The sequence below is a fragment of the Rahnella sp. 1L-D-7-B-C2 genome, from assembly GCF_057290995.1.
Map to the genome: position 1 here is coordinate 57672 of NZ_JBXAVQ010000006.1, position 57671 is coordinate 115342.

Sequence of the window (57671 nt, forward strand, 5' to 3'; positions counted from 1 at the left end):
CAGTACGGGAGAGCGCCTCGACGACGTGCGTTTTCATCCTGCGTGGCATCTGCTGATGCAGGGACTGATCGCCAACCGTGTACATAATCTGCCGTGGCAGGAAGATGCCCGTATCGGATCGGCAGTCGCGCGCGCCGTGCGGTTTATTCTCCACGCGCAGGTAGAGGCCGGGACGCTATGTCCGGTGACCATGACCTTCGGTGCAATCCCGCTGCTGCAAAAATACCTTCCCGCAGAGTTCAGCGGCTGGCTGAAACCGCTGATGTCCGACCGCTATGACCCTCACCTACAGTCAGGCGATCAGAAAAAAGGCGTGCTGATTGGCATGGGGATGACCGAGAAGCAGGGCGGTTCGGATGTGCTGAGCAACACCACGCGGGCGACCGCGCTGGAAGGGCACGGCAGCGGCAAACCCTATCATCTGGTCGGCCATAAATGGTTTTTCTCGGTGCCACAAAGTGATGCACATCTGGTACTGGCGCAGGCTGAGGGCGGGCTGTCGTGCTTCTTTCTGCCGCGAGTATTGCCAGACGGCGAACGTAATGCCGTCCGCATCGAACGGCTTAAAGACAAGCTGGGAAACCGATCCAACGCCAGCAGCGAAGTGGAATTCCAGAACGCCACCGGGTGGTTGCTGGGTGAAGAGGGCGAGGGCATCCGCCATATCCTGAAGATGGGCGGCCATACGCGTTTTGACTGTGCGCTGGGCAGCCACGCGATGATGCGCCGCGCGCTCTCGGTGGCGTTGTACCACGCGTTTCAGCGTCAGGTATTTGGCAAGCCGTTGATTGAACAACCACTGATGCGTCAGACGCTGAGCCGAATGGCACTGCATCTGGAAGGGCAGACGATGCTGTTGATGCATCTCGCGGCAGCATCGGGTGCGCAGGCTAACCCGACGGAGCAGCTGCTGTGCCGGTTGCTGACGCCTGCTGCCAAGTTTGAAGTGTGCCGTCAGGGTATGCCGTTTGTGGCGGAGGCGATGGAAGTGCTGGGCGGGGTTGGTTATTGCGAAGACAGCGAGCTGCCGCGTTTGTACCGTGAAATGCCCGTCAACAGTATCTGGGAGGGTTCAGGCAATATTATGTGTCTCGATGTGCTGCGAACGCTCAGGAAGCTGCCAGCCAGCGGAGAGCTCTTACAGCAGGCACTGCATCAGGCGCGCGGCCAGAACCGGGTGTTTGATCGCGCCGCCCGTCAGTTTCTGCAACGCCTGCGTACGCCGGAAGAAGCACAGGGGCGCTGGCTGACCGGGCAATTGTTTAATTTGCTGGCGGCGACGCAAATGCTGGAGTTCGCCTCGCCGCCGATGGCGGATGCATGGTGCCGGATGGTGCTCGACCCGCGGGGTGAAACGCAGCTGCCCGAACGGTTGTGTCAGCTGCTGATCAACCGTGCCATCGGCGCAGAGTAATGTTTAGCGGTACAGGGTCGCCTGTGAATACCATCGCCCTGGCACAATGGTTTCGCTGTTAAACATGATTACGTAATACCGTGCACCGGCCACATCGGCTTTGCGCTGGATTTCCGCTTCGACGTCCATCGGGCTGCCAATCACATCCGCAGTGATGCTGCCGATTTTGGTCAGCGTAGAGGTCTGAGCGCGGGTGATTTCCTGCGCTTTGGCCGTCGGCGCGGGCGGCGCAACGGGGGTGGTTTGCATCAGATTACTGCAACCGCTCAGTGCCGCCAGTAGCAGCAGCGCAGCAGGGATTCGGAGGGATTTCATCGTGATATCCGGTAAGAGAGCAATACACAGAGTGTAGCCCTTTCCCCGGCGTGCTGGCGAGTCTGCGCGGCATTTATTGCCGCGCGACTCACGTCTTAACGTTCGGAAATCTTAAACACGCTGACCAGTTGCGAAAGATGGCGCCCCTGTTCGCTCAGCGCGGCTGCCGTTTGCTGTGAGTTTTCCACCAGCGTGGCATTCTCCTGCGTCGCCTTACCGATCTGCATAATGGCGATGTTCACCTGCGAAATACCCGCTGACTGCTCATGCGAGGCGATATCAATATCGCTCATCAGCACTTTCACCTGACGGATCCCCTGGAGAATATTGGTCATGTTCGCCTGTGTTTTGGCGGCGCTTTTATGGCCGTCTTCCACTTTGCTCAGGGAATCTGCCACCAGGTTTTCGATCTCTTTCACGGCATTCGAACTGCGCTGCGCCAGTGCGCGAACTTCAGCGGCGACCACGGCGAAGCCACGGCCATGCTCACCGGCGCGGGCAGCCTCTACGGCAGCGTTGAGCGCCAGGATATTGGTCTGGAAGGCGATGCCCTCGATAACCGTCGTGATGTCCGCAATGCGCGTTGAGGCGTGTTTGATGGCTTCCATGCTTTCAACGGATTGATCGACCGCATCGGAGCCGATCGTTGCCGCCGTGTCCGTCTGCTGCACCAGCTGTGTGGCCTGCGTGGCGTTATCCGCCGTGTTCTGGACCGTGGCAGTGATCTGCTCCATGCTGGCCGACGTTTCTTCCAGACTGCTGGCCTGCGTGCCAATCTGCTGATTGATCCGATCGCTGTCTGAGGAGAGCGCCTGCGTGTTGTGCATGATTTCAGAAGAGACCAGCCGCACTTCGCCGACAATTTTCTCCAGCCCGTGACCGATACCGTCAATGGCGTGCATCAGTGCGCCAATCTCATCAACCCGCTGCGTTTCGGCGCGTGCGCGCAAATCGCCACTGGCATACTTTTGGGCGATATGAACTACGTCGCTGAGCGGGCGGCTGACCAATTTGCGCGTCAACCAGATAAACAGTGCCGCAAAGCACGCCAGCGCCAGCAGGCTTATTATCAGGAACTGATTGCGCGTGCGGGTCACCTGTTCCATCAGGCTGTTTTTGTCCGTGCTACCCACCACCACCCAATGCCAGGCGGGCACATTGGCATACACAATAAATTGCTGATGCTGGCTGGTGGCATCGGTGTATTCACGTTCGCCGCGCGACTGCGACATCACCTGTTCCAGCACGCCTTCCGGCCATGCAGGCGTTTTACCTTCATCAGTGGCGTGAACCAGATATTTCCCCAGATCCTTGCCCGGTGAGCTGTTGAGCACGAAGAAATATCCCTGCTCACCGATGCGCTTCGAGAGGATTTTTGCCCGCATATCGGCGTATTCTGCAGTGATATCGACACCGACAAACAGAATGCCGATCACGCTGCCCTGCGCGTCGCGCACCGGCTGATATTTGGTAATGTATTTTTTGCCAAACAGCGTGGCCAGCCCACTGAACGAGTCACCGGCCATGATTTTGGCATACGCCGGGCTGGTGTTGTCGAGCAACGTGCCGATGGCGCGGGTGCCATCCTGTTTCTTAAGTGAGGTGGTGACGCGGATGAAATCGTCGCCACGGCGGGCGAATACGGTGGAAATCGCGCCGGTCCGTGCCAGAAAATCATCGGGAATTTTGCTGTCAAGATTCAGCGGATTACCACCGGCTTTGATGACCGGCGCAGATTGTTCGCCGACCATGACCGGACTGGCAGTATCGAGCTCAAAATTTTCTGGCAGGAAATGGCTGAACAACCGCGTGTAACTGTCGACTTCGGCATTCAGGCTGGCGTTGTACATTTCAATCATATCGACCACGCCGGTTACCTGTTCGGAAATGGCGTTGACGGCCAGTTCATTCACCTGCTTTCCGGCGGAATGGGTCAGTGACAACGTAAAAATAATAAACAAGGTACCGACCAACAGGGAGGCGATACTGGCGAGTTTTACGCCTATGCTCCATCGGCGAAATGAGCGTTTTGATGCCGTTTTCATGGGTTTTTCCGTTAGCTTCTGATAGCGCACTAACGGCGTAAAACCGGAAAGGATTAATGATCAAATGTAACCATTTATTTCAATAAAAATTGATCTGAATCAATGAAATAATAATGAAACTATGAATTTGAATTAAGGTGGAGATCGTATGACTCAGCTTGTTGGTATAACGGGTTATAAATCATACGAAAAAGGTCTGGTCGCCCGATTTCCTGCCAGTAGAATGACAAACAGACTCAGGTGACTTTCTTTTCCAGCATGCGCAAAAGGGGTATCAGATGGTTGAGATGTACGAAGAAAATATTGAAGGGATCCAGGTCATCCATTCGGTGCCTGCCGGACAATATCAGCAGCAGCTCCCGACGATTTTTTTCTACCACGGCTTTTTATCCTCAAAAGAGATGTACTCCTATTTTGGCTATACGCTGGCGAAGGCCGGTTTTCGTGTGATCCTGCCGGATGCGCTCATGCACGGTGCCCGCGCTGAAAGTGACGAGGCAAAATGTGTCGCGCATTTCTGGGGCATTCTGCAAAACAACGTGGAAGAGCTTGCGGTACTTAAGGACGTGTTTGTCGGGCGCGGTCTGGCGGATCCGGAACGTCTGGGCGTCGGCGGCGTATCGATGGGGGGTATGACAACCATGGCTGCGCTGGTGAAATTCCCGTGGATAAAAGTCGCGGCGAATCTGATGGGCTCGGGGTACTTCTCGCGTTTATCACATCATCTTTTCCCGGCCTTCACCGCCGGTGACAGCGCACAGCGCGAGGTTTTTGAACGTGAATCCGCGCCGTTACTCAGTCTTGATGTCACTGGAAAAACCGCGTTAATCGCCGGCAAGCCGCTGTTTGTCTGGCACGGCGAGCAGGATGACGTGGTGCCGTTTGGCGAAAGCCTGCGGTTGCAACAGGAACTGGCGGGCAGTGGCACGGACAGCCATCTGACCTTTATTTCTGAGTCTGAAGCGAAGCATAAAGTGACGGTGCATGCGCTTACAGAAGCCACTACCTTCTTCGCGCAAAAGCTGTAGAGAAATTAATCTGTCTTTCTCCTTGAGTTTCGTCGGGGCTGTACATATAATTCCCCGTCATTTTTTCGACCGCACACATAACACGTTCCTTGCTTCCATGGGCCGCGGTTGACCCTGACAGGAGGCTGAATAATCCGTAAGGAGCAATTCTATGCGTCATTACGAAATCGTATTTATGGTACACCCTGACCAAAGCGAACAGGTTCCGGGCATGATCGAGCGTTACAGTGCAGTAATCACTAACGCTGCTGGTCAGATTCACCGTCTGGAAGACTGGGGCCGCCGTCAACTGGCTTACCCGATCAACAAACTGCACAAAGCTCACTACGTTCTGCTGAACGTTGAAGCCCCGCAGGAAGCGATCGATGAGCTGGAAACAAACTTCCGCTTCAACGACGCCGTTATCCGTAGCATGGTTATGCGTACTAAACACGCGGTAACTGAAGCATCTCCAATGGTTAAAGCGAAAGACGAACGTCGTGATCGTCGTGAAGATTTCGCCGAAGCTAATGATGATGCTGAAGCTGGGGATTCTGAAGAGTAATTGCCGTGACGGCGAATCGTCTGGTGTTGTCCGGCACAGTGTGCAAGACCCCCATTCGTAAAGTCAGTCCTTCGGGCATTCCTCACTGTCAGTTCGTGCTAGAGCATCGCTCGCAGCAGCAGGAGGCCGGATTTAACCGACAAACATGGTGCAGAATGCCTGTGGTTGTCAGTGGACAAGCGTCACAAGCATTAACTCACAGTATAACGGTCGGCACGCAACTCACTGTTTCTGGTTTCATTAGTTGCCATCAAGGGCGCAATGGACTGAACAAAGTGGTGTTACATGCCGAGCAGATTGAATTGATAGATTCTGGAGACTAGCCTAATGGCACGTTATTTCCGTCGTCGCAAGTTCTGCCGTTTCACCGCGGAAGGCGTTGTAGAGATTGATTACAAAGATATCGCTACGCTGAAAAACTACGTTACCGAAAGCGGTAAAATTGTCCCGAGCCGTATTACCGGTACTCGTGCAAAATACCAGCGTCAGCTCGCTCGTTGTATCAAGCGCGCTCGCTACCTTTCTTTGTTGCCATATACTGATCGTCATCAGTAATAGGCCACTGTCCATAAACGACTTTGAGAGGTTAAGGTAATGCAAGTTATTCTGCTTGATAAAGTAGCAAACCTGGGCAGCCTGGGTGATCAAGTTAACGTTAAAGCGGGCTACGCTCGTAACTTCCTGGTACCACAGGGCAAAGCTGTTCCTGCTACCAAGAAAAACGTTGAGTTCTTCGAAGCACGTCGTGCAGAACTGGAAGCCAAACTGGCTGACGTTCTGAACGCTGCTGAAGCTCGTGCAACTAAAATCAACGAACTGGGTTCAGTCACCATCGCGTCTAAATCAGGCGACGAAGGCAAACTGTTCGGCTCTATCGGTACTCGCGATATTGCTGACGCAGTGACTGCAGCTGGCGTTGAAGTTGCTAAAAGCGAAGTTCGTTTGCCGAATGGCGTTCTGCGTACCACTGGTGAACACGAAGTTGAGTTCCAGGTACACAGCGACGTATTCGCTAAACTGAATGTCGTTGTGGTTCCAGAAGCGTAATAACGCTGAAGGTAACCCTGAAACGCCGGCCTTGTGCCGGCGTTTTGCATTTCTGCGTCAGGTAAAATGTTTTATTGAAGAGTGGGTTTTGTCAGGCGTCTCAGTTTTCGCGCTGGAAGCTACCGTCGGACTGACGGACAAACGTTACGGTAACGTTCTGTTCGGTCGTGACCTGTAACGCTTTCACCACACCTTGCGCATCGCGCTGAATCTTCACTTCCTGTCCGGTTTTCAACGTACTCAGCGGTTTCTCCGCGCCTTCTACCCGCGCCATCGAAAACACATCGTTAACGGCCATGTTGTTATCGCGGAAAAGCTGCGCCAGCGTCTGACCTGACTGCACCTGATAACTGCGCCATGTGGCGCTGTTGTCGTTCGTCTGTGGCTGAACAGGTTCAGGCTGTGCCATCTGTGTGGTACGGCCCTGATCGTTACGCAAATCGGCCTGCATCGGAATACTGGTCGGCTGTTGCGGTTGCGAAGGGGCGTAAGTATTTTCCGGCGTATACGGCCACAGCAGGGCAATAAGGATCACCAGCACGCTGAAGATAATGCCGCGACGATGGGCGTAAGGCAGGGGCGACATCCAGTGGAAGCCGTCGCTCAGGTGCCAGATTTTGCTGAACAGCGTTTTGCTTTTGGAGGCAGCAGAAGGATTTGTCTCGGGTTGCCCGATTGTTTCTTCGCTTTCGCTTTCACTCTGCGCTGTCGTGTCTCGCATTGGCCTTTTCATAATGGCAATCCAGGATCTCAACATGGGTTGATAAATACGGATGGCTTTCCTTCTCCTGGGCGGGATTCTGCCCATGACGACCTCTCTTGTTAACTGTCGCATTTTCGACTGTCTGTTGCTGCCTAGTATAGCCGTTTAACTGCTTGATGCGGAAAGGGACAAAGCATAAATATCATTCAAACGATGGCGTCAATGGCGACAAATGCGAAAAATTTATCGAAAAGTGGAATGAACTGCGTCCGCCGTCATGTTGCCTCAGAGAGGATTTTACCCAAAAGCTCTGCGCTGCTATGCTGCGCGTTCGACATTTTTAAGAGCTAAGGAAAATTCATGACTACCCCTTCATTTGACAGCGTAGAAGCGCAGGCAAGTTACGGTATCGGCCTGCAGGTCGGTCAACAGTTGCAGGAATCAGGTTTGCAGGGCTTAGAGCCTGACGCACTGCTGGCAGGCTTACGTGACGCGCTGGAAGGGAACACGCCAGCCGTTCCTGTAGACGTGGTTCACCGTGCTCTGCGCGAAGTCCACGAACGTGCTGACTCTGTCCGTCGTGAACGTCAGGAAGCACTGGCCGTTCAGGGGCAGGAATTCCTGGCTCAGAACGCACAGCGCGAAGGCGTGAGCAGCACCGAGTCCGGTCTGCAATTCTCTGTGATTACTCAGGGCGAAGGCACCATCCCAGGCCGTCAGGACCGCGTACGCGTTCATTACACCGGTAAACTGATCGACGGTACCGTGTTCGACAGCTCCGTGCAGCGCGGCGAACCGGCTGAATTCCCGGTCAACGGCGTGATCGCAGGCTGGATCGAAGCCCTGACCCTGATGCCGGTCGGTTCCAAGTGGGAGCTGTACATCCCTCATAACCTCGCTTATGGCGAGCGTGGCGCGGGTGCGTCCATTCCTCCTTACAGCGCACTGATCTTCGAAGTTGAGCTGCTGGAGATTCTGTAATTCCCTACGGAACACAGAAATGAAAAGGGCGCTGATGCGCCCTTTTTTACGTCCGGAATTTATGGCAATGCCGGTTATTCGCCGCGCAAAGCTCGCGGGAATAGCAGGTTATTTTCAAGATGGATATGCTCCATCAGGTCGGAGATGAATTCGTTGATCCCGGCATACAACGCACGCCACGTCACACAGGCACCTTCCGGTGGTGTCACGTTATCGGTCAAACGCTTGATCTCTTCGAGGATCTCCCCCGCATCATCGTGCTCACGCTCCATGACAGATATCGGACCGGCCGCCTGACGTCCCATACCCCCACGGATCATCGGGAAGAGGATCTGCTCTTCTTTCATCATATGGCTGGTCAGTTCGTCGAGGATCATTTGCAACTGGAGCGCCAGACCATGCGGACAGGGCGTTTTGTCGCCGTGAACGCGTTCGACTTTTTCTGCCATCAGAACCAGTTCAGGCAGATCCTGACGGTGCCTGTCGTGATAACGCGGGATGATGAAATCGATGATTTGAGCCAGCGGTGCCGCTTTCCAGTCGACTGAGGTATCTGGTTGCTGAGCGATTTCCGCCAGTTGTTGCTCGATAAGATCGATATCCAGATCCTTTTTGGTAACGGCGCGCAGCAAGGTTTGTTTGCCACCGCAGCAGAAATCCAGATCGTATTGACGGAATAAACGGGTGGCGCGGGGAATGGCAACAGCCAGAGCACCAAGGGGTTGGTCGCGATAGTCCATGATGAAGCCTCGTTAAATGAAGAAACCTTATAACATGCATTATAAATACATGTTTAAGGCGGCGCTATAGCTCAAAGGAAGTACAGGAGAAAAAAACGCCCCGGACGGGGCGTGGAGAAGGGGCTTATTTCTGCAAATCGACCTGATAAATTTCAAAGCCGATGGCATCCGTTCCTTTAGCCGTTAGCGGATACTGAGCGTGAGATTTAATAAAGGTCGCCGCTTTGTCACCCGGTGAAGTTTCGAAGCGAATATCCAGCGGTTGCGAAGCCTTAACAGGCGCAAGCTTCCAGTTATTATCGGCGGTTGGCGTCACTGCGCCGTGCTTTTTAGTTTCGGCGCTGATATACGCCGCGACCACGGAGCGGTTTTCATCCGGCGACGCAAACGCAATGTGCTTGTCGCCGGTGCCAGCGAACTTCCCACCGTACGCGCGGTAGTTATTGGTCGCGACCAGGAAAGTGGCTTTCAGATCAATCGGCTTACCGTTGTAAGTCAGGTTTTTAATACGTTCGGCATCTTTGTTGATGAGCGTACATTCCCCGTCATACTTCGCCGGCTGGCTGACATCAATCTGATAATTCACGCCGTCGATCACATCGAAGTTATAGGTGCGGAAACCATCCCAGTTGATCAGCGACTGCGGTTTGGTGCTGTTTACATCGATCTGATTGAACTGACCGGCAGAGCATTCCAGCCAGTCTTTCACTTCCTGACCGGTGACCTTCATTACCACCAGCGTGTTCGGATAAAGATATAAATCCGCCGCGTTACGGAACGTCAGATCGCCTTTTTCCACTTCGACAAAACTGGCCGGATCGTTTTTACGTCCGCCGACCTTAAAGGGTGCCGCGGCCGACAGCACCGGCAGACCCGCGAGATCCGGATCGCCCTGTATGAAGTGTTCGGTATAGGCTTTCTGCGCATTGTTAACGATCTGCACCGTAGGATCGTCCTGCACCAGCGCCAGATAGCTGTACATGTTATCGGTCGATTTTCCGATCGGTTTACTGACGAATTCGCGCGTGGCGTCATGGGACGGCGCGAGTACTTTCACCAGATCCTGGTCTTCCGGTGCCAGCGATTTCTTCTGTTCTTTGTCGTAAATAGGCCGCGCTTCGGCTTTGGCCGTTTCAACTTTCCAGCTGCCGTTGTCATTGTTCAGCACCATATCGACCACGCCCAGATGATCGCCCCACATGCCCGGCATCACGGCAGGAATGCCGTTCAGCGTGCCCTGTTTGATGTCCGCACCTTTGATGCCGGCAAATTCTTCGCTCGGGAAAACCGCATGGGCATGGCCGAACATGATGGCGTCGATACCTTTGACTTCGCTCAGGTAATAGACTGAGTTTTCCGCCATGGTTTTATAGGGATCACCGGACAGGCCGGAGTGCGGAATGGCGACAATGATGTCTGCGCCCTGTTTGCGCATTTCCGGGATCCACTTTTTGGCGGTCTCGGTGATGTCCGCAACGGTCACTTTGCCTTGCAGATTGGCCTTGTCCCAGACCATGATTTGCGGCGGTACGAAGCCGATATAGCCGATGCGCAGATTATGGGTTTTACCCTCGCGGTCTTTTACGGCGTTATCGGTGATGAGGAACGGCGTGAACAACGGTTTACCGGTTTTATCGTCAATGACGTTGGCATTCACATAAGGGAATTTCGCCCCTGCCAGTGCTTTCTTCAGATAATCCAGCCCGTAGTTGAATTCGTGGTTGCCCAGGTTACCGACTGCATAATCGAGCGTATTCATCGCCAGATACACCGGATGTACGTCGCCCTTTTTCAGTCCTTTCGCCGCCATGTAATCGCCCAGCGGACTGCCCTGAATGATATCGCCATTATCGACCAGCACGGAGTTAGTCACTTCGTTACGCGCCGCGTGGATCAGACTGGCGGTGCGCACCAGTCCAAACTTCTCGGTCGGTTTATCTTTGTAATAGTCGAAGTCCATCATGTTGCTGTGCAGATCCGTAGTTTCCATGATGCGCAGATCCACCTGTGACGCGTACGCCGGTAATGCGACCAGCGTTGCCAACAGGGATAACGTCAGATGACGTTTATTCATTGCCTTGCCTCCAGAGAAAGGGTGATGCCCGGAATAGAAAAACTGGATATGTATCTCAAAATTCGCTGAGAATGTAATCAGTTGTCATAAATAAATGTGAGATGTAACACCTTTATGTCACCTTGACGCGGCGTAAGTGACAGGCTGATAACATTCCGGGATGGCTATTCCGGGCAAAAAAAACTAGGCTTGAGCAATGAGAGTGAATGCATCGAGGGTGAAAATGTTAGAGCAAATTTGTCAGCTGGCGCGTGATGCGGGCGATGCCATTATGGCGGTGTACGACGGCGAACAGCCGCTCGACGCCCGTCAGAAAAAAGATGATTCACCGGTGACCGCGGCAGATATTGCCGCGCATGACGTGATCAAAGCCGGTCTGCAAAAACTGGATCCACAGACACCGATGCTGTCGGAAGAGGATCCGCAAAGCTGGAGCGAGCGTCAGGGCTGGACGCGCTACTGGCTGGTCGATCCGCTGGATGGCACTAAAGAGTTCCTCAAGCGCAATGGCGAATTCACGGTGAATATTGCGCTTATCGAAGATGGCGTGCCGGTGCTGGGTGTGGTGTATGTGCCGGTGACCAAAGTGATGTACAGCGCGGCGGAAGGTAAAGCCTGGAAAGAAGAGCAGGGCGAGCGCAAACAGATTCAGGTCAGCGAAGCGCATCCGCCGCTGGTGGTGGTGAGCCGTTCGCATTACGACAACGATCAGGAACTGAAAGATTATCTGGCGCAGCTGGGCGAGCATCAGACGGTGTCCGTCGGCTCTTCGCTGAAATTCTGTCTGGTGGCGGAAGGGGCTGCGCAGCTGTATCCGCGCTTCGGGCCGACCAATATCTGGGATACCGGTGCCGGACATGCTGTAGCCATTGCTGCCGGTGCGAAAGTAAATGACTGGACAGGGCAAACGCTGCTGTATACGCCGCGTGAATCCTTCCTCAATCCGGGATTCCGGGTTTCGTTGTTCTGAATCCTGCCTGAGAAATGTCGATCCCGGCGTTGAAGCCGGGATTTTTATGCCACTACTCTTTGACCAGCTGATCCACCAGCGTAATCACCTGCTTTACTTCCTGCGGTGACAGTTGTCCGTCTTTGGCGAATTTAACCACGCCGTCTTTATCCAGCACCGCAACCGCCGAGCTTTCCGGCTGCAGCTGCCACGCCTTTTTCACCACGCCGTTGCTGTCGACAATGATCTGTGACCATGGGAATTCCCGTTTGCCGCTTTCAATGCTTTTACGCACGAACAGGCTGGTGCCGATAATGGCATCGTCAATGTTGACGATGGTCGTCGTCTGATAACGGTCATGCGGTAAATTCGCCGCCTTGATGGCGTCAATCAATGGTTCGTTCAGTGCTTTGGCACTGCTTCTTCCTGCCATATGCTGCACGATACGAACTTTTCCTGGCAGTCTGGCGCTGTTCCATTTGGTATAGCTGAACGTGTCGTTGACGTCGTTCAGTTCGCCTTTGTCATCGACGCCGACCGGCGCCACGCGCTGGCCGATGGTGAAGTTATGGGCCGATGCAAAAAGTGAGAATGTCATAAAACTGATCACACACAGACTTCTTAGAAGCATACATTCTCCGGGGCACAAAAGGGCAGACTCGCCAAGCATAGGATCGCTTAAGTGGTCTGTCCTGTTGAGATGTTAAAATTGTGTTGCTGGTTACAAAATTGACACATAAAGCAGGGTTATACTGCCATCCAGTGTCAGGGATTAAGACAATACTGAAAAGCAATGTAAAAGCAGTTAAATACACTGGCAATACCTGAGTGCCCTGCTATGTTATATGTCTCATCACTGCAATTGTTCCTTTTTCTGTTCCGGTATCTGTCGCCTTGCGACGTGGCCGGCGCATGCAGTGATTTAACGGAGAAAAGTAGAAAAATGAGAATCTTCCAGCGTTACAATCCGATGAAAGTCGCGAAGTACGTCAAGACATTGTTCCGTGGACGTTTGTATATCAAAGACGTCGGCGCTTTTGAGTTTGACCAAGGCAAAATTCTGTTGCCCAAGGTTCGTGATAAGCGCCACTTTAGCGTGATGTCTGAAGTTAACCGTCAGGTTACGCATTTGCAGACAGAAATGGGTTAAACGCCCTGCGCGTAGTCGCTGTTGCCCATCTGGCGCAGCAGGCGCAAAAAAAACGGCCCCTCTGAAAGGGGCCGTTCGTGTTTCTGGCATTCGGAAAAGTGCGTGGTTACACCGTTATGACTGTGCCTGCGCTTTCTTCTCGTCTTTGATTTCCTGCGGCGTTTTCGGCAGCAGTGGCGCAACGGGCTGATCGACAATGCGCGTCACCAGCAACTGATCAATCTTGTAGCTGTCGATATCGACTACTTCAAATTTATAGCCGGAGAATTTCACAAAGTCCGTACGCTTAGGGATTTTACGCAGCATGAACATCATGAAACCGCCGATGGTTTCATAATTGCCCGCCTGCGGGAACGCTTCGATATGCAGCACGCGCATCACGTCTTCGATCGGCGTACCGCCTTCAATCAGCCAGGAGTGCTCGTCACGGGCAACAATCTGCTCTTCCATGCCCTGACCCACTAAATCGCCCATTAGCGTCGTCATCACATCGTTGAGCGTGATAATGCCGACCACCAGCGCGTATTCGTTGAGGATTACCGCGAAGTCTTCTCCGGCGGCTTTGAAGCTTTCCAGCGCTTCGGACAGCGTCAGGGTATCCGGCACGATCAGGGCGTTGCGGATCTGTACGCCGCTGCTCAGCATTAAACTCTGATTGCCCAGCACGCGGTTCAGTAGGTCTTTCGAATCCACATAGCCCACGACCTGATCAATATGACCGTCGCAGACCAGGAATTTTGAGTGCGGATGCGTTGAAATTTTCTCTTTAATGCTCTCTTCGCTTTCGCGCAGATCGAAGAAAATGACGCTTTCACGCGAGGTCATTGATGATGGCACGGTGCGTGATTCCAGCTCGAACACGTTTTCAATCAGCTCATGTTCCTGCTTACGCAGCACCCCGGCCAGCGCGCCCGCTTCCACTACGGCATAAATGTCGTCAGAGGTGATATCGTCGTTACGCACCATTGGCAATTTGAACAGGCGGAAAATCATGTTCGCCATTCCGTTGAAGAACCACACCATCGGGCGGCACACCAACAGGCAGAAACGCATCGGGTTGACTATACGGACCGCAACCGATTCAGGTGAAATCATACCGATGCGCTTCGGAGTGAGGTCAGCGAACAGAATAAACAGACTGGTAACCAGCACGAAGGAGCAGATAAAGCTGATTTGATCCGCCATTTCTGGCGACATGAAACGAATAAAGAAGGACTGGAACGCTGGGGAGAATGCGGCATCGCCGACTATACCACCGAGGATGGCGACGGCATTCAGGCCAATCTGTACCACGGTGAAGAACAGGCCAGGGGTTTCCTGCAGTTTCATTACGCGGGAGGCATTGACGTTTCCTTCGTCTGCCAACTGTTTAAGTTTTATCTTGCGGGAAGCGGCCAGCGAGATCTCTGAAAGCGAGAAAAAGGCACTGATCGCGATAAGTAAAAGAATCAGTAAGATACTGTTTAACATAATCTATCCGTTTAACACCGATATGAACCGGCAAGGAAAGGCACTCATTATTTTTGCTGCTTATTGATGACTCAGCTCAACGTCATTTTAATCTCTGATTAAAAGTCGGTTCAGAAGAAAGAAGCATTAAGGATGAAAAAAACAAAGATAATTGCCAGAAATAATTTTAATGGGCCACATTTGTGACCCGCATAGTATAGCAGCAGCACTGAGACCGCCGCCAGCGCTTAAAAATCCCGCATTATTGCGGTGGCAGACAGACACCAATTCCGCCTAAACCACAGTAACCTTCCGGGTTTTTAAACAGATATTGCTGATGATCGTCTTCTGCATAATAGAACGGCAGGGCTTCGCTAATTTCAGTGGTAATGGTGCGCTTATCGTTCGCGTTGTCCATTGCCTGCTGGAAACTCGCCAGACTGGCCAGCGCCTGATCCTGCTGCTCTGCGCTTAGCACGTATAACGCTGAACGATACTGCGTGCCGATATCGCCGCCCTGACGCATGCCCTGCGCCGGATCGTGATTTTCCCAGAAAATCTGCAACAGTTTCGCGTAGCTGATAACGGACGGGTCGAAGACCACACGCACCACTTCCGCATGGCCGGTCTGGCCGGTGCAGACTTCACGGTAAGTCGGGTTCGGGGTAAAACCGCCGCTGTAACCGGCTGCCGTGCTGTGAACCCCTTCCAGTTGCCAGAACAAACGCTCTACGCCCCAGAAGCATCCCATCGCAAAAACCGCGACTTCCATATTGTCAGGAACATACGTCATCGAATGACCATTCACGGCGTGAGTCGTTGCCACTGGCATCGGTGTTGTACGGCCAGGTAACGCATCTTCTTGATTTACTGCATGCGTTTTGTCGGAAAGTTGCACCACGGGAGACTCCATTTGTTGCATTAGTGAACAAAAATTAGTAACAGAGATTAATGACCAACGGGCCACTCTTAGTTGTATCTGATTGCGTCTTTGCACACAATACGGGGAACGTTGCGCCGTCGTTGAACATTTTCACAGGATTGGCACTAAACTGCCTTCATCAGACATTAAAAGCTGAATCTGCCAAAGATGGGCGGATTTTCTCCGGCGGGCATCTGAAATTTTAACAGGACAGCAAAATTAGCAGGAGTGCGTGTGCCACGATATCGTGAACTGGGTTTGTTATGTGTACTGCTCGCCCCCTCACTTTCCATGGCAGCGAAAGTACGTTTGCAGCTGGAAGGCCTGGATGGCGATTTGGAAAAAAACGTTCGTGTGCGTTTGTCTTCTATCGAAAGCGATGAAGTCGGGGCGAACGGTCGGTTTCGTGCGCGCGTCAGCGCGGCCATTGAGCAAGGTCTGCGGCCGCTGGGCTATTATTCGCCGACGATCGATTTCGATTATCGCGAGACGCCCCCGCCGGGACGTCCGGTACTGATCGCGAAAGTGACGCCGGGTACGCCGGTCAAAATCGCCGGGACGACGGTGGTGATCACCGGGCAGGCGAATAAAGATAACGAATTCGAAAAACTGAAAGAAACACAGGTTCCCGCGGTAGGCACCATTCTCAACCACGGTACCTATGAGCACTTTAAAAGTTCCCTGACCGGTGTGGCACTGCGCAAAGGGTACTTTGACGCCAACATGCTGAAAAGCCAGCTGGGCGTCATCGAAGATGAACACAAAGCATTCTGGGATATCCAGTTCGACAGCGGCGAGCGTTACCGCTTTGGCGATGTGCATTATCAGGGTTCGCAGATCCGCGATGATTACCTGCAAAATCTGGTGCCATTCCACAAGGGGGATTACTACACCTCCGCGCAGCTGGCTGAGCTGAACCGCCGCCTGTCCGCGACCGGCTGGTTCAACTCCGTTGTGGTTTCACCTGATTTTACCGATGCCAAAGCCAGTAAAACCTTGCCGCTGAATGCGCTGGTTTCACCGCGTACCGAAAACACTATCGAAACCGGTGTCGGGTATTCCACAGACATTGGCCCGCGCGTCACGGCCAACTGGAAAAAACCTTGGGTCAACGATCGCGGCCATAGCTTTGAAACCTCGACCACGCTGTCCGGGCCGGAACAGTCTTTAGATCTGAGCTATAAAATTCCGCTGCTGAAATCTCCGCTCGAACAATATTATTTAGTTCAGGGCGGTTTCAAGCGCGAAGACCTCAACGATACCAATTCAGATTCCACCACCGTCAATCTGGCGCGCTACTGGGATCTCTCCAGCGGCTGGCAACACGCGGTGAATTTGCGCTGGAGCCTCGATCACTTTACGCAGGGCAGTGTCACCAACACCACGATGCTGCTTTATCCGGGCGTCAGCCTCAACCGTACGCGTCAGCGTGGCGGCCTGATGCCGACCTGGGGGGACTCCCAACGTTATTCTCTGGATGTCTCCGATACGACCTGGGGATCTGACGTCGATTTCGCCGTCGTTCAGGCGCAAAACGTCTGGATCCGCACGCTGGAAGACAAACACCGGTTTGTCCTGCGCGGCAACCTGGGCTGGATCGAAACTAACGATTTCGAACGTGTGCCGCCGTCCTTGCGCTTCTTCGCCGGTGGCGACCGCAGTATTCGCGGCTACAAATACAAATCCATTTCCCCGCGCGACGATGAAGGCAAACTCACTGGTGCATCCTATCTGGGCACCGGCTCGCTGGAATATCAGTACAACGTGACCGGAAAATGGTGGGGCGCAGTGTTCGTCGATTCCGGCGAAGCGGTCAATGACATCACACAAAACGATTTCAAAACCGGCGCGGGTGTAGGCGTGCGCTGGGCTTCACCGATCGGCCCGGTGAAACTGGATGTCGCGGCACCTGTCGGCGATAAAGATGAGCATGGATTGCAGTTTTACATCGGTTTGGGTCCGGAATTATGAGTTTATTTAAGAAAATCTGCCTGGGGTTCCTGATCTTCCTGGTGCTGTTAATGGGGCTGGTGGCCTTCCTGGTCGGTACGCAAACCGGCCTGCACCTGATGATCAACGGCGCTAATCGCTTCGTGCCGGGGCTGAATATCGCCAGTACCGACGGCGGATGGCGCGATCTGACGCTTAAAGGCGTGCACTACGAAATGCCGGGTGTGGATGTAAGAGCCGGAGAGTTTCATCTCTCCCTCGATTTTTCCTGCCTGAAAAACAGCGCGCTGTGCGTGAATGCGCTGCGGGTCAAAGACGTCAATGTGGTGGTGAACACCAAAGAGATGACACCCGCGCAGCCGCAACCTGAACCCGAAAACAGTGAGCCGCTGACCAATCTCAGCACGCCGTATCCGATTACGCTGCGCGTGCTGACGCTTGAGAATATCAACGTCACGCTGGATGACCGCGCGATTTCACTGGCGTCGTTCCGCACCGGCGCACATTGGGAAGGCCGCGCGATTCAGCTGATGCCAACCCAGATCGGCGGATTACTGATCGCTCTGCCGAAAACACCGGTCAACCCGTTACCGGATGTGGTGCAGGCCGCGCAGGATAAAGCGGTGGAGAAAGCCACCGGCAAACCGGCCGAACCGGTTGCCGTAGTGCCAGAGAAGCCACTGGGTGAAACGTTGCAGGAGCTGTTCGCCAAACCGCTGCTGCCTGAGTTACCTGATTACCGTTTGCCGGTGGATCTGGATATTCAGCAAATTACCGCTGAAAACCTGCGCCTTACAGGCGATACCGACGTGTTGATCACCCGTTTCGAACTGAAAGCCAGTACGCAGGATCAGCTTGTTAAGCTCGATAAGCTGATGATCCGTTCGCCGCAGGGCTCTCTGGACGGGATCGGGCAGGCGACGCTGAATCAAAACTGGCCGGTGGAGATGACCATCAACACCGCCGTGAACGTTGATCCGGTCAAAGGTGAAAAGATCAAACTGAAGGTCGCGGGCGGTCTGCGCGACAAACTGGACGTCGGCCTGAATCTTTCCGGCCCGGTGCGTGCGCAACTGGCGCTGCAAACTCAGCTGGCGGAGGCCGGGTTACCTGTCGAACTCAAACTCACCAGCGATGCCCTACAGTGGCCGCTGGCCGGTACGCCGCAGTATCAGGTCAAAGGCTTTAAGCTGAACTTCAGCGGTAAAGCGACGGATTACGCACTGTCTTTGCGCTCCGATTTTAAAGGCGATCAGATCCCACCTGCCACGCTGACGCTGGACGGTAAGGGGAACGTAGAGCAGTTCAGGCTGACGTTACTGCGTCTGGCGGCGCTGGAGGGAAATACCGACCTGACAGGCGTGGTGGACTGGAGCAAAGCCATTAGCTGGAACAGTGAACTGAAGCTGACCGGTATTAATACCGCCAAACAATGGCCGGACTGGCCTGCGAAATTGCAGGGGAAAATCGCCACACGCGGCAGCCTCTACGGCGGTACCTGGCAGGTACAGGTTCCGGTACTGGAGCTCAGCGGCAACGTCAAACAAAACGCCGTCAAAGCGCAGGGCAATCTGCGCGGGAACAGTTACGGGCAGTGGGATATTCCGCAGCTGCACCTTGAACTGGGCCGCAATAATCTGGATGTGAAAGGCAAACTCAGCGAGACTTGGGATCTGGACGCCAAAGTCGATGCACCGCACCTCGACGGCGCACTGCCGGGGCTGGGCGGAGTGGCAAAAGGGATGCTGCAACTGCGCGGGGATCTCAAAGCGCCGAAGTTACTGGCTGACCTGACGGCGACCGGTCTGAAATGGCAGGCGCTGACCATCCGTCGTGTGGATGTAAAAGGTGACGTCAGTTCCACCGACCAGATTCAGGGCAATCTTGCGGTCCGCATTCAGCAACTTAAACAGGATGCGCTGGACATCACCGATATCAATCTGGACGCCAAAGGCAACGAGAAACAGCATCAACTGACGCTCAAAGTCGAAGGTAAACCGGTGTCTGGCCGTCTGGCGCTGAGCGGCAGTTTTGATCGCGCGACAGAGGAATGGAAAGGTAATGTCACCAATACATTGTTTGATACGCCGGTCGGCGAATGGCGTCTTAACCGTTCTATCGCGCTGGATTATTTCAACAAAGAACAACGGATCACCGTCGGCCCGCATTGCTGGCAAAACCCTAACGCCAGTCTGTGCGTCCCGAAAACCATTGATGCCGGTGCCAGCGGGCAGGCGAGTGTAGTGCTCAACCGCTTTGATCTGGCGATGATCAAACCCTTCCTGACCGATGACACGCAGCTCAGCGGTGTCTTCAGCGGGAAGGCCGACGTCAGCTGGAAAGCCGACGGCGGATTGCCTCAGGCCAGCGTTTCGCTTATCGGTAAAGGTGTGAAGGTCCAGCAACTGGTGCAGGGAAGTCCGCTGCCCGTTGCATTTGATACGCTGAATTTGAATGCCGGGCTGAACAATGGACGTGCGACGCTCGACTGGCTGATCCGTATCACCAACAACGGCCAACTGGATGGCAACATCCAGATTGCCGATCCGCAAGGCAAGCGCAATCTCACTGGCAACGTCAATATCACCCGCATCTCGATGGCGCTGTTGCAACCGGCGCTGATGGACGGTGAGAAAGCCTCCGGCATTCTGAACGCCAATCTGCGGCTGGGCGGCGACGCGCAGAAGCCGCAGGTCTTTGGCAAGCTGGCGCTGAGCGGCGTCGATTTCGACGGTCAGTTCATGCCGTTCGATATTACCGACGCCAATATCAATATTAATTTCAACGGTATGTCATCGCTGATGGAAGGGGTGATTAAAACTGCGCACGGGCAGCTGGAACTTAATGGCAACGCCGACTGGAGCGAACTGAATGCCTGGCGTGCCCGTATTGCAGCGCGCGGCGATCGCGTGCGGGTTTCTGTACCGCCGATGGTACGCCTGGACGTTTCACCGGATCTGGTGTTCGACGCCACGCCACAGCTATTCTCGCTGAACGGCTCGGTGGATATTCCGTGGGCGCGCATTACGGTACAGGAACTGCCGGAAAGCGCGGTCGGTGTCTCGTCAGACGAAGTGATGCTCAACGATCAGCGTCAGCCGATCAAACCGGCAACGGCCTCAATTCCGATCAACAGCAATCTGATGGTGAATATCGGCAAAGATGTGCGTCTGGATGCGTTCGGCCTGAAAGCCCGTCTCGAAGGCGCGCTGAAAGTGGCTCAGGATAGCCGTGGTCTTGGCCTGAACGGCCAAATCAATATTCCTTCCGGGCGTTTCCACGCCTACGGACAGGATCTGATTGTGCGTAAAGGCCAGTTGTTATTCTCTGGCCCTGCGGACCAGCCGCTGCTGAATCTGGAAGCGATTCGTAATCCGGAAGCGACCGAAAACGACGTTGTGGCGGGTTTAAGGGTCACCGGCGAGGCCGATGCACCAAAACTTGAAATATTCTCAGATCCGGCGATGTCTCAGCAGGAAGCCTTGTCCTACCTGCTTCGCGGGCAGGGTTTAGACAATTCTGGCGGCGATAGCGGGGCAATGACTTCAGCTCTTATCGGGTTGGGGGTTGCACAAAGTGGTAAACTTGTGGGTAAAATCGGCGAGGCGTTTGGTGTCAGCAATCTGGCACTGGATACTCAGGGCGTGGGAGACAGCTCCCAGGTGGTGGTCAGTGGCTATGTTTTACCGGGTTTACAGGTGAAATATGGCGTTGGGATTTTCGACTCACTGGCAACACTCACTTTACGCTATAGGTTGATGCCGAAGCTTTATCTGCAGGCGGTATCGGGCATCGATCAGGCATTGGATTTGCTCTATCAGTTTGAGTTCTAATTCATGTGACTTTTACTATACGAATATAAACATGCGAATAATTGTTTACGGTAGTCTGCGACGCAAGCAAGGCAACAGTCATTGGATGACGAACGCTCAATGGTTGGGTGACCATGAGCTGGAAGGATACGCGCTCTATAATCTGGGGCACTATCCTGCTGTCATTCCAGGGGAAGGGAAGGTCTACTGCGAAGTTTACCGCATCACCTCGTCTATTTTAGCCGAGCTGGATGAACTGAAAAGTAATACGAAAGATTATCGTCGCGAGCTGATTTCGACGCCGTACGGCAGCGCCTGGATTTACCTCTACATTCGCTCACTGGATGGTGTGCCGAGAATAGAAGGTGGTGACTGGGTGAAGCGTAACGACGCGGTGTAATGAGTGATCTGAGCAAAGTCGTCGAAAAATAAACGTTGTGTATCAACGCGTAATACATAAAAAAACACCGCCATCTGGCGGTGTTTTTTTGTGCAGAGCAAGCAATGATTTATAGAGTCAATTACTTGTTTTTTGCACGTTCGAAAGAAGCCACGATCTCTTCTTTGGCAGCAGCAGCGTCAGCCCAGCCGTCAACTTTCACCCATTTGCCTTTTTCCAGCGCTTTGTATTGCTCGAAGAAGTGAGTGATCTGGCCGCGCAGCAGTTCTGGCAGGTCGTTCACATCTTTGATGTGATCGTATTCTTTGCTCAGTTTAGTGTGCGGAACGGCAACCAGTTTCGCATCTTCGCCCGCTTCGTCGGTCATTTTCAGCATACCAACCGGACGGCAACGGATCACAGAACCCGGTTGCAGTGGGTATGGTGTTGGCACCAGAACGTCAACCGGGTCGCCATCCAGAGACAGAGTGTGGTTGATGTAACCATAGTTGCACGGGTAGAACATTGCGGTAGACATGAAACGGTCTACGAACAGTGCGCCGGTGTCTTTATCTACTTCGTATTTGATCGGATCAGCGTTTGCCGGGATTTCGATAACAACGTAGATATCTTCTGGCATGTCTTTGCCAGCAGGTACATTCAGTAAGCTCATGGTTGGTTTCCTTCAATTGAACCAGGAATAGAGTGCCGCACATTATAGCCAAGTCTCCCGTGAATTCCCGTCCTTTTCTCCGAATGTCGCTTTCGTATATTCCGGCACGACCTGCTGTTGCGTAGCCGCAAAAACTGACCTTCTGGCAGTAAAATTCACGCCTGCGCCTTTTCACCGTGTAACTGCCTGTTTTTGCTTTTCTTATCAAGTATTTCAGTCAATTGCCGATAACTCTATTCAAATAAAAGTCAGGTTAAACCTGACCCCTACCACGATATGCATTTCTCCTTTTCACCTGAATCACTGGATAACACCGTATGTTGAATAAGCTGAGCGTAAAGGCCGGTCTGATCGGCCTGTTAGTGTTTATGACCCTGATTTTATTGCTGGTGAGCGTGCTGGGCGCCAATGCCATCAGGCAAAGTGCCACATCATTGCAAAAGATTAATCAGCTTCAGGGCGAGGAGTTAGGCTCGCTGGCTGACAGCTACAGTTACTCACTGCGTACCCGCGTCGCCAGCGGAGTGGCCGTTCGTCAGCTGGAAATCGGCATGATGGACGATGCAAAAGCGACGTCCGACCGCATCGCCGGTTACATTAAACAGGCGGATGCCGATCTGGCGAAATTCGTCAGCATTGAGGACGAAACCCAGCGCGGCAGAGATTTATCGGCCGCGGTGAAAAAAACCTACGAAGCTTATAAAGCCAATGGACTTCTCCCCGTTCTTCAGGCTCTCCAGTCGCAAAGCGCTGACAGCTATTACGATGTGCTGGAAAACAAAATCACGCCGTACAGCAATGCTTACGACAAAGCGCTGACTGACTTTCGCGCCTATGCGGTGGATAACACCAATCAGCGTATTGAGCAGGCGCGCACGCAGGCACATATTCAGCTGACCATTATCGCTGTGGCTTTCATTGTCGCACTGACGATTGCGATACTGGCGTGGTTTGCGTTGCAGAAGCTGATCATGCATCCGCTGACGTTTTCCATCGCTCAGTTGGAATACATTGCCAAAGGCGATCTGACCCACGAAATCGACGATTCTCATAACAACGAGATGGGCCGATTGCTGAAAGCGATGAAACAAATGCAGGATTCACTGGTGCTGTCGGTGGGGCGTGTTCGCGATGCAGGAAATCAGATTGATGTCGGCTCGCGCGAACTGGCGGCCGGGAACGTGCATCTGGCGCAGCGCACGGAAGAATCTGCCGCTTCGCTCGAGGAAACGGCAGCGAGCATGGAACAGCTGACGTCTACCGTGCGCATGAATGCTGCCAACTCCGAGCAGGCTAACCAGCTGGCGCAAAGTGTGTCATCCATTGCGGACAAAGGCAGCCAGGTGGTCAATCAGGTGATGGCCAAAATGCAGGGGATTACCGACAGTTCGAAGCGTATCGGCGACATTATTACGGTAATTGACGGCATTGCCTTCCAGACCAATATTCTGGCGCTGAACGCCGCAGTTGAAGCTGCGCGAGCAGGCGAGCAGGGGCGCGGTTTTGCCGTCGTCGCGGGTGAAGTCCGTAGTCTGGCACAGCGCAGCGCGCAATCGGCCAAAGAGATCAAAGAGCTGATTGGGGATTCAGAAAGCCGGGTAGCGGAAGGATCGAATATGGTGAAGTCTGCCGCCGCGACAATGCTGGAAATCTCCAGCGAAGTCACGCGCGTGACCAGCCTGATGCGTGAAATCTCGATTGCCACTACCGAGCAAACGCACGGCATTGAACAGGTGAACGTGGCGATCACCCAGATGGATCAGGTCGCACAGCAGAACGCTGCGTTAGTCGAACAGGCGACGGCGGCAACGCGTTCTCTGGAGGAACAGGCGCAACTGCTGGCGGAAAGCATGGCGGTGTTTAAGCTCAATCCCGCCGGGCAGTTCTAAACGCGGTCTCTGGGCCTGCACGCAATAAAAAAGGTGGCTTAAAAAGCCACCTTTTTACGTTGGAGCAACGCTAAGTTACAGAGGTATCACGTTCATTCTTTGATGTTTTTTGTAGGGATGAATTTATTCATCAGGGAATTGTGCGATAAAGCGTTCTGCATCTTCAACCATTGAGCTGTTACCGACGAAGAACGGCGCGCGTTCATGCAGTTTCTGCGGAATGATATCCAGAATACGGTTTTTGCCGTCGCTGGCTTTGCCGCCTGCCTGTTCGGCCAGAAACGCCATCGGATTGCACTCGTACAATAAACGGAGTTTGCCGTTTGGATGGGTTGCTGTACTTGGGTAAATATAAATGCCACCTTTCAGCAGGTTACGGTGGAAATCTGCTACCAGAGAACCAATGTAACGTGAGGTGTAAGGGCGCAGCGTAGCTTCGTCCTGCTCCTGACAATATTTGATGTATTTTTTTACGCCGAGCGGGAATTTGATGTAGTTACCTTCATTGATCGAGTACATGCTGCCGGTGGCCGGGTAGCGGACTTTTTCATGGGAGAGGCAGAAGACACCGAGTGAAGGATCGTAAGTAAAGGCATGAACGCCAACGCCGGTGGTGTAAACCAGCATGGTGGAAGAGCCGTAAACCACATAGCCAGCGGCGACCTGACGATTGCCCGGCTGCAGGAAATCGGCTTCAGTCACGGACTGGCCGAGTGGCGTAGTCCGACGGTAAATGGAGAAGATGGTACCGACGGAGACATTAACGTCGATATTTGAGGAGCCATCGAGAGGATCCATCAAGATGACGTATTTTGCATTTTCAGCGCGTTCGCCCTCGAAAATGACAATTTCATCTTCTTCTTCAGACGCGATGCCGGCAATTTCGCCGCGCGCTTTCATGGCTGCTTTTAACTTCTCATTCGCATACAGATCAAGTTTCATCTGTACTTCGCCCTGAACATTTTCTGCGCCGCTGGTACCAAGAATATCAACCAGACCCGCTTTGTTGATGTCACGGTGAATGATTTTAGCGCCGAGTTTTATTGCTGAGAGCAAGGCGGTGAGCTCACCGGTTGCATGAGGAAAGTCTTGCTGTTTTTCAACAATAAATTCGCCTAACGTTTTCATAACACGTTCCCTGAATCTAGGATGGATAACGGTTCGTTAATAAAACCTTTACAAGAGCGTGGGCAGTTTAGCCCAAATATATGGATGAATCATAGGCAAATCCATTTCTTCTGGAGGATTCTGAGCGGTAGAATGGCGGCTGACTTAAAGGCATTAATGGAAAATATATGCGCATTCATATTCTTGGGATTTGCGGCACGTTTATGGGCGGGCTGGCGATGCTGGCTCGTGCTCAGGGGCATCAGGTTACTGGTTCGGACGACAACGTTTATCCACCGATGAGTACGCTGCTGGAAAATCAGGGGATTGAGCTGATTAAGGGTTACGATCCTGCACAGTTAGACCCTCAGCCCGATCTGGTGATCATTGGTAACGCGATGACCCGCGGGAACCCGTGTGTCGAAGCCGTACTGGAGCAGGGCATCCCTTACGTGTCCGGCCCGCAATGGTTGCACGACCACGTTTTGCCAGAGCGCTGGGTCATTGCCGTTGCCGGTACGCATGGCAAAACGACCACCGCCGGCATGGTGACGTGGATCCTCGAAGCCTGCGGCTATGAGCCGGGCTATGTTATCGGTGGTGTACCAGGCAATTTTGAGGTTTCAGCGCGTCTGGGCAACAGTCCGTTTATGGTGATTGAAGCGGATGAGTACGACTGCGCCTTCTTTGATAAGCGCTCTAAATTTGTACATTACAGCCCGCGTACTCTGGTACTCAACAACCTTGAGTTCGATCACGCTGATATTTTTGACGACCTGAAAGCTATCCAGAAACAGTTCCATCATCTGGTGCGTCTGGTGCCGGGCAAAGGCAAAATTATCCTGCCGGAGCACGATACTCCGCTCAAGCAAGTCATGGCGATGGGCTGCTGGAGTGAGCAGGAGTTTGTGGGTGACACTGACGCCTGTGCGTGGGATGCGAAAAAACTTACACCGGATGCCAGCTCTTTCAACGTATACCTGAAAGGTGAAATTGTCGGGCAGGTGAACTGGAATCTGGTCGGTGAACACAACATGCATAACGGGCTGATGGCTATCGCCGCAGCGCGTCATGTGGGTGTGAAACCGGAAGATGCCTGTAAAGCATTGGGTGATTTCATCAACGCCCGTCGTCGTCTGGAACTGCGCGGCGTGGAAAACGGCGTCAGTGTATATGACGATTTCGCGCATCATCCGACTGCGATCCTGGCGACGCTCTCCGCTCTGCGCAGCAAAGTGGGCGGAACGGCGCGTATTCTGGCTGTCCTCGAACCGCGCTCCAATACCATGAAAATGGGCATGAGCAAAAATGAACTGGCACCGTCTCTTGGCCGTGCTGACGAAGTCTTCCTGCTACAGCCGCAGCATATTCCGTGGCAGGTCGCTGAAGTGGCCGAGCACTGTATTCAGCCTGCGCACTGGAGTGCCGATGTAGATACGCTGGTGGATATGGTGATCAAGGCATCATTGCCGGGCGATCACATTCTGGTGATGAGTAACGGCGGTTTTGGCGGTATCCATGGAAAACTGCTGTCTGCTCTGGCGGCGAAAGCCAGCGCGGCAGAACAGCAATAAACGTTGTCTTACCGAAAAAAAGCACAGCTTTGGCTGTGCTTTTTTTTGTCGTTTTTAGAGGATGGCCGACCAGCAGACAAAAAAAAGCTCCCAAAATTTTATGGGAGCCAAAGGGTGTCGTCGGACAGGACGACGAGGGTATCGTTAGTTAGAGAGCGCGGCAGTGGCAGTGTCAGCTCTCTTCCAGCCTCAACAGCGTCGTTTCGACGATCTGTGGCTGTTGAACCCGTAACGCTAATTCAAAAAATACTCAAACAGTGGCTTTTGTTCAGGGTAATACTGAGAAATCTTACTGGTAGATTTCTGCTGTCGCGTGATAAGCACCTTCGTTATGGGCTTCAATCACACGATAAGATTTTGCGCCTTTAGCATCGGCTTTATCAGACAGCTGCTGGCGGATATCGGTTGGCACACCGTCTACACCGCTGACGCTGATCACACCCATAGATTGCAGGTTTTCAGCTTGCTGGTTAGTGACCAGTTGTGCGGCAGATGCGCCGAAAGAAATAGCGGATAAAAGACTAAGCGCGGCGAGAGTAGTAATGATTTTCATGATAATTTCCTGATTTTACTGACGTTGATGCAATCTGAGAGAACAACGTCGCTTCAAATGTAGATCTATCAGGGCTGTTTTACTGTGGTTCGGGCGCGGTGAGCGTTCGGGAACGTAAAGCTGGCAGTGATAAATCCGTCTGATACACGGGCCTGATTCGTTCAGGCCCCTTCGCTGTGTCTACCGGGTGATTTACTGGTAGATTTCTGCGGTTGCGTGGTAGTTACCTTCCTGACGCACTTCAATAACACGGAAAGCTTTAGCACCTTTTGCATCGGCTTTGTCAGACAGGGCCTGACGGATATCAGAAGGTGCACCGGCTACGCCGCTGACGCTGATCATCCCTTTTGCCTGCAGATTTGACGCTTGAACCTGAGTAACAGGTTGTGCTGCAAAAGCACCAAATGACAGAGCAGAGAGAATGCTTAAAGTTGCGATTGTAGTTTTAACGTTCATGATTGACCTCGTCGAATTTATTATGTGTTCCAACAACTGGTGTGTTACACCACGGAAATGAGTATACATCTAGTCACTACAAATATTAATAGTTTGCTAATAGTTATTTGAGTGGTTATGTGTGCGCTATTGGTGTTTTTAATAACGAAAAATTATAAAAAACGCCTATAAAACGTTCTTTTGGTGTTCTTTTTTCGCAAAATCAACGAATTGAGCCAATTTGATTATCTGTGCTTATTTTTGCGGTGAATCGCATCATTGAAATATTTATGTGACCGAAATGGGCGTGTTGTGACGAGAGTTAACAGAATAGGGCTGATAAGGGATGTCGCGATTTGCCAGGAAAGGGAGGTTTTTGCAAGGATGTGAGATTTAACCAATATAAAAGAAGGGTAAAGCGACTGGCCTGAGGTCAGAAATTCTGTTCTTCTGACCCCCGGCACAGAATGGGAGCGCGCGGCCTTGTATTATAACAGCGGCTTACAGCTCTTGTTCAAACAAACTCAGAATGGCGTCGTGGAGTTGTTTCACGCTAAATCCGCGTGCCGGGGTGGTGAAAATGGTGTCATCACCCGCGATAGTGCCGAGAATGCCTTCTGATTTACCCAGCGAATCAAGTAAACGCGCGATCAGCTGTGCAGCACCGGGACTGGTGCGGATAACCACTACGGCTTCATTATAGTCAATATCCAGCACCAGATTCTTCAGCGGGCTGGTGGTGGTGGGCACACCTATCTCGGCGGGCAGGCAGTACACCATTTCCATTTTTGCGTTGCGTGTACGCACCGCGCCGAATTTGGTCAACATCCGTGAGACTTTGGACTGATTGATGTTTTCGAACCCCTCCTCCTGGAGTGCGACGACAATTTCGCCCTGAGAGCTGAATTTCTCTTCCTTCAACAATGCTTTGAAGGCTTTGATTAAATCTTCCTGTTTGGCAGGATTACGCATTTTGCACCCTGGTCTCTTGATCATCGTTAAGCTGATTATGCAGATAATTGCATTTTTATGCAACATGCCTTCCGGAGGTAAATCGCTGATTCACCACTGTGCAAGGAATGTGACGGATGTCGCATCAGAGGTTTTTTCATGAATATGCCAAAATTGTGCATTGCAGAAGTGCTTTTCGACTCAATGAGTGGGCATGATGACTTCGATTCAGCTCACACAATGAACCAAATTTAACCATTTATTAACCTGACAGGTTTTGGGGTGCTACTTTTAAGGGAAGCTTTCCGATAAAAAGTCACAAAAGACCGGATAAAGGCCGTTTCAAAGTATTTTTTTACTTTCTAAACGACCCATCTCAGATTCTCTGCAGGTGAGCGATTGTTTTTAACAGCGTAAGTGATTAAGGTCACAACCAAAATAATTCCACGACACTTATAAGTTAATGATAAAAAAGGAGTATAGGATGAAAGTTGCAGTTCTCGGTGCTGCGGGCGGTATCGGTCAGGCCCTCGCACTTCTGCTTAAGACCCAGCTACCTTCCGGTTCCGAACTCTCATTATATGATATCGCACCGGTGACGCCGGGCGTTGCTGTCGATCTCAGTCACATTCCAACCGCGGTTAAAATCAAAGGTTTCTGTGGCGAAGATGCCACGCCAGCGCTGGAAGGTGCGGATATTGTTCTGATTTCAGCAGGTGTGGCGCGAAAACCAGGTATGGATCGTTCCGATCTGTTCAATGTTAATGCCGGTATCGTTCGTAATCTTGTCCAACAGGTCGCGAAAACCTGCCCGAAAGCCTGTATCGGTATTATTACCAATCCGGTCAACACCACAGTCGCCATTGCGGCGGAAGTGCTGAAAAGTGCCGGTGTGTACGATAAAAACAAACTCTTTGGAATTACGACACTCGATGCTATCCGTTCCAACACTTTCGTTGCACAACTGAAAGGCAAACAGCCAGATGAGATTGAAGTGCCGGTGATCGGCGGACACTCCGGTGTGACGATCCTTCCACTGCTTTCTCAGGTTCCTGGTGTAACGTTCAGCGATGAAGAAATCATCTCTCTCACCAAGCGCATTCAGAATGCAGGTACCGAAGTTGTCGAAGCAAAAGCCGGAGGCGGATCTGCAACGCTGTCGATGGGGCAGGCCGCTGCGCGTTTCGGACTTTCATTGCTGCGTGCCATGCAGGGTGAAAGTAACGTAGTGGAATGTGCGTATGTCGAAGGGAAGGGTGAACATACCCGTTTCTTCGCGCAGCCTGTTTTGCTGGGCAAGAACGGGATTGCTGAGCTGCTGGATGTCGGCAAACTGAGCGCGTTTGAACAACAATCGCTTGAATCCATGCTGGATATCCTGCGAAAAGATATTGAGCTCGGTGAACAGTTTATCAATAACTGATGCTTCATCTTTAAAACCGCCGGTGTAACCCGGCGGTTTTTACATTATACCCGACGTGATTTAGTCACGAGAAGCATTAGGTGTACGACAACGACGTTCGATGATTTTAAAGGTCTTGGCGTCAAAATAGCGGCTTGGCCAGATAATTGAAGGATGGAGTCCAAGCGCACTTGCAATGAGTAGTTCCCCTTTTGGCCACGGCCGTGATAGCGCGTTTGATAAGGTTGAAGAACTTAAGCCTGCCGAGCGAGATACCGCCGCCAGCGTGGTTCCTTTCTTTCTTAGTGCGGCAATGATATCGGCCTGATGCCAGTCTTCGTTCCTTGTATTCATGATGGCTTCCTTATTTGTTCAAATATAGTTTTCGAATGTATTTTGTTTAAATATATATTCTACGGTTGTTTTTCCCAGATTCACTCATTCAAATCAATGTTTCCGAAAAACCAGCATTGCTTTCATTTAGAAAATACCTTCTTATTCTGATTAAAACAAACAAGTAAATTCGTATTGCTTTTTGTGATTGGTGTCTGTTTTTATGATGTATTACGTGCAAGTTTGAAATCACGTAAATTGGATAAGTTATTCTATTGTGCGTTTTTTGATCTTTATCATCCATTACCACAATGGATGGAGTTTATTAATAAATAATTTACTATGTTTTTATAAAGAAAATCTGTTTAATTTTAAACATTAATAATTCAACATGTTGTTTTTTTGTGAGTTTATTGTTTTGCGTGCCCTTTTTTTTTGACTTCATTTCGTTTGTTTCTAAAAAGAGAGTATTACGCTGTTCATTCATTTTTTGATAAAGAAAATTCATGGAAACTTTTTGACTCAGCAGTAGACTCATTTCGAAAAATTGAATATCTTCTTTCCGTTAAGTAGAGGTTTTCCTTAAAACTCGGCGTTAAAGTCATCTTTAAAATAGACGCCGGAGGTTTCAGGAAAGTATCGGCATTATTCTCATGGATTTATAACAGAAACTTTCTTAGTGGTTTATATAAGAAAGACAAGGATCGTTATGAAAAAAGAGTGGTTCGCAGCAAAGGAATTAACCGGTAAAGAAGGGCTCCCAACTTCGACACAAGGCGTGCATGGAATGGCGCGCAGGTTATGCTGGATTAAAAGGAGAAGACGCGGTGTACAAGGGCGTGCGGTGGAATATCACATAGACAGTCTGCCCGGTAATACGGTCGCTAGTCTGGCGATGAACGAGCATTCTGCGGAGTATGTCTATACCTCGCATCAGGATCCTCTGGCAATCTGGATTGAAAGCTACAAACAATTGAGAGAACCAGAACGTGAAACAATGATCGCGTTTATTGTGAGAGAAGGCGTTTCGGAAGTGTTAAACAGGTTGCGCAAGCCTGACGAAAACTAGCGTTGAAAACTGTCGTACCTGCCTGACAAGTGCCAGGTACGACAGATAAACATCAGAAGTCGCGTTTCACTGAAAGATGCGCCAGGCCTTCAAGTGCCGAGCGATAGACAGACTCTGGCAACAATTGAAGTGCCTTTATGGCCTTGTCAGCTTCTTCTTCGGCCCGCTGACGGGTGTATTCCAGGGAGCCCCATTGGTGCATGGCTGCTAATACAGGTTCCAGTAAATGGCGCCCATTACCTTCTTCGATAGCATTACGGATCATGGCCGCCTGTTTTTCATCGCCATGCTGCATTGCATGCAAAAGCGGCAATGTCGGTTTACCTTCATCAAGGTCATCGCCGGTATTTTTGCCCAACGTTTCGCCGTCAGCATCATAATCGAGCAAGTCGTCAATCAGCTGGAATGCAGTGCCCAGGTAACGGCCGTAATCTTGCAAAGCAAGGATCTGTTCCTGAGTTCCGCCAGCCAGCATGGCAGAAGACTGAGAGGCAGCTTCGAACAGACGCGCTGTTTTGCTGTAGATAACCTGCATGTAGCTGTCTTCGGTGATGTCAGGATCGTTGCAGTTAATCAACTGCTGTACTTCGCCTTCTGCAATCACATTGACCGCTTTCGCCATCAGGGCCAGAACCGGCAACGACTCGAGATCTGTCATCATCTGGAATGCGCGGGTATAGATGAAATCCCCGACCAGGACGCTTGCGGCATTACCAAAAGCGGCGTTGGCGGTTGCTTTACCCCGGCGCATATCTGATTCATCGACAACGTCATCGTGCAATAACGTGGCGGTATGGATAAACTCAATCAGTGCAGCGACTTTGATGTGCTTGTCGCCTTCGTAAGAGAGCGCTCTGGCCGCCAGTACTGCAATCATTGGACGGATGCGTTTACCGCCACCGCTGATGATGTAATATCCCAGTTGATTGATGAGTGAAACTTCGGAGTTCAACTGTTCAAGGATGGATGCGTTGACCGCAGCCATGTCGTCCTGAGTAAGATCGATAATCTGTTCTAGGTTCATTGTGTTTTTTCGGCTGTTGTTCTCTTCACCGCAATGAGATCTGGCTCACATTGGCACATGGCGCTAACTGTAAAGGGGATTGTACTTGAAAAACAGTGTAGATAAATGATAACGAAAGAACTGCGCTTTTTTTCTTCTTTTGTGGTCATTGTGCTCTTGTCTTACTCTGATTTTTTGCGTAGAATTCGCGCCCTATTGTGAATATTTATAGCGCCCTCTGAACTATACAAAGTTGAGTGCGCGGAAAGCGGAGTTTTATATGTACGCGGTTTTCCAAAGTGGTGGTAAACAACACCGTGTCAGCGAAGGGCAGACTATCCGCCTTGAGAAGCTTGACATCGCAACTGGCGAAACGATCGAGTTTGATCAAGTTCTGATGATTGCAAACGGTGAAGAAATCAATATCGGCCTGCCGTTAGTTGCTGGCGGTATCGTTAAAGCTGAAATCGTTGCTCACGGTCGTGGCGTTAAAGTCAAAATCGTTAAGTTTCGTCGTCGTAAGCACTATCGTAAGCAGCAGGGCCACCGTCAGTGGTTCACTGACGTTAAAATCACCGGCATCAGCGCTTAAGACTAGGAGAGCGGAACAATGGCACACAAAAAGGCTGGCGGCTCCACACGCAACGGTCGCGATTCAGAAGCTAAACGTCTGGGCGTAAAACGCTTTGGCGGCGAAGCAGTACTGGCAGGCAGCATCATCGTTCGTCAGCGCGGCACCAAATTCCACGCTGGTATCAACGTGGGTTGCGGCAAGGACCATACTCTGTTTGCTTTGGCTGACGGTAAAGTCAAGTTCGAAGTTAAAGGCCCGAAAAACCGTAAGTACATCAGCATCGACGCTGAATAAGTTTTTCTCGTCTTAGTAAATAGATGTAAGCCCCGCAACTCGTTGCGGGGCTTTTTACATTCTGGTTAGCCCATTCTGGCGGAATATGGACAGTAAATCGCAGGCACCAGTTGGGATTATGTTAGCGCTGATCACTGCCATGAGTTGGGGCTCTTTGCCTATCGCCATGAAGCAGGTATTAGTGATAATGGATCCCTTTACGGTGGTCTGGTACCGGTTTTCGATGGCGGCAATTGTGCTGGGCTGCATTCTTGCTGCAAAGCGCCGTTTGCCACCCAGAGTGATATTCAGTCGGCCACGCTGGCTAGTTTTAGTATTGATCGCCACCTGCGGATTGATGGGGAACTTTGTTCTTTTTAGTTCTTCACTGCAATTTTTGAGCCCAACGGCTTCTCAGGTTATCGGTCAGCTTTCGCCAGTCGGTATGATGCTGGCCAGTGTGATTATCCTGAAAGAAAGGATGCGGATCACGCAGGTCATTGGGGCCACTATGTTGGTTTTCGGGTTGATATTGTTTTTTAATACCAGTCTGATTGAGATATTCACCCGTCTGACCGATTACACACTTGGTGTGCTACTTGGCGTCGGGGCAGCAACGGTTTGGGTTATCTACGGCGTGGCGCAAAAGGTTCTCTTACGCCAACTCGCCTCACCTCAAATCCTGTTTTTGCTGTACACTTTATGTTCTATCGCATTGCTCCCGCTGGCCAGTCCGGCGATGCTTTCACAGCTCAGCGGCTGGCAGTTTGCCTGTTTGTTGTTTTGCGGCGCGAATACCTTAGTAGGATATGGCGCCTTAGCGGAAGCGATGGCGAGATGGCAGGCATCGCAGGTCAGTGCATTAGTGACGCTGACCCCATTGTTTACCCTGCTATTTTCAGATCTGTTAGCACTTGCCTGGCCAGGCTATTTTGCCGCACCAGTGCTCAATTTTGTAGGTTATCTTGGGGCATTTGTGGTGGTGGCGGGTGCAATGTTTTCCGCAGCGGGCCATCGTTGGTGGCCTCGTCGGACAGAGCAAAACCTGGTAGCTAAACTCTAGCTGCCCGGCGAATGATTTACGGAGACGGTACAAATGAAGTTTGTTGATGAAGCCACAATTTTAGTCGTGGCAGGTGACGGTGGTAACGGTTGTGTAAGCTTCCGCCGTGAGAAATACATTCCACGTGGCGGCCCGGATGGCGGCGACGGTGGCGACGGCGGTGACGTTTTCCTGCTGGCTGATGAAAACCTGAATACCCTGATCGATTTCCGTTTTGTGAAATCATACCGTGCTGAGCGCGGTACTAACGGTCAGAGCAGCGACTGTACGGGTAAACGCGGTAAAGATATCACCATTAAAGTACCAGTCGGTACCCGCGTCCTGGATCAGGCTACCGGCGAAGTGCTGGCTGATATGACCAAACATGGCCAGATCAATATGGTCGCCAAAGGCGGGTTCCACGGTCTGGGCAACACCCGTTTTAAATCTTCGGTTAACCGTTCGCCACGCCAGAAAACCATGGGTACTAAAGGCGAGGAGCGTGATATCGCCCTTGAACTGATGCTGCTGGCTGATGTGGGTATGCTGGGGCTGCCAAATGCGGGTAAATCTACTTTCATCCGTGCAGTTTCTGCCGCTAAACCCAAAGTCGCTGACTATCCGTTTACGACCCTGGTGCCAAGTCTGGGCGTTGTGCGCATGGATAGCGAGCAGAGCTTCGTCATCGCCGATATTCCTGGTCTGATTGAAGGCGCTTCCGAAGGGGCTGGTTTAGGGATTCGTTTCCTGAAACACCTCGAACGTTGCCGCGTATTATTGCACCTGATCGATATTGCCCCGATCGATGAATCTGATCCGATCGAAAATGCCAAAGTCATCATCAACGAGTTGCAGCAATACAACGCCAAACTGGCTGAGAAGCCTCGCTGGCTGGTATTCAACAAAGTTGATTTGATCGAAAAAGAAGAAGCTGAAACGCGTGCGAAAGCCATCGCTGAGGCGCTGGGTTGGGAAGGTAATTACTACCTGATTTCTGCAGCAAACCGTGAAGGCGTGAATGCTTTGTGCTGGGATGTGATGAAGTTCATCAACGAAAACCCTAAACACATGGCAATCGAAGAAGCTGCGCCAGAGAAAGTTGAATTCATGTGGGATGATTATCATCGTGAACAACTGGCTGAAGTGGAAGCTGAAGCTGACGACGATTGGGATGATGACTGGGATGAAGACGACGACGAAGGCGTTGAAATCATCTACGAACGTTAATCCGACGCGAGTATGAATTGATATCATCTGAAAGGCTGCCAGTGGCAGCCTTTTTTAATACATGTTTTTCGTGGTGCTGGCTGACAACGATAGCGCATTTTCCAGAATCACATCAGGCAGCCAGCATTGTGCACTTAACCCGTTGCCGGAAGACCGGTTGCGCAGCGTCAGGGTCCCGCAGTGCAACTGAGCAATCCGAATGACAATGTTTAAACCCAGCCCGCTACCGCCATAGCGTTGATCCATGCGTTTAAATGCCTGAGTCAGTTCACAGGCCTTCTTCTCATCAATCCCCGGGCCTTCATCGTCTATTTGTATCAGGAAGCCGTTATTCTGCTGCTCAACCGTAAGGGTGATTTCACTGTCCGGCGGGCCGTAGCGGTAAGCATTTTCTACTAAGTTTCTGACCATCAAGCGGAGCAGCACGGCGTCGCCCTGCAATGTGGCGCGTTCAGGAAGCCTTAAAACCAGCGTCTGCTGGCGATCTTCCAGCATTTCACACAATTCTTCCCGCAAGGGCCCGAGGACGTTCGAAACCAGGTCCACTTGCTGATATTCACCTTTGGCAAAGTTCTGCCCGGCGCGCGACAGCATCAGCAGTTGCTCAATGGTATGCATCAGCTGATCGATGCGCCCTATCAGGATATCACTGCCAGAGACCCCGTTTTTGTGCATGATTTCAAGATGCAGACGCACCCCCGCAAGCGGAGTACGCAGTTCATGCGCAGCATCGGCGGTGAATAATCGCTCCTGGTGAATCGTATTAGACAGGCGTGAAAACAGTTGGTTGAGCGCGTTGGTCACCGCCACCACTTCGCGAATTTCGCTGTTCAGCGGTAAAGGGGAAAGGTTATCTGCCGAGCGCGTTTCGAGACGTTTTTGCAACTGGTTGAGCGGACGGATAATCCAGCTGATCGCCCAGAATGACAGTGCCAATGTAATGGCCATCATCAGCAAGGAAGGGGCAATCAGCGAGGCGATCGCTTCGGCAATTTCTTTCTCGACATGCGCATTACGCACCTTGGCCGAAAGCGTGTCATTCACCAGTAAATTAATTTGTTCCTGACTTTCGTGCCAAAGCCAGAAAACGCTGGTGAGCTGGGTGACGAAAAGGATCAAAGCCAGCATAACCATCAGACGGCGGCGCATACTGGTCACGGCATCATCTCCAGCCGGTAACCAATGCCACGAACCGTACGAATCAACTCTTTACCCAGCTTGCGACGCAAGTTATGGACGTGAACTTCCAGCGTATTAGACCCTAAATCATCCTGCCAGGTGTAGAGATCTTGCTGAAGCAATTCGCGGTTAACCGTTTGTCCTGCGCGCATCATCAGACGGGTCAAAATCGCGAACTCTTTCGGTGTGACCTCCACCTGTGCGTCACCCAGATAGGTTTGCTGCGATGAGAGATTGATTCGCAGATTGCCGACAGAAATTTCATTATCACTCTGCCCTTGATATCGGCGGATGAGCGCGCGCACGCGGGCTTGTAACTCGGCTAATGCGAAAGGTTTAATCAGGTAATCATCAGCGCCGGCATCAAGACCGTCCACACGATCTTCTAGTGCATCACGGGCTGTCAGAATCAGGACAGGAAGGGAGATCCTCTGGCGTCGCCATTGGCGCAGAAGCGTCGCGCCATCTTTGTCTGGTAACCCCAAATCGAGGATGACCAGACTATACTGGCTGGTTTGTATGAGGCTTTGCGCTTCAGCTGCAGTAGATGCGCAGTCGCAAACGTAATTATCGCTGGTTAAGGCCAGCGATAATCCATGCCGTATAAGTTCATCATCTTCAACTATCAGCAGCTTCATCGTCTGGCACTTCTCCAGGGTTAATTATTTTGGTAGATATCCTTGTAAAGCCTGCTTTCAAAACGTACAAGCGGTGCGCGGCGTGTTCGCTGGTCTTCAGGCGGTACTGCATAACCTGAGAGGAACTGAACAAATGCCATACGTTGCCCGCTGGCCGTCGTGATAAAGCCTGCCAGGTTATAGACGCCAGACAATGAACCGGTTTTCGCTGACACTTTGCCATCGACACCAGCTTCATGCAGGCCACCGCGATATTGCAGCGTGCCGTCATGGCCTGCCAGCGGCAGCATTGAGATAAAATCTAAGTCTTTATCGTTCTGAGCGATATATTGCAGCACCTGCATCATCGTCGCTGGTGACAGCAAATCGTGGCGGGACAAACCTGAGCCATCCACCTGAATTGAGTTACCTAAATCGACACCCGCCTTCTGCCGCAGAATCTGACGCACAGCGTCTGAACCTGCACGCCATGTTCCCGGTACACCGAAACGCTGATGGCCGATGGTACGGAAAACGGTGTCGGCTATCATGTTGTCGGATTTCTTCAGCATGATCCGCAGTAAATCATGCAACGGCGCTGACTGCGTTTGTGCCAGAACGGTTCCTGCCGGAGTCTGCTGAGTCTGACGCTTCAAAGTGCCATCAATCTGAATATCGGCCTGTAAAAGCTCATCTTTAAGAATAGCACCGGCATAGCTGGCACCGTCCTGAACAGCAAAGGCCAGTGGCAGAGGTTCGCTGCGTTGGGTCAGGCAACCAGTCAATGTATAACGATTGAATTCACCCGGTACGACATCCAGCTCGCAATATTGTGCATCAGGAGACCCTTTCGCCAGCGTACGCACTTCACTGAACATATGAACCGGATAATAGGAGGCCACGCGGATAAAGGCGTTCTCATCGGGTTTAGGAGCGCTGTAAAGGGAGACAGAGAAACAGTTACGATCGACAATGGCAGCGGCAGGGGGAGCACTGAAGCATTGAGTGATGTCGTTCCACGGCCAGCCGGGCGCTTTATCATGGCTGGCGAACACGGACGTATTCACAACCACGTTGCCGCTGATCTCTTTGATACCCTGTTTTTTCAGTACCGCGACCATATTGCGAATATTCTGGCGTTTTAACGTCGGATCGCCGGAAAAACGAGCAACCAGATCCCCCTTGAGGACGCCGCCTGACACAGAACCCTGGGTTTCAAGCGTGGTGGTAAATCTGAAATCGGGGCCTAATTGAAGTAAAGCCGCCAGCGCGGTCAGAATCTTCATGGTACTGGCTGGCAGCGCCATCTGGGAACCGTGATAGTCGATGGCGGGTGCAGGCGCGCCAATTTTCTGTACCAGCACAGCCAGATTCGTGCCGTCCGGCAGATATTCTGTGTAATTCTCGATCTGGGCCGCATTTGTATTGAGAACAAACGCGCATGCTAATCCACTGACAATTCGTATAAAACGCATTATTTTGAGTAAGGCTCTGGGTAACAACAGGATAATGTGGTGCCATACTACGATGCTACGAACCAAGGCGCAACGTGGCTGAAAGTAAACGATGATCCTCAGTGAACTCTACGTTAAAATACGAATCATAATGCAAAATGAATCCTGGCCTGGTGGCGACTCCGGGTGAGGTTTTTTTTGTTTTTCGCCAGAGCGAGTGGGTCAAAAGAGCTGGCTTAATTTCTTACCTGATTCAATCAGGACGGTGTTTACCGAAAGGACCAAGTTAGAGGTAATGAATATATGAAACCGATTCCGATGACGTTGCGTGGCGCAGAAAGATTACGTGAAGAGCTGGATCATCTGAAGGGCGTGCGTCGTCCCAAAATTATTGCCGACATTGCGACTGCGCGTGAGCACGGCGATTTGAAAGAGAATGCTGAATACCACGCAGCCCGCGAACAGCAAGGCTTTTGCGAAGGGCGTATTCAGGAGATCGAAGCCAAGCTTTCTAATGCCCAGGTGATCGATGTGACAAAAATGCCGGCCACGGGTCGTGTCATTTTTGGCGCCACTGTCAAACTGATGAATCTGGATACTGAAGAAGAGCAGACTTACCGCATCGTTGGTGACGACGAAGCTGATTTTAAGCAAAATCTGATTTCTGTAAACTCACCGATTGCACGTGGATTGATCGGCAAAGAGCAGGATGATGTGGTGGTGATCAACACCCCAGGCGGCGATGTTGAGTTTGAAGTGCTGAAGGTCGAGTACCTCTAAAAATCCGCATTAAAAAGGGCGAAACGTGACGTTTCGCCCTATAAATCACCCATTCATGAAGTGGATTGCTTCACATTAAATTGAAAACTAACGTAAAAAGGCCAGCTATAGCCTTTTCCTGAACGTGATTTCGTGGCACCTTTCCGAAAATCTAAAGCGTTTTTCGTTAAACTCTGACGAATTAACGCGGTAAGATAATTTTGCGGTCTTCGGTAGAAGGGCGATAAAGTACCAGCATATTGCCGATAACTTGCACATTACACGCCTTGGTTTCACGCACGATAGCGTCTACGATCAAAGCCTTCGTTTCGCGTTCTTCTGCCGCGACCTTAATCTTGATCAGTTCGTGATGCGCCAGCGCCTGTTCGATTTCGGCGAGCACGCCTTCTGTCAGGCCGTTGTTACCCAGCATGACAACCGGTTTCAGTGGATGTGCCAGGCCTTTCAGGTACTGTTTTTGTTTATTGTTAAGATTCATCGTCTTTTTTGCTTAAGTTGGGATTGAAAACGGGTCATTCTACCGCCATCTCATGTATATCACCAACCCGGACTGCTTCGGGTGGTGATTTATACTGACTTAGCCATAGACGTCATGACGCTAACAGCTTGTTCCAAAAGCTCTAACACAGGGTAGTTGGAAAACTATATGGTTACTAAATAATGTCTATTAAAAAGCGTTCTGCAAGTTCCACTCGCTGGTTGCAGGAACACTTTAGCGATAAATATGTGATTCAGGCACAGAAAAAAGGGCTGCGTTCTCGCGCCTGGTTTAAGCTTGATGAAATACAGCAAGGCGATAAGCTGTTCAAACCCGGGATGACCGTGGTGGATTTGGGTGCAGCACCCGGTGGATGGTCGCAGTTTGCCGCAACGCAGATTGGTAGCAAAGGGCGCATCATTGCGCTTGACCTTTTGCCTATGGATCCTATTGTTGGAGTCGACTTCCTTCAGGGGGATTTTCGTGATGAATTAGTTCTCAAAGCGCTGCTCGATCGCGTGGGAGAAAACAAGGTTCAGGTGGTCATGTCCGATATGGCCCCGAATATGAGCGGTACACCGGCAGTCGATATTCCAAAATCGATGTATTTAGTTGAGTTAGCACTGGATATGTGTCGGGATGTATTAGCACCAGGCGGAAGTTTCCTGGTGAAGGTGTTCCAGGGAGATGGCTTTGATGAATACCTGCGGGAAATTCGCTCCCTGTTTACGAAGGTGAAGATTCGTAAGCCAGACGCTTCCCGAGCACGTTCGCGAGAAGTGTACATCGTAGCGACAGGGCGGAAAGTGTAGTTCCCTAACGCTGTTTGTTAACACAGTTGTAATATGAGGTTGATCCCTTGAGTGACATGGCGAAGAACCTGATTCTCTGGTTAGTCATCGCAGTAGTATTGATGTCTGTATTTCAGAGCTTTGGGCCCAGCGAGTCTAATGGCCGTAGGGTAGATTATTCTACCTTCATGTCCGAATTGACCCAAGACCAGATTCGCGAAGCGCGTATCAATGGACGTGAGATTAACGTTGTTAAAAAAGACAGCAACAAGTACACGACCTACATTCCAGTTGAAGACCCTAAGTTGCTGGATACGCTGCTGAGCAAAAATGTAACCGTAGTGGGTGAGCCACCAGAGCAACCAAGCTTACTGGCCTCTATCTTTATTTCCTGGTTCCCAATGTTGCTGTTGATTGGGGTCTGGATCTTCTTTATGCGACAAATGCAGGGCGGCGGCGGCAAAGGGGCGATGTCCTTTGGCAAGAGCAAAGCGCGCATGTTGACGGAAGATCAAATTAAAACAACGTTTGCGGACGTTGCAGGTTGTGATGAAGCGAAGGAAGAGGTGAGCGAGCTGGTTGACTACCTGCGCGAACCGAGCCGTTTCCAGAAGCTGGGCGGTAAAATTCCTAAAGGCGTCCTGATGGTCGGCCCTCCGGGTACCGGTAAAACTTTGCTGGCGAAAGCCATCGCAGGGGAAGCCAAGGTGCCGTTCTTTACTATTTCCGGTTCTGACTTCGTAGAAATGTTCGTCGGTGTGGGTGCATCCCGCGTGCGCGACATGTTTGAACAAGCGAAGAAAGCCGCACCATGTATCATCTTCATTGATGAAATTGACGCCGTAGGCCGTCAGCGTGGTGCGGGTTTAGGTGGTGGTCACGACGAACGTGAGCAAACACTGAACCAGATGCTGGTAGAGATGGATGGCTTTGAAGGTAACGAAGGTATCATCGTTATTGCTGCGACTAACCGTCCAGACGTACTTGACCCGGCTCTGCTGCGTCCGGGCCGTTTCGACCGTCAGGTAGTTGTCGGCTTGCCAGATGTACGCGGCCGTGAGCAGATCCTTAAAGTTCATATGCGTCGTGTTCCGCTGGCAACAGATGTTGATGCATCTGTGATTGCACGTGGTACACCAGGCTTCTCGGGTGCTGATCTGGCGAACCTGGTCAACGAAGCCGCTCTGTTCTCTGCACGTGGTAACAAACGTGTGGTGTCGATGGTTGAGTTCGAAAAGGCCAAAGATAAAATCATGATGGGTGCTGAACGTCGCTCCATGGTGATGACAGAAGCGCAGAAAGAATCGACTGCATATCACGAAGCGGGCCATGCCATCATCGGCCGTCTGGTTCCTGAACACGATCCAGTGCATAAGGTAACGATTATTCCTCGTGGCCGCGCATTAGGTGTGACGTTCTTCCTGCCAGTCGGCGATGCAATCAGTGCCAGCCGTCAGAAACTCGAAAGTCAGATTTCCACGCTTTACGGTGGCCGTCTTGCTGAAGAGATCATCTACGGCGTAGAGAAAGTGTCTACCGGTGCATCAAACGATATCAAAGTGGCGACGTCCATTGCCCGTAACATGGTTACGCAGTGGGGCTTCTCAGACAAATTAGGTCCGTTATTGTATGCGGAGGAAGAAGGTGAAGTCTTCCTCGGTCGCTCAGTAGCAAAAGCTAAACATATGTCTGATGAAACCGCGCGCATCATCGATCAGGAAGTGAAGTCTCTGGTAGAGCGCAACTATGCACGTGCACGCACGTTGCTGATGGAAAATATGGATATCCTTCATTCAATGAAAGATGCCCTGATGAAATACGAAACCATCGATGCGCCACAAATTGACGACCTGATGAACCGTACCGAAGTTCGCCCGCCAGCCGGCTGGGATGACGTCGGCGGTAAAAATGGTAACGGCAACTCTAACGACGGTGGCACGCCAAAAGCGCCAACGCCAGTTGATGAACCTCGTACGCCTAATCCTGGCAACACGATGTTTGAACAATTCAGCGGCAAATAACGCGCTGGTTGGAAAATAACGCTGCTTACACAGAACCCCGGGCTTGCCCGGGGTTTTTTATGCGTGCATTCTTTGCCTCAGGATTTTGACATCGCGATCACAGACCGACCAAAAGGGACATGACCTATGCGCCTCACAGCCAGAGACTCGATACTCGACCTCACTTATCCTCAGGTGATGGGGATTTTGAACGTTACGCCAGATTCATTCTCCGACGGCGGACGCCATAACACTCTGGACCTCGCGCTTAGACATGCTGAGGCGATGATCAATGCCGGGGCAACTATTCTCGATATCGGCGGAGAGTCCACGCGTCCTGGCGCTGCTGAGGTGAGTGACGAAGAAGAACTGGCGCGTGTTGTCCCCGTCGTTGAGGCAATAGCACGACGTTTCGATACCTGGATTTCTGTCGATACCTCAAAGGCCATCGTCATCAGTGAAGCCGCCCGTGCGGGAATGCATCTGATCAACGATATTCGTTCATTACAAGAACCGGGCGCATTGCAGGCGGCGGCAGAATCCGGGTTACCCGTTTGTCTGATGCACATGCAGGGGCAACCGAAAACGATGCAGCATTCTCCGCAATATGCGGATGTAGTGGCGGAAGTCGGGCAATATTTTGATGAGCAAATTGCGAGATGCGTGAATGCCGGCATTCCGAAAAGTAAATTGATACTCGACCCGGGCTTTGGTTTCGGTAAAAATCTGACCCACAACTATGCGCTGCTGGGCAGACTGGCGGAGTTTCATCATTTTGGACTCCCGCTTCTGGTCGGTATGTCGAGAAAATCCATGATCGGGCAATTGCTCCATGTCTCACCGGAACAGCGTGTAACGGGTAGCGTTGCCTGCGCTGTTATCGCGGCCATGCAGGGCGCTCAGATCGTCCGCGTACATGATGTAAAAGAAACCGTCGAAGCGATGCGTGTCGTCGAAGCAACACTTTCTGCAAGGGATAAAAATTAATTATGAGCAACCGTAAATACTTTGGTACTGATGGCATTCGCGGAAAAGTAGGCGATACACCAATTACACCTGATTTTGTGCTGAAACTGGGCTGGGCCGCGGGCAAAGTGCTAGCCCGTCATGGTTCGCGCAAAGTGATTATTGGCAAAGACACACGTATCTCTGGGTATATGCTCGAATCAGCCCTCGAAGCGGGGCTGGCGGCGGCTGGCTTATCTGCGTCCTTCACCGGGCCGATGCCGACGCCTGCTGTGGCGTATCTGACGCGCACTTTCCGCGCTGAAGCCGGGATTGTTATCTCTGCCTCTCACAATCCTTATTACGATAACGGCATCAAATTCTTCACCATTGATGGCACAAAACTGCCAGATGACGTAGAAGAAGCGATTGAAGCCGAGCTGGAAAAACCGCTGACCTGCGTGGAATCCGCAGAGTTGGGCAAGGCCAGCCGTATCGTCGATGCTGCCGGTCGTTATATCGAATTCTGTAAAGGGACTTTCCCGAGTGAACTAAGCCTAAACGGGCTTAAAATCGTGGTGGATTGTGCCAATGGTGCAACTTATCACATCGCGCCAAGCGTGCTGCGCGAGCTGGGTGCGAAAGTGATTGCCATCGGTTGTGAACCGGATGGTATGAATATCAACGAAGAATGCGGTGCAACGGATGTCCGTCAGCTGCAACAGCGCGTGCTGGCTGAAAAAGCAGACGTCGGGCTGGCTTTTGACGGTGACGGCGATCGCCTTATCATGGTTGATAACGAAGGTAACAAAGTCGATGGCGATCAGATTTTGTATATTATCGCGCGCGAAGGTCTGCGTCAGGGGCAGCTGAAGGGCGGTGCCGTAGGCACGCTGATGAGCAATATGGGTCTTGAGCTGGCGTTGAAACAGCTGGGCATTCCATTTACCCGTGCGAAAGTGGGTGACCGCTACGTACTGGAAAAAATGCAGGAAAAAGGCTGGCGTATCGGTGCTGAGAACTCGGGCCATATCATCCTGCTGGACAAAACCACCACGGGTGACGGCATTGTGGCAGGTTTGCAAGTGCTTACCGCAATGGTGCGTAACCACATGAGCCTGCATGATTTGTGCAGCGGCATGAAATTGCTTCCGCAAATCCTGATCAATGTCCGCTTCGCCGGTGAACATGACCCTCTGGAGTCTGAAGAAGTTAAGCTGGTGACCGCCGAGGTTGAAAAGCAACTGGCAGGGCGTGGCCGCGTATTACTGCGTAAATCTGGTACTGAGCCTTTGCTACGCGTCATGGTAGAGGGCGAAGATGCCGAGTTGGTCGAAAAACTGGCCAATCGGATTGCCGATGCAGTTAAAGCGGTTAAACCCTAAGCTGATAAAAAGCGGTGAATTTCTCAGCGATGCGCCTTTATCTTCTTGTGGGAAAAGGGCGCAAAGTAAAAGCATAAATGTGTTTTAGGCCATATTTGCCGTTTTTTTCCGCAAACAAACATTTCAGTGCAAATTGCCCTTGCGTGCCAATACGGCTTTGGTTAGTATTCACACCCGCTTCAGTGGGTCCTTAGATGGCCTGCTAAATTGGTGAGAAGCAATTGGCATGCGGTGAACCCGCGAGGATACAGGTACTACTATGTACGACGCTCTTCTGGTGATTTTCCTTATCGTAGCAATCGGCCTTGTGGCTTTGGTTATGCTACAACAAGGTAAAGGCGCTGATATGGGAGCCTCTTTCGGAGCAGGTGCTTCTGGCACATTGTTCGGTTCGAGTGGTTCCGGTAACTTCATGACCCGTATGACCGGCGTTTTGGCCGCTTTGTTCTTTATCATTAGTTTGATTCTTGGGAACATGAGCACCAATAAAAGCCAAAAAGGTAGTGAGTGGGAAAACTTAAGTCAGCCAGCGCAAACTGAGCAGACTACTGCACCGGCCGCTCCAGCAGCGCCTAACAGTGATGTTCCTCACTAAGCAGTAACCTTCTTACCTAAAGAAGTGAAAGTTTTAAACAGTGGCTTGAACTTGGACAGTACAAGCGATTGTGAAAAAAAAGAGTGCCGAGGTGGTGGAATTGGTAGACACGCTACCTTGAGGTGGTAGTGCCCGAATGGGCTTACGGGTTCAAGTCCCGTCCTCGGTACCAATCTTTATGATAATTTGCTTTTTAGCGATTATCGGCGTAGTATTTGCCACGTTTTCGGACGCGGGGTGGAGCAGCCTGGTAGCTCGTCGGGCTCATAACCCGAAGGTCGTCGGTTCAAATCCGGCCCCCGCAACCACTTTCCCTAAGTGTTTATTTCAAATAGACTTTCAGTATCTCCCTGTGATGTTCTGCAGTTCCAATTTGAAAGTGACTATTTGAAAATAACACTTCGAAAGTTGTACCGAAGCCGCTATGCGGCAAATAGGGTCCAGTTGCATAAAGCCCCGATTTATCGGGGTTTTTTGTTATTTGGCAACAGAATCACTGGGCTATTTAGCCCTTTTTTTATGTCTTGGGGGTGGGCTTGTCCACATTAGAACAAAAATTAACAGAGCTGATTACAGCACCAGTCGAGGCACTTGGCTTTGAGCTGGTGGGCATCGAGTTCGTTCGGGCTCGCCAATCGACGTTGCGCATCTATATTGATAGTGACGCCGGGATCAATGTTGATGATTGTGCTGATGTCAGCCACCAGGTGAGCGCTGTACTGGACGTAGAAGATCCGGTCACCGTCGCCTATAACCTGGAAGTTTCCTCTCCAGGCCTTGATCGTCCTATGTTCACCGCTGAGCATTATCAACGTTTTATCGGTGACGAAGTCAGCATGGTACTGCGTATGGCGGTCCAGAATCGTCGTAAATGGCAGGGCATCATCAAAGCTGTCGAAGGCGAAATGATCACGGTGACTGTGGAAGGGAAAGATGAAGTGTTCGCACTGAGCAACATCCAGAAAGCGAACCTGGTACCCCACTTTTAAAAAAGTTTGGAAGAGGCAACTAGGATGAACAAAGAGATTCTGGCTGTTGTAGAAGCAGTTTCTAATGAAAAATCCCTCCCGCGCGAGAAGATTTTTGAAGCGCTGGAAATTGCATTATCAACAGCGACCAAGAAAAAATACGAGCAGGAAATTGAAGTCCGCGTCAGCATTGACCGTAAAACCGGTGACTTTGATACTTTCCGTCGTTGGGTTGCAGTCGACGAAGTGACTCAGCCAACACGTGAAATCACCCTCGAAGCAGCACAGTATGAAGAACCGTCTATCGAACTCGGCGGTTACATCGAAGATCAAATCGAGTCAGTCACATTCGACCGCATTACCACCCAAACCGCAAAACAAGTTATCGTACAGAAAGTACGCGAAGCTGAGCGCGCGATGGTGGTTGAGCAGTTCCGTGAACAGCAAGGCGAAATCGTCACTGGCGTCGTCAAGAAAGTTAACCGTGACAGTATCGCCCTGGACTTAGGTAGCAATGCTGAAGCCGTTATCCTGCGTGAAGATATGCTTCCGCGTGAAAACTTCCGTTCCGGTGACCGCATTCGTGGCGTTCTGTACGATGTCCGTCCGGAAGCGCGCGGCGCGCAACTGTTCGTCAGCCGTTCACGTAATGAAATGCTGATCGAACTGTTCCGCATTGAAGTGCCTGAAATCGGTGAAGAGCTGATCGAGATTAAAGCGGCAGCCCGTGATCCTGGCTCCCGTGCAAAAATCGCAGTGAAAACTAACGACAAGCGCATCGACCCGGTCGGTGCTTGTGTCGGTATGCGCGGTGCACGCGTTCAGGCCGTTTCCAGTGAACTGGGCGGAGAACGTATTGATATCATCCTTTGGGATGATAATCCTGCGCAATTCGTTATCAATGCGATGGCACCAGCAGATGTTGCCTCCATCGTGGTTGATGAAGATAGATGCACCATGGATATCGCCGTTGAAGCCAGCAATCTGGCACAGGCGATTGGCCGTAATGGTCAGAACGTACGTTTGGCTTCCCAACTGTTGAAACAACATCGTGGTGATGACCGCTGGGAACTGAACGTGATGACAGCAGACGACCTGCAGGCCAAACATCAGGCTGAGGCTCACGCTGCGATCGAAACCTTCACTAAATACCTGGCAATCGATGAAGATTTCGCCACGGTTCTGGTTGAAGAAGGTTTCTCTACCCTCGAAGAGCTGGCTTACGTGCCGGTGAACGAACTGCTAGAAATCGACGGCCTGGATGAAGACACCGTGAATGCGCTGCGCGAACGTGCGAAAGAAGCGCTGACCACGTTGGCTTTAGCCCAGGAAGAAAGTCTCGGTGACAATAAGCCTGCTGACGATCTGCTGAATTTGGCGGGTCTGGAACGTAGCATGGCGTTTAAACTGGCTGCACAAGGCGTTTGTACGCTGGAAGATCTTGCCGAGCAGGGTGTCGACGATCTGGCTGATATTGAAGGTCTTACTGACGAGCAGGCTGGTGAACTTATCATGGCCGCGCGCAATATCTGCTGGTTTGGCGACAACGCGTAATAACTGTAGCAGGAAGGAACAGCATGACAGATGTAACTGTAAAATCGCTGGCGGCAGAGATTCAGACCCCGGTAGATCGCCTGGTACAGCAATTTGCTGATGCAGGGATCTCGAAGTCCGAATCTGACTCTGTGACCCAGCAGGAAAAAGAAACATTGCTGGCGCATCTCAATGGCGGAAACGCTGGTGCGACAAACAAACTGACGTTACAACGCAAAACGCGTAGTACACTGAATATTCCGAGCACCGGCGGGACGAGTAAATCGGTGCAAATCGAAGTCCGCAAGAAACGCACTTATGTTAAACGTGATATGACCGAAGCAGAACTTGCCCAGGCAGAAGCGGAAGAGCAAGCGAAGCGTGACGCGGAAGAACAGGCACAGCGTGCAGCAGCAGAGCAAGCCCAGCGCGAAGCTCAGGAAAAAGCCAAACGCGCCGCCGAAGAGCAAGCTAAACGTGAGGCCGCTGATAAAGCTAAGCGTGATGCAGCGGAAAAAGATAAAGTGACGAATCAACATACCGACGAAGTAACTAAACCAGCTCAGGCAGATAAAGCACGCCGTGAAGCTGAAGCCGCAGAGCTGAAACGCAAAACGGAAGAAGAAGCCCAGCGTAAGGTTGAAGAAAACGCCAAGCGCATTGCAGAAGAAGCCCGCAAAATGGCTGACTCTGGTGTCTGGACTGAAACTGTCGCGCCAAGCGAATCAGAATCTGCTGACTATCATGTCACCACTTCTACCCATGCCCGTGCTGCTGAAGACGAGAACGACGCCAAAGTTGAAGGCGAACGTCGTAGCCGTACCCGCGGTGGCAAAGCGACCAAGCAGAAGAAAGGCAATAAACTGTCTGAATCTAAAGCTGACCGCGAAGAAGCACGTGCCGTTGGCCGTAATGGTAAAGGTAAGCGTAAGCCAAGCACGCTGCAACAGAGCTTCAACAAGCCTGTTGCTGCAGTGAACCGTGACGTTGTAGTGGGTGAAACCATTACCGTTGCAGAGCTTGCGAACAAAATGGCAGTTAAAGGCTCTCAGGTCATCAAAACTATGATGAAACTGGGCGCGATGGCCACCATCAACCAGGTTATTGATCAGGAAACTGCTCAGCTGGTTGCTGAAGAGATGGGTCACAAAGTTATCCTGCGTCGTGAAAACGAACTGGAAGAAGCGCTGATGAGCGACCGTGATACGGGCGCATCCGCTGGTGCTGAGCCACGTGCTCCGGTTGTGACCATCATGGGTCACGTTGACCACGGTAAAACCTCTCTGCTTGACTACATTCGCTCAACGAAAGTTGCTGCGGGCGAAGCGGGTGGTATTACCCAGCACATCGGTGCTTATCACGTTGAAACTGAAAACGGCATGATCACGTTCCTTGATACTCCGGGACACGCCGCATTTACTTCAATGCGTGCCCGTGGTGCTAAGGCAACTGACATCGTCGTTCTGGTTGTTTCTGCCGATGATGGCGTGATGCCACAAACCATCGAAGCCGTACAGCATGCGAAAGCTGCTGGCGTGCCAATCGTGGTCGCAGTAAACAAAATTGATAAACCAGACGCTGATCCCGATCGCGTTCGTACCGAGCTTTCTCAGTACGGCGTTATGCCGGAAGAGTGGGGCGGTGAGTCTCAGTTCATCCACGTTTCTGCGAAAGCAGGGACAGGCATCGATGATCTGCTGCAAGCTATCTTGCTGCAGGCCGAAGTTCTGGAACTGAAAGCTGTCCGTACCGGTATGGCAAGCGGCGTTGTGATCGAGTCCTTCCTGGATAAAGGTCGTGGCCCGGTTGCAACTGTTCTGGTTCAGGAAGGTACGCTGAACAAGGGCGACATCATTCTGTGTGGCTTCGAATACGGTCGCGTTCGTGCAATGCGTGATGAAATGGGTCGCGACATTACGTCTGCGGGTCCATCTATCCCGGTGGAAGTGTTGGGTCTGTCCAGCGTTCCGGCTGCGGGTGATGAAGTTACCGTTGTACGTGATGAGAAAAAAGCCCGTGAAGTTGCGCTTTACCGTCAGGGTAAATTCCGCGAAGTGAAACTGGCCCGTCAGCAGAAATCTAAACTGGAAAACATGTTTGCGAACATGACTGAAGGTGAAGTGTCTGAACTGAATATCGTTCTGAAATCTGACGTACAGGGTTCTTGCGAAGCGATTTCTGATGCACTGCAGAGCTTGTCTACTGACGAAGTGAAAGTCAAAATCGTGGGTATGGGTGTCGGTGGTATTACCGAGACTGATGCTACGCTGGCAGCCGCTTCCCGTGCGATCATCCTGGGCTTCAACGTACGTGCCGATGCTTCTGCTCGCCGCGTCGTAGAAAGCGAAAGCCTGGATCTGCGCTACTATTCCGTAATCTATAACCTGATTGACGAAGTTAAACAGGCGATGAGCGGTATGTTGGCGCCAGAGTACAAACAGCAAATCATCGGCCTGGCTGAAGTCCGTGACGTGTTCAAGTCACCGAAATTTGGCGCAATTGCTGGTTGTATGGTTACTGAAGGTATGATCAAGCGTAACAACCCAATCCGTGTACTGCGTGATAACGTGGTCATCTACGAAGGCGAGCTGGAATCCCTGCGCCGCTTCAAAGATGATGTTGCTGAAGTTCGCAACGGCATGGAATGTGGTATCGGCGTTAAGAACTACAACGATGTGCGTACTGGCGATGTGATCGAAGTCTTCGAAATCATCGAGATTAAACGTACTATCGCTTAACGTTTGCGAAGTAGCTGATATCCAGATGGGGGGCCTTGCGCCCCCTTATTTGTCTGGAGCAAGTGGAGAAAGAATAATCATGGCAAAAGAATTTAGCCGTACACAGCGCGTCTCTCAGGAGATGCAAAAAGAAATCGCGATAATTTTACAGCGCGAAGTCAAAGATCCACGTGTTGGCATGGCCACCGTGTCGGGAGTCGAAGTTTCACGCGATCTGGCATATGCCAAAGTGTTCGTGACCTTCCTTGACGTTCTGACCACCGATAATCACGATCCCGATCGTGTGAAAAACGGTATCAAAGCCTTACAGGACGCATCAGGTTTCATTCGTACCCTGATCGGCAAAGCGATGCGTCTGCGCGTTGTTCCTGAACTGACTTTTGCTTACGACAATTCACTAGTTGAAGGCATGCGTATGTCTAACCTGGTGACCAATGTCGTGAAGAACGATGCTGAACGTCGTTCAGCTGCAGGCGACGACGAGGAAGCATAATGAGCCGCCCACGTCGCCGCGGCCGTGATATTCACGGCGTTCTGCTACTGGACAAATCTTACGGCTTGTCTTCCAACGACGCGCTGCAAAAGGTCAAACGCCTTTATAACGCCAACCGTGCAGGACATACCGGTGCGCTTGATCCTCTGGCGACCGGCATGTTGCCGTTATGCTTAGGCGAAGCAACCAAATTTTCCCGTTTTTTGCTTGATTCCGACAAGCGTTATCGCGTCATTGCCCGCATGGGGCAACGTACCGATACCTCCGATGCGGAAGGTGAAATCATTTCCGAACGTGAAATGACGTTTACCCAGCAGCAGCTTGACGACGCTCTCGACAGCTTTCGTGGGGAAACCCAGCAAATTCCTTCCATGTATTCTGCACTGAAATATGAAGGGAAAAAACTGTACGAATATGCGCGTCAGGGTATTGAAGTTCCACGCGAATCCCGCAGTATCACGGTGTATGAACTGAAGTTCATTCGCTGGGAAGGCTTCGAGGTTGAGCTGGAAATTCACTGCTCGAAAGGCACTTACATCCGCACAATTGTGGATGATTTGGGTGAAAAATTGGGATGTGGTGCACACGTCACTTATCTGCGCCGTTTGCAGGTAGCAACGTATCCTTTTGAGCGTATGGTCACCATGGAAAAACTCCATGAGCTGATGGCTCAGGCAGAAGAGCAGGGCATTGAACCGCGCTTACTGTTGGATCCTTTGTTGCTGCCTATGGACAGCGCCTGTGAAGACTTCCCGGAAGTGAACTTACTGCCAGTAGTGGCTGGATATGTGAAACAGGGTCAACCTGTTCAGGCATCTGGCGCACCGACAAGCGGGATGGTTCGCATCACCGAAGGTGAAGAACGTAAGTTTATCGGCATTGGCGAAATAGATGATGATGGACGCATTGCGCCGCGTCGTTTGGTCGTCGAATATACCGAATAAGCGCTTTTTGCCCACCTTGCGATCATATATAGCAAAGGGTAGAATAGCGCAGCTTATGCATTGGGTAGCTGAATTAGAGATCGGCACCCGTTTAAACTATCTATAATATTTTGGAGTATAATTATGTCTCTAAGCGTTGAAGCTAAAGCTCAAATCGTTTCCGACTTTGGTCGTGGCACAAACGACAGTGGTTCTTCCGAAGTTCAGGTTGCTCTGCTGACTGCTCAAATTAACCATCTGCAAGGTCACTTTGCAGAGCACAAAAAAGATCACCACAGCCGTCGTGGTCTGCTGCGCATGGTTTCTCAGCGTCGTAAACTGCTGGACTACCTGAAGGGTAAAGATGTAGCACGTTACACCAGCCTGATCGAACGTCTGGGTCTGCGTCGCTAATCAAGCGAGTTTCAGTGTAAAGGGGCCAATAGGCCCCTTTATTCTAGGAAGCGACACCAAATCAGGTTACTGTATGGCTGTTGTTTCTGCTGTTAATCTAAGAACATGAACTTCCGTTACAGATGTTTTCGCGCGGCTAATGAGAGACTTTATTGCCACATTGCCAGGCCAATAAGGATTGTCATTAGTCGCGAGAATGTAGTGAGAAGCTCGGATATCTATCGGTGTGAACTGCTGTCATAACAGCTGCGCGCCCCAATTAAGGACATTACATTGCTTAATCCGACTATTCGTAAATTCCAATACGGCCAGCACACCGTTACGCTGGAAACCGGCATGATGGCGCGTCAGGCGACTGCAGCCGTGATGGTTAGCATGGACGACACAGCGGTATTCGTTACCGTTGTTGGCCAGAAAAAAGCTAAACCAGGTCAGAGCTTCTTCCCCCTGACCGTTAACTACCAGGAGCGTACTTACGCTGCTGGTCGTATCCCGGGCAGCTTCTTCCGTCGTGAAGGCCGTCCAAGCGAAGGCGAAACACTGACTTCCCGTCTGATCGACCGTCCAATTCGTCCACTGTTCCCGGAAGGCTTCCTGAATGAAGTTCAGGTTATCGCAACCGTGGTTTCCCTGAACCCACAAGTTAACCCTGACATCGTTGCGATGATCGGTGCGTCTGCTGCCCTGAGCCTGTCTGGTATTCCATTCAGCGGCCCAATCGGTTCTGCGCGCGTAGGTTACATCAACAACCAGTACGTTCTGAACCCAACCGCAGACGAGCTGAAAACCAGCAGTCTGGATCTGGTGGTTGCCGGTACTAAAGGCGCGGTCCTGATGGTTGAGTCTGAAGCGGATGTTCTGAGCGAAGACCAGATGCTGGGTGCTGTGGTGTTCGGCCACGAACAACAACAAATCGTTATTGATAACATCAACTCTCTGGTTGCTGAAGTCGGTAAAGCGAAATGGGATTGGCAGCCAGAAGTGGTTAACGCTGAGCTGCACGCTCGCGTCGCTGCGCTGGCAGAATCTCGTTTAGGTGATGCTTATCTGATCACTGACAAACAAGACCGTTACGCTCAGATCAACGTGATCAAATCTGAAGTTGTGCAAACACTGCAAGCTGAAGATGAAGCGCTGGACGCTGGCGAAATCTCTGACCTGCTGGGCAGCATTGAGAAGAACGTGGTGCGTAGCCGTGTTCTGCGTGGCGAGCCACGTATCGATGGTCGTGAAAAAGACATGATCCGCGGTCTGGACGTTCGTACTGGCGTTCTGCCACGTACCCACGGTTCTGCACTGTTCACCCGTGGTGAAACTCAGGCGCTGGTAACAGCGACGCTGGGTACTGCACGTGACGCGCAAAACCTGGACGAGTTGATGGGTGAGAAGTCTGACAGCTTCCTGTTCCACTACAACTTCCCTCCATACTCCGTTGGTGAGACTGGCATGGTCGGTTCACCTAAACGTCGTGAGATTGGTCACGGTCGTTTGGCTAAGCGCGGTGTGTTGGCGATGATGCCAAAACCAGAAGACTTCCCGTATACCGTACGTGTGGTTTCTGAAATCACTGAATCTAACGGTTCATCTTCTATGGCTTCCGTTTGTGGCGCGTCTCTGGCCCTGATGGATGCAGGCGTGCCGATAAAAGCCGCCGTTGCGGGTATCGCAATGGGTCTGGTTAAAGAAGGCGAAAGCTTTGTTGTTCTGTCCGACATTCTGGGTGACGAAGATCACCTGGGCGACATGGACTTTAAAGTGGCCGGTAGCCGCGACGGTATCACCGCGCTGCAGATGGACATCAAAATCGAAGGTATCACCCGCGAAATCATGCAGGTGGCTCTGAACCAGGCTAAGGGTGCGCGTCTGCACATTCTGGGCGTTATGGAACAGGCTATCAGCACCCCGCGTGGCGACATCTCTCAGTTCGCTCCACGTATCCACACCATTAAGATCAGCCCGGACAAAATCAAGGACGTGATCGGTAAAGGTGGTTCTGTGATCCGTGCTCTGACTGAAGAAACTGGCACGACTATCGAAATCGAAGATGACGGTACTGTGAAAATCGCAGCAACCGACGGCGAGAAAGCGAAATATGCTATCCGTCGTATCGAAGAGATCACTGCAGAAATCGAAGTTGGCCGTATCTATCAGGGTAAAGTGACCCGTATCGTAGACTTTGGTGCGTTTGTTGCCATCGGCGGCGGTAAAGAAGGTCTGGTCCATATTTCTCAGATCGCTGATAAGCGCGTCGAGAAAGTGACTGATTACCTGCAGATGGGTCAGGAAGTACCGGTTAAGGTACTGGAAGTTGACCGTCAGGGCCGCGTGCGTTTGAGCATCAAAGAAGCAACTGCACCGACTCAGGACGATACAACTGAGCAACCTGCCGCAGAATAATCTGTAACAGAAGTTTTACAGCTCCTTTCCATCTGGAGGGGAGCTGTTCGTATCACGAACGTAGGACGCGTTTGTGTTAAGCAAGCGGATGACAGGATGTCTATCCAATGTTTGTCTTCGGGAGTAGAAATGAAGCCTTTCTTGCGCTGGTGTTATGTTGCGACAGCACTTATGTTGGCAGGATGCAGCAACCATGATTGGCGTAAAAATGAAGTTCTGGCGATTCCGTTGCAGCCTACGTTGCAGCAGGAAGTCATCCTGGCACGCATGGAACAAATTCTTGCCAGCCGGTCATTAACCGATGATGAGAGAGCACAGCTATTATATGAGCGCGGTGTGCTGTATGATAGTCTCGGGCTAAGAGCACTGGCGCGAAATGATTTTTCACAAGCGCTGTCTATTCGTCCTGATATGCCAGAAGTTTTTAACTACCTGGGGATTTACCTAACGCAGGCAGGCAATTTCGATGCTGCCTATGAAGCGTTTGATTCTGTACTAGAGCTTGATCCAACTTACAACTACGCGCGTTTGAACCGAGGTATCGCACTGTATTACGGTGGACGATTCTCGTTAGCGCAGGATGATCTGCAGGCGTTTTATCGAGACGATCCAAATGATCCCTTCCGTTCGTTATGGCTTTACCTTGCGGAGCGAGAAATCAATCCGAAGGATGCCGACGTAGCGCTTCAACAGCGTTATGACAAAGCGGACAGAGGGCAATGGGGATGGAATATCGTCGAATTCTACCTGGGCAAAATCAGCGAAACTACGCTGATGGAACGCCTCAAGGCAGAAGCAACGGATAACACTTCGCTCGCTGAGCATCTCAGTGAAACTGACTTCTATTTAGGTAAGCATTACCTAAGTCTGGGGGACAAGAACAGCGCCGCGGCACTGTTCAAACTGACGGTAGCTAACAACGTTCACAACTTTGTTGAGCACCGCTATGCATTGTTGGAATTGGCGCTTTTGGGCCAAGAGCAAGACGACCTATCAGAATCGGACCAGCAATAGCTGACGACACCAATCAGCCTGATTAATCATGGTTTTTACCATTTTTAAGCGCCTTAACGGGCGAGGGTTGCTTTGTTCGTTTTATAATCTAATTTGAGCCGGTTCACACTTTTCAATGAAAATGACTGAAAATTTTCTCGACGAGTTATGTAGACTGGCTGCCATTATTAATGAGGCACGTGTACATGACTACTGAGCTTGAAATCTCTTTTGCTGACCTGGGGCTGTCTGCTCCGATCATTTCTGCCCTTACCGATTTGGGCTACGAAAAACCTTCACCAATCCAGGCTGAGTGTATTCCTCACCTGCTGAGCGGCCGCGATGTTCTGGGTATGGCGCAGACCGGTTCCGGTAAAACTGCCGCATTCTCTTTACCTTTGCTGCACAACATTGATGCTTCACTGAAAGCACCACAAATTCTTGTTCTGGCACCAACCCGCGAACTGGCGGTTCAGGTTGCTGAAGCAATGACTGACTTCTCTAAACATATGCATGGCGTGAATGTGGTTGCCCTTTATGGCGGCCAGCGCTATGACGTTCAGCTGCGCGCACTGCGTCAAGGTCCACAAGTCGTTGTGGGTACCCCGGGCCGCCTGCTGGACCACCTGAAACGTGGCACCCTGAACCTCTCTAACCTGAGCGGTCTGGTACTGGACGAAGCCGATGAAATGCTGCGTATGGGCTTCATCGAAGACGTCGAAACTATCATGGCGCAGATCCCGGCTCAACATCAGACCGCGTTGTTCTCTGCCACTATGCCAGAAGCGATCCGTCGTATTACACGTCGCTTTATGAAAGATCCACAGGAAGTGCGCATTCAGTCAAGCATTACTACCCGTCCGGACATCAGCCAGAGCTACTGGACTGTACACGGCCTGCGTAAGAATGAAGCTCTGGTGCGTTTCCTGGAAGCTGAAGACTTTGATGCAGCTATCATCTTCGTGCGTACTAAAAGCGCGACGCTGGAAGTGGCTGAAGCCCTGGAACGTAGCGGCTACAGCAGCGCTGCACTGAACGGCGACATGAACCAGGCCCTGCGTGAGCAGACTCTGGAACGTCTGAAAGATGGCCGTCTGGACATTCTGATCGCAACCGACGTGGCAGCACGTGGTCTCGACGTAGAACGTATCAGCCTGGTTGTTAACTACGACATCCCGATGGACTCCGAGTCTTACGTTCACCGTATCGGCCGTACCGGTCGTGCGGGTCGTGCGGGTCGCGCATTGCTGTTCGTTGAGAACCGTGAACGCCGCCTGTTGCGCAACATTGAACGCACCATGAAGCTGACTATTCCAGAAGTTGAAATTCCTACTGCTGATGTGCTGGGCGAGCGTCGTCTTGCTAAGTTCGCAGCAAAAGT

The 57671-nt window shown here is 51.5% G+C and carries 55 protein-coding genes and 2 tRNA genes (2 of these 57 cut by a window edge); 38 read left to right on the forward strand and 19 right to left on the reverse strand.

Annotated features, from left to right (window positions below; all coding sequences use genetic code 11):
• A protein-coding gene (locus AC0Z7K_RS12050; RefSeq protein ID WP_413530251.1) for an isovaleryl-CoA dehydrogenase crosses the window boundary here: on the forward strand, positions 1–1414 show its 3' portion. 218 nt of this gene lie to the left of the window's left edge; only the last 1414 of its 1632 coding nucleotides appear in the window; its start codon lies off the left edge, out of view; its stop codon occupies positions 1412–1414.
• A gap of 3 nt (positions 1415–1417) precedes the next feature.
• Here AC0Z7K_RS12050 and bsmA read toward each other — a convergent pair whose 3' ends face one another.
• Both bsmA and AC0Z7K_RS12060 read right to left on the reverse strand, forming a co-directional pair.
• The gene (bsmA, locus tag AC0Z7K_RS12055; RefSeq protein ID WP_485614606.1) at positions 1418–1729 is read right to left on the reverse strand and encodes a biofilm peroxide resistance protein BsmA; all 312 of its coding nucleotides are present in this window, start codon (positions 1727–1729) and stop codon (positions 1418–1420) included.
• A gap of 95 nt (positions 1730–1824) precedes the next feature.
• A complete protein-coding gene (locus tag AC0Z7K_RS12060; protein WP_485614608.1) occupies positions 1825–3774 on the reverse strand; it encodes a methyl-accepting chemotaxis protein in 1950 nt (649 codons plus the stop codon).
• 278 nt (positions 3775–4052) lie between these two features.
• Here AC0Z7K_RS12060 and yjfP point away from each other — a divergent pair, with 278 nt between their 5' ends.
• The 5 genes from yjfP (at position 4053) to rplI (ending at position 6393) form a co-directional block, all read left to right on the forward strand.
• Positions 4053–4802, forward strand: a complete 750-nt coding sequence (gene yjfP, locus AC0Z7K_RS12065) for an esterase (RefSeq protein WP_485614610.1) — start codon at positions 4053–4055, stop codon at positions 4800–4802.
• A 151-nt stretch (positions 4803–4953) separates the two neighbouring features.
• Positions 4954–5346, forward strand: a complete 393-nt coding sequence (gene rpsF, locus AC0Z7K_RS12070) for a 30S ribosomal protein S6 (RefSeq protein WP_013573776.1) — start codon at positions 4954–4956, stop codon at positions 5344–5346.
• Between the two features lie 5 nt (positions 5347–5351).
• Entirely contained in the window at positions 5352–5669 is a 318-nt protein-coding gene (priB, locus tag AC0Z7K_RS12075; RefSeq protein WP_072158217.1) for a primosomal replication protein N, read from the forward strand.
• 4 nt (positions 5670–5673) lie between these two features.
• On the forward strand, positions 5674–5901 hold the full coding sequence (gene rpsR, locus AC0Z7K_RS12080) for a 30S ribosomal protein S18 (protein ID WP_004392491.1): 228 nt from the start codon (positions 5674–5676) through the stop codon (positions 5899–5901).
• A gap of 39 nt (positions 5902–5940) precedes the next feature.
• On the forward strand, positions 5941–6393 hold the full coding sequence (gene rplI / locus AC0Z7K_RS12085; protein WP_112168323.1) for a 50S ribosomal protein L9: 453 nt from the start codon (positions 5941–5943) through the stop codon (positions 6391–6393).
• Positions 6394–6493: 100 nt separating this feature from the next.
• On the opposite strand, the gene AC0Z7K_RS12090 is transcribed toward rplI, so the two are convergent.
• Positions 6494–7201: an OapA family protein gene (locus tag AC0Z7K_RS12090; RefSeq protein WP_413530255.1), complete on the reverse strand. Its 708-nt coding sequence runs from the start codon at positions 7199–7201 to the stop codon at positions 6494–6496.
• A 255-nt stretch (positions 7202–7456) separates the two neighbouring features.
• On the opposite strand from AC0Z7K_RS12090, the gene bamJ reads away from it, so the two are divergent.
• A complete protein-coding gene (gene bamJ, locus AC0Z7K_RS12095; RefSeq protein ID WP_112168321.1) occupies positions 7457–8077 on the forward strand; it encodes a BamJ family beta-barrel-assembly machinery protein in 621 nt (206 codons plus the stop codon).
• A 74-nt stretch (positions 8078–8151) separates the two neighbouring features.
• On the opposite strand, the gene ytfE is transcribed toward bamJ, so the two are convergent.
• Positions 8152–8817 carry an iron-sulfur cluster repair protein YtfE gene (gene ytfE / locus AC0Z7K_RS12100; protein ID WP_485614615.1) on the reverse strand — a complete coding sequence of 222 codons (666 nt, stop codon included), beginning with the start codon at positions 8815–8817 and terminating at the stop codon, positions 8152–8154.
• 124 nt (positions 8818–8941) lie between these two features.
• Entirely contained in the window at positions 8942–10891 is a 1950-nt protein-coding gene (locus AC0Z7K_RS12105) for a bifunctional 2',3'-cyclic-nucleotide 2'-phosphodiesterase/3'-nucleotidase (RefSeq protein ID WP_485614617.1), read from the reverse strand.
• 223 nt (positions 10892–11114) lie between these two features.
• On the opposite strand from AC0Z7K_RS12105, the gene cysQ reads away from it, so the two are divergent.
• A complete protein-coding gene (cysQ, locus tag AC0Z7K_RS12110; RefSeq protein WP_413530258.1) occupies positions 11115–11861 on the forward strand; it encodes a 3'(2'),5'-bisphosphate nucleotidase CysQ in 747 nt (248 codons plus the stop codon).
• A 52-nt stretch (positions 11862–11913) separates the two neighbouring features.
• On the opposite strand, the gene AC0Z7K_RS12115 is transcribed toward cysQ, so the two are convergent.
• Positions 11914–12471 (reverse strand): YtfJ family protein, encoded by a 558-nt coding sequence (locus AC0Z7K_RS12115; RefSeq protein ID WP_485614618.1) that lies wholly within the window; start codon positions 12469–12471, stop codon positions 11914–11916.
• 312 nt (positions 12472–12783) lie between these two features.
• On the opposite strand from AC0Z7K_RS12115, the gene AC0Z7K_RS12120 reads away from it, so the two are divergent.
• Positions 12784–12990, forward strand: coding sequence for a DUF1107 domain-containing protein (locus AC0Z7K_RS12120; protein ID WP_056782464.1), 207 nt, complete (start codon positions 12784–12786; stop codon positions 12988–12990).
• A 114-nt stretch (positions 12991–13104) separates the two neighbouring features.
• Here AC0Z7K_RS12120 and paeA read toward each other — a convergent pair whose 3' ends face one another.
• Both paeA and msrA read right to left on the reverse strand, forming a co-directional pair.
• Entirely contained in the window at positions 13105–14460 is a 1356-nt protein-coding gene (gene paeA / locus AC0Z7K_RS12125; RefSeq protein WP_112168316.1) for a polyamine export protein PaeA, read from the reverse strand.
• 241 nt (positions 14461–14701) lie between these two features.
• Positions 14702–15337: a peptide-methionine (S)-S-oxide reductase MsrA gene (gene msrA / locus AC0Z7K_RS12130; RefSeq protein ID WP_413530316.1), complete on the reverse strand. Its 636-nt coding sequence runs from the start codon at positions 15335–15337 to the stop codon at positions 14702–14704.
• Between the two features lie 315 nt (positions 15338–15652).
• Here msrA and tamA point away from each other — a divergent pair, with 315 nt between their 5' ends.
• The 3 genes from tamA to AC0Z7K_RS12145 are packed head-to-tail and all read left to right on the forward strand — an operon-like array spanning position 15653 to position 21523.
• Positions 15653–17332 (forward strand): autotransporter assembly complex protein TamA, encoded by a 1680-nt coding sequence (gene tamA, locus AC0Z7K_RS12135; protein WP_413530317.1) that lies wholly within the window; start codon positions 15653–15655, stop codon positions 17330–17332.
• Positions 17329–21144 (forward strand): autotransporter assembly complex protein TamB, encoded by a 3816-nt coding sequence (gene tamB / locus AC0Z7K_RS12140; protein ID WP_485614619.1) that lies wholly within the window; start codon positions 17329–17331, stop codon positions 21142–21144. Before tamA ends, tamB begins: the two co-directional genes overlap by 4 nt.
• A 31-nt stretch (positions 21145–21175) precedes the next feature.
• Positions 21176–21523, forward strand: coding sequence for a gamma-glutamylcyclotransferase family protein (locus AC0Z7K_RS12145; protein WP_112164563.1), 348 nt, complete (start codon positions 21176–21178; stop codon positions 21521–21523).
• A gap of 121 nt (positions 21524–21644) precedes the next feature.
• On the opposite strand, the gene ppa is transcribed toward AC0Z7K_RS12145, so the two are convergent.
• Positions 21645–22175, reverse strand: a complete 531-nt coding sequence (gene ppa, locus AC0Z7K_RS12150) for an inorganic diphosphatase (RefSeq protein WP_112164564.1) — start codon at positions 22173–22175, stop codon at positions 21645–21647.
• A gap of 317 nt (positions 22176–22492) precedes the next feature.
• On the opposite strand from ppa, the gene AC0Z7K_RS12155 reads away from it, so the two are divergent.
• A complete protein-coding gene (locus AC0Z7K_RS12155) occupies positions 22493–24064 on the forward strand; it encodes a methyl-accepting chemotaxis protein (RefSeq protein WP_485614620.1) in 1572 nt (523 codons plus the stop codon).
• A gap of 123 nt (positions 24065–24187) precedes the next feature.
• On the opposite strand, the gene fbp is transcribed toward AC0Z7K_RS12155, so the two are convergent.
• The gene (gene fbp, locus AC0Z7K_RS12160; protein WP_112164566.1) at positions 24188–25192 is read right to left on the reverse strand and encodes a class 1 fructose-bisphosphatase; all 1005 of its coding nucleotides are present in this window, start codon (positions 25190–25192) and stop codon (positions 24188–24190) included.
• Positions 25193–25359: 167 nt separating this feature from the next.
• On the opposite strand from fbp, the gene mpl reads away from it, so the two are divergent.
• On the forward strand, positions 25360–26745 hold the full coding sequence (gene mpl / locus AC0Z7K_RS12165; protein WP_485614621.1) for a UDP-N-acetylmuramate:L-alanyl-gamma-D-glutamyl-meso-diaminopimelate ligase: 1386 nt from the start codon (positions 25360–25362) through the stop codon (positions 26743–26745).
• 289 nt (positions 26746–27034) lie between these two features.
• Here the strand turns inward: mpl and yhcN (AC0Z7K_RS12170) are convergent, their stop codons facing one another.
• The 3 genes from yhcN (AC0Z7K_RS12170) to argR form a co-directional block, all read right to left on the reverse strand.
• The gene (gene yhcN / locus AC0Z7K_RS12170) at positions 27035–27298 is read right to left on the reverse strand and encodes a peroxide/acid stress response protein YhcN (RefSeq protein ID WP_413530263.1); all 264 of its coding nucleotides are present in this window, start codon (positions 27296–27298) and stop codon (positions 27035–27037) included.
• 192 nt (positions 27299–27490) lie between these two features.
• Complete coding sequence (gene yhcN, locus AC0Z7K_RS12175; protein ID WP_485614623.1) at positions 27491–27754, reverse strand: peroxide/acid stress response protein YhcN; 264 nt, start codon at positions 27752–27754, stop codon at positions 27491–27493.
• 480 nt (positions 27755–28234) lie between these two features.
• The gene (gene argR / locus AC0Z7K_RS12180; RefSeq protein ID WP_112164570.1) at positions 28235–28705 is read right to left on the reverse strand and encodes a transcriptional regulator ArgR; all 471 of its coding nucleotides are present in this window, start codon (positions 28703–28705) and stop codon (positions 28235–28237) included.
• A 463-nt stretch (positions 28706–29168) separates the two neighbouring features.
• Between argR and mdh the strand changes: the two genes are divergently transcribed.
• Positions 29169–30107, forward strand: a complete 939-nt coding sequence (gene mdh / locus AC0Z7K_RS12185) for a malate dehydrogenase (protein ID WP_413530264.1) — start codon at positions 29169–29171, stop codon at positions 30105–30107.
• A gap of 60 nt (positions 30108–30167) precedes the next feature.
• Here the strand turns inward: mdh and AC0Z7K_RS12190 are convergent, their stop codons facing one another.
• Positions 30168–30440 (reverse strand): helix-turn-helix domain-containing protein, encoded by a 273-nt coding sequence (locus AC0Z7K_RS12190; protein WP_413530265.1) that lies wholly within the window; start codon positions 30438–30440, stop codon positions 30168–30170.
• Between the two features lie 688 nt (positions 30441–31128).
• Between AC0Z7K_RS12190 and AC0Z7K_RS12195 the strand changes: the two genes are divergently transcribed.
• Positions 31129–31488: a DNA-binding protein gene (locus AC0Z7K_RS12195; protein WP_413530266.1), complete on the forward strand. Its 360-nt coding sequence runs from the start codon at positions 31129–31131 to the stop codon at positions 31486–31488.
• A gap of 52 nt (positions 31489–31540) precedes the next feature.
• On the opposite strand, the gene ispB is transcribed toward AC0Z7K_RS12195, so the two are convergent.
• A complete protein-coding gene (ispB, locus tag AC0Z7K_RS12200; protein ID WP_413530267.1) occupies positions 31541–32512 on the reverse strand; it encodes an octaprenyl diphosphate synthase in 972 nt (323 codons plus the stop codon).
• Positions 32513–32771: 259 nt separating this feature from the next.
• Here ispB and rplU point away from each other — a divergent pair, with 259 nt between their 5' ends.
• The 4 genes from rplU (at position 32772) to cgtA (ending at position 35607) form a co-directional block, all read left to right on the forward strand.
• Positions 32772–33083: a 50S ribosomal protein L21 gene (gene rplU, locus AC0Z7K_RS12205; protein WP_056782448.1), complete on the forward strand. Its 312-nt coding sequence runs from the start codon at positions 32772–32774 to the stop codon at positions 33081–33083.
• Positions 33084–33101: 18 nt separating this feature from the next.
• Positions 33102–33359 carry a 50S ribosomal protein L27 gene (gene rpmA / locus AC0Z7K_RS12210; RefSeq protein WP_112164575.1) on the forward strand — a complete coding sequence of 86 codons (258 nt, stop codon included), beginning with the start codon at positions 33102–33104 and terminating at the stop codon, positions 33357–33359.
• A gap of 85 nt (positions 33360–33444) precedes the next feature.
• Complete coding sequence (locus AC0Z7K_RS12215; RefSeq protein ID WP_485614626.1) at positions 33445–34401, forward strand: DMT family transporter; 957 nt, start codon at positions 33445–33447, stop codon at positions 34399–34401.
• Between the two features lie 33 nt (positions 34402–34434).
• Positions 34435–35607, forward strand: a complete 1173-nt coding sequence (gene cgtA, locus AC0Z7K_RS12220; RefSeq protein ID WP_112164577.1) for an Obg family GTPase CgtA — start codon at positions 34435–34437, stop codon at positions 35605–35607.
• Positions 35608–35661: 54 nt separating this feature from the next.
• On the opposite strand, the gene pmrB is transcribed toward cgtA, so the two are convergent.
• From pmrB to dacB, 3 genes are read right to left on the reverse strand one after another with little or no spacing between them, the layout of a single operon-like run.
• Positions 35662–36765, reverse strand: a complete 1104-nt coding sequence (gene pmrB / locus AC0Z7K_RS12225) for a two-component system sensor histidine kinase PmrB (protein WP_413530269.1) — start codon at positions 36763–36765, stop codon at positions 35662–35664.
• Positions 36762–37424 (reverse strand): two-component system response regulator PmrA, encoded by a 663-nt coding sequence (pmrA, locus tag AC0Z7K_RS12230; protein WP_485614627.1) that lies wholly within the window; start codon positions 37422–37424, stop codon positions 36762–36764. Before pmrA ends, pmrB begins: the two co-directional genes overlap by 4 nt.
• A gap of 20 nt (positions 37425–37444) precedes the next feature.
• Positions 37445–38878, reverse strand: a complete 1434-nt coding sequence (gene dacB / locus AC0Z7K_RS12235; protein ID WP_485614629.1) for a serine-type D-Ala-D-Ala carboxypeptidase — start codon at positions 38876–38878, stop codon at positions 37445–37447.
• A 282-nt stretch (positions 38879–39160) separates the two neighbouring features.
• Here dacB and greA point away from each other — a divergent pair, with 282 nt between their 5' ends.
• On the forward strand, positions 39161–39637 hold the full coding sequence (gene greA / locus AC0Z7K_RS12240) for a transcription elongation factor GreA (protein ID WP_112164581.1): 477 nt from the start codon (positions 39161–39163) through the stop codon (positions 39635–39637).
• A gap of 181 nt (positions 39638–39818) precedes the next feature.
• Here greA and yhbY read toward each other — a convergent pair whose 3' ends face one another.
• A complete protein-coding gene (yhbY, locus tag AC0Z7K_RS12245) occupies positions 39819–40115 on the reverse strand; it encodes a ribosome assembly RNA-binding protein YhbY (RefSeq protein WP_413530272.1) in 297 nt (98 codons plus the stop codon).
• A gap of 182 nt (positions 40116–40297) precedes the next feature.
• On the opposite strand from yhbY, the gene rlmE reads away from it, so the two are divergent.
• The 17 genes from rlmE to AC0Z7K_RS12330 form a co-directional block, all read left to right on the forward strand.
• A complete protein-coding gene (gene rlmE, locus AC0Z7K_RS12250; protein ID WP_112164583.1) occupies positions 40298–40927 on the forward strand; it encodes a 23S rRNA (uridine(2552)-2'-O)-methyltransferase RlmE in 630 nt (209 codons plus the stop codon).
• A 56-nt stretch (positions 40928–40983) separates the two neighbouring features.
• Positions 40984–42927 (forward strand): ATP-dependent zinc metalloprotease FtsH, encoded by a 1944-nt coding sequence (gene ftsH / locus AC0Z7K_RS12255; RefSeq protein WP_112164584.1) that lies wholly within the window; start codon positions 40984–40986, stop codon positions 42925–42927.
• Positions 42928–43053: 126 nt separating this feature from the next.
• On the forward strand, positions 43054–43893 hold the full coding sequence (gene folP / locus AC0Z7K_RS12260; protein WP_485614631.1) for a dihydropteroate synthase: 840 nt from the start codon (positions 43054–43056) through the stop codon (positions 43891–43893).
• Between the two features lie 2 nt (positions 43894–43895).
• Positions 43896–45236 carry a phosphoglucosamine mutase gene (gene glmM / locus AC0Z7K_RS12265; protein WP_413530274.1) on the forward strand — a complete coding sequence of 447 codons (1341 nt, stop codon included), beginning with the start codon at positions 43896–43898 and terminating at the stop codon, positions 45234–45236.
• Between the two features lie 259 nt (positions 45237–45495).
• Complete coding sequence (secG, locus tag AC0Z7K_RS12270) at positions 45496–45831, forward strand: preprotein translocase subunit SecG (RefSeq protein ID WP_413530275.1); 336 nt, start codon at positions 45496–45498, stop codon at positions 45829–45831.
• A gap of 85 nt (positions 45832–45916) precedes the next feature.
• Positions 45917–46003 (forward strand) — tRNA-Leu (locus tag AC0Z7K_RS12275).
• A 59-nt stretch (positions 46004–46062) separates the two neighbouring features.
• Positions 46063–46139, forward strand: a tRNA-Met gene (locus AC0Z7K_RS12280).
• A gap of 228 nt (positions 46140–46367) precedes the next feature.
• The gene (rimP, locus tag AC0Z7K_RS12285; RefSeq protein ID WP_056782522.1) at positions 46368–46820 is read left to right on the forward strand and encodes a ribosome maturation factor RimP; all 453 of its coding nucleotides are present in this window, start codon (positions 46368–46370) and stop codon (positions 46818–46820) included.
• 24 nt (positions 46821–46844) lie between these two features.
• Entirely contained in the window at positions 46845–48353 is a 1509-nt protein-coding gene (gene nusA / locus AC0Z7K_RS12290) for a transcription termination factor NusA (RefSeq protein WP_112164588.1), read from the forward strand.
• 23 nt (positions 48354–48376) lie between these two features.
• Positions 48377–51070: a translation initiation factor IF-2 gene (gene infB / locus AC0Z7K_RS12295; protein WP_112164589.1), complete on the forward strand. Its 2694-nt coding sequence runs from the start codon at positions 48377–48379 to the stop codon at positions 51068–51070.
• A 79-nt stretch (positions 51071–51149) separates the two neighbouring features.
• Positions 51150–51563, forward strand: a complete 414-nt coding sequence (rbfA, locus tag AC0Z7K_RS12300; RefSeq protein ID WP_014333704.1) for a 30S ribosome-binding factor RbfA — start codon at positions 51150–51152, stop codon at positions 51561–51563.
• Positions 51563–52507, forward strand: coding sequence for a tRNA pseudouridine(55) synthase TruB (gene truB, locus AC0Z7K_RS12305; RefSeq protein WP_485614632.1), 945 nt, complete (start codon positions 51563–51565; stop codon positions 52505–52507). Before rbfA ends, truB begins: the two co-directional genes overlap by 1 nt.
• A 123-nt stretch (positions 52508–52630) precedes the next feature.
• Positions 52631–52900, forward strand: coding sequence for a 30S ribosomal protein S15 (rpsO, locus tag AC0Z7K_RS12310; protein ID WP_112164591.1), 270 nt, complete (start codon positions 52631–52633; stop codon positions 52898–52900).
• Between the two features lie 273 nt (positions 52901–53173).
• Entirely contained in the window at positions 53174–55297 is a 2124-nt protein-coding gene (pnp, locus tag AC0Z7K_RS12315; RefSeq protein WP_413530277.1) for a polyribonucleotide nucleotidyltransferase, read from the forward strand.
• 129 nt (positions 55298–55426) lie between these two features.
• Positions 55427–56311: a lipoprotein NlpI gene (gene nlpI / locus AC0Z7K_RS12320; protein ID WP_112164593.1), complete on the forward strand. Its 885-nt coding sequence runs from the start codon at positions 55427–55429 to the stop codon at positions 56309–56311.
• Positions 56312–56432: 121 nt separating this feature from the next.
• The gene (yrbN, locus tag AC0Z7K_RS12325) at positions 56433–56507 is read left to right on the forward strand and encodes a protein YrbN (protein ID WP_223499600.1); all 75 of its coding nucleotides are present in this window, start codon (positions 56433–56435) and stop codon (positions 56505–56507) included.
• Positions 56497–57671: the 5' portion of a DEAD/DEAH family ATP-dependent RNA helicase gene (locus AC0Z7K_RS12330; protein ID WP_112164594.1), read on the forward strand. It continues 760 nt past the right edge of the window; 1175 of the gene's 1935 nt are visible here — the first part of the coding sequence; the start codon lies at positions 56497–56499; its stop codon lies beyond the right edge, outside the window. Before yrbN ends, AC0Z7K_RS12330 begins: the two co-directional genes overlap by 11 nt.

Coding starts and splice junctions, on each gene's coding strand:
- bsmA (WP_485614606.1), bottom strand. CDS start 1,729: ATGAAATCCCTCCGAATCCCTGCTGCGCTGCTGCTACTGGCGGCACTG.
- AC0Z7K_RS12060 (WP_485614608.1), bottom strand. CDS start 3,774: ATGAAAACGGCATCAAAACGCTCATTTCGCCGATGGAGCATAGGCGTA.
- yjfP (WP_485614610.1), top strand. CDS start 4,053: ATGGTTGAGATGTACGAAGAAAATATTGAAGGGATCCAGGTCATCCAT.
- rpsF (WP_013573776.1), top strand. CDS start 4,954: ATGCGTCATTACGAAATCGTATTTATGGTACACCCTGACCAAAGCGAA.
- rpsR (WP_004392491.1), top strand. CDS start 5,674: ATGGCACGTTATTTCCGTCGTCGCAAGTTCTGCCGTTTCACCGCGGAA.
- rplI (WP_112168323.1), top strand. CDS start 5,941: ATGCAAGTTATTCTGCTTGATAAAGTAGCAAACCTGGGCAGCCTGGGT.
- AC0Z7K_RS12090 (WP_413530255.1), bottom strand. CDS start 7,201: ATGGGCAGAATCCCGCCCAGGAGAAGGAAAGCCATCCGTATTTATCAA.
- bamJ (WP_112168321.1), top strand. CDS start 7,457: ATGACTACCCCTTCATTTGACAGCGTAGAAGCGCAGGCAAGTTACGGT.
- ytfE (WP_485614615.1), bottom strand. CDS start 8,817: ATGGACTATCGCGACCAACCCCTTGGTGCTCTGGCTGTTGCCATTCCC.
- AC0Z7K_RS12105 (WP_485614617.1), bottom strand. CDS start 10,891: ATGAATAAACGTCATCTGACGTTATCCCTGTTGGCAACGCTGGTCGCA.
- cysQ (WP_413530258.1), top strand. CDS start 11,115: ATGTTAGAGCAAATTTGTCAGCTGGCGCGTGATGCGGGCGATGCCATT.
- AC0Z7K_RS12115 (WP_485614618.1), bottom strand. CDS start 12,471: ATGCTTCTAAGAAGTCTGTGTGTGATCAGTTTTATGACATTCTCACTT.
- AC0Z7K_RS12120 (WP_056782464.1), top strand. CDS start 12,784: ATGAGAATCTTCCAGCGTTACAATCCGATGAAAGTCGCGAAGTACGTC.
- paeA (WP_112168316.1), bottom strand. CDS start 14,460: ATGTTAAACAGTATCTTACTGATTCTTTTACTTATCGCGATCAGTGCC.
- tamA (WP_413530317.1), top strand. CDS start 15,653: ATGGCAGCGAAAGTACGTTTGCAGCTGGAAGGCCTGGATGGCGATTTG.
- tamB (WP_485614619.1), top strand. CDS start 17,329: ATGAGTTTATTTAAGAAAATCTGCCTGGGGTTCCTGATCTTCCTGGTG.
- AC0Z7K_RS12145 (WP_112164563.1), top strand. CDS start 21,176: ATGCGAATAATTGTTTACGGTAGTCTGCGACGCAAGCAAGGCAACAGT.
- ppa (WP_112164564.1), bottom strand. CDS start 22,175: ATGAGCTTACTGAATGTACCTGCTGGCAAAGACATGCCAGAAGATATC.
- AC0Z7K_RS12155 (WP_485614620.1), top strand. CDS start 22,493: ATGTTGAATAAGCTGAGCGTAAAGGCCGGTCTGATCGGCCTGTTAGTG.
- fbp (WP_112164566.1), bottom strand. CDS start 25,192: ATGAAAACGTTAGGCGAATTTATTGTTGAAAAACAGCAAGACTTTCCT.
- mpl (WP_485614621.1), top strand. CDS start 25,360: ATGCGCATTCATATTCTTGGGATTTGCGGCACGTTTATGGGCGGGCTG.
- yhcN (WP_413530263.1), bottom strand. CDS start 27,298: ATGAAAATCATTACTACTCTCGCCGCGCTTAGTCTTTTATCCGCTATT.
- yhcN (WP_485614623.1), bottom strand. CDS start 27,754: ATGAACGTTAAAACTACAATCGCAACTTTAAGCATTCTCTCTGCTCTG.
- argR (WP_112164570.1), bottom strand. CDS start 28,705: ATGCGTAATCCTGCCAAACAGGAAGATTTAATCAAAGCCTTCAAAGCA.
- mdh (WP_413530264.1), top strand. CDS start 29,169: ATGAAAGTTGCAGTTCTCGGTGCTGCGGGCGGTATCGGTCAGGCCCTC.
- AC0Z7K_RS12190 (WP_413530265.1), bottom strand. CDS start 30,440: ATGAATACAAGGAACGAAGACTGGCATCAGGCCGATATCATTGCCGCA.
- AC0Z7K_RS12195 (WP_413530266.1), top strand. CDS start 31,129: ATGAAAAAAGAGTGGTTCGCAGCAAAGGAATTAACCGGTAAAGAAGGG.
- ispB (WP_413530267.1), bottom strand. CDS start 32,512: ATGAACCTAGAACAGATTATCGATCTTACTCAGGACGACATGGCTGCG.
- rplU (WP_056782448.1), top strand. CDS start 32,772: ATGTACGCGGTTTTCCAAAGTGGTGGTAAACAACACCGTGTCAGCGAA.
- rpmA (WP_112164575.1), top strand. CDS start 33,102: ATGGCACACAAAAAGGCTGGCGGCTCCACACGCAACGGTCGCGATTCA.
- AC0Z7K_RS12215 (WP_485614626.1), top strand. CDS start 33,445: ATGGACAGTAAATCGCAGGCACCAGTTGGGATTATGTTAGCGCTGATC.
- cgtA (WP_112164577.1), top strand. CDS start 34,435: ATGAAGTTTGTTGATGAAGCCACAATTTTAGTCGTGGCAGGTGACGGT.
- pmrA (WP_485614627.1), bottom strand. CDS start 37,424: ATGAAGCTGCTGATAGTTGAAGATGATGAACTTATACGGCATGGATTA.
- dacB (WP_485614629.1), bottom strand. CDS start 38,878: ATGCGTTTTATACGAATTGTCAGTGGATTAGCATGCGCGTTTGTTCTC.
- greA (WP_112164581.1), top strand. CDS start 39,161: ATGAAACCGATTCCGATGACGTTGCGTGGCGCAGAAAGATTACGTGAA.
- yhbY (WP_413530272.1), bottom strand. CDS start 40,115: ATGAATCTTAACAATAAACAAAAACAGTACCTGAAAGGCCTGGCACAT.
- rlmE (WP_112164583.1), top strand. CDS start 40,298: ATGTCTATTAAAAAGCGTTCTGCAAGTTCCACTCGCTGGTTGCAGGAA.
- ftsH (WP_112164584.1), top strand. CDS start 40,984: ATGGCGAAGAACCTGATTCTCTGGTTAGTCATCGCAGTAGTATTGATG.
- folP (WP_485614631.1), top strand. CDS start 43,054: ATGCGCCTCACAGCCAGAGACTCGATACTCGACCTCACTTATCCTCAG.
- glmM (WP_413530274.1), top strand. CDS start 43,896: ATGAGCAACCGTAAATACTTTGGTACTGATGGCATTCGCGGAAAAGTA.
- secG (WP_413530275.1), top strand. CDS start 45,496: ATGTACGACGCTCTTCTGGTGATTTTCCTTATCGTAGCAATCGGCCTT.
- nusA (WP_112164588.1), top strand. CDS start 46,845: ATGAACAAAGAGATTCTGGCTGTTGTAGAAGCAGTTTCTAATGAAAAA.
- infB (WP_112164589.1), top strand. CDS start 48,377: ATGACAGATGTAACTGTAAAATCGCTGGCGGCAGAGATTCAGACCCCG.
- rbfA (WP_014333704.1), top strand. CDS start 51,150: ATGGCAAAAGAATTTAGCCGTACACAGCGCGTCTCTCAGGAGATGCAA.
- truB (WP_485614632.1), top strand. CDS start 51,563: ATGAGCCGCCCACGTCGCCGCGGCCGTGATATTCACGGCGTTCTGCTA.
- rpsO (WP_112164591.1), top strand. CDS start 52,631: ATGTCTCTAAGCGTTGAAGCTAAAGCTCAAATCGTTTCCGACTTTGGT.
- nlpI (WP_112164593.1), top strand. CDS start 55,427: ATGAAGCCTTTCTTGCGCTGGTGTTATGTTGCGACAGCACTTATGTTG.